This is a genomic window from Streptomyces sp. 2131.1 (genome assembly GCF_900105515.1).
Taxonomy (GTDB): domain Bacteria; phylum Actinomycetota; class Actinomycetes; order Streptomycetales; family Streptomycetaceae; genus Streptomyces; species Streptomyces drozdowiczii.
Map to the genome: position 1 here is coordinate 6,971,208 of NZ_FNSY01000001.1, position 56,234 is coordinate 7,027,441.

A 56,234-nucleotide genomic window follows, 5' to 3' on the forward strand; every position below is an offset into this window, starting at 1 on the left:
TCCGCGAAGCGCTGGAGCATGTCGTCCTGATGGGGCGATCCACTGATCGACGCCCCCTCAATGCTTGCGGCAGCTCGCATGGAAGCCTGTCCACATGGATGCGTTCGCGGACCGACTCGACGGCGGGTGGAAGTGGTGGGAGGCCGCCATCGAAGAAGCACAGGAGGGGCGCTGGGTCCGTGACGCCGTGGAACGGCAGGTCATCAAGGACATCGGGGCCGCCACAAATCCTCTCCATGGCGGACGTATGGCCCCGTTCACCGAGGACTCGTGGCACGTACGTATCGGGAGGATCGCGAACTGGGCCGGGGTACTGCGGCTCGCGGCCCGATCAGGCGGATGGGTGCTCGAACCCGTCGCCGGACGCATCCCGCCAAACCCTGCCGGCATGGCCGAGCTGCTGTCTGGCATCTACGCGGTCGGCGAGCAAGGAGAAATCTGGATGCGGCAGCTCCTGACGGGTGTGCTGCCACCAGAGAACGAGATCGCGAAGGCTGAAGGCTTCCTCACCGGGCCGGGATCCGTAGAGGACCTCGAGCTCTTCTTCTACGACTGAATCACCGTTGCTTCGTCGTCATCGCCGCGCCCATATGAGGATGGCGGCGAGGTGGAGTGCGGCCTGGTAGGCGGTGGCGAGCTTGTGCCGGGGCGTCGCCGGCCTGGCCTGCGGTGACGTGAAGAGTGAGGGGGCGTGCACGGCTGTCGCCAGCGAGGTGGACCTTCGTGCTCAGGCCGCCACGGGAGCGTCCAAGCGCATGGTCACCGGTTCGTCCCGACCTGGAGCCCTTTTTCCGGCTCCGGCGGCGTGCTGGTGAGCCCGGCAGACGGCGGAGTCCACGGACGTGGTCCAGCCGATATCTTCAGCACCTTCGGTGGCTGCCAGGACCGCGGCAAGGACGCGTTCCCAGGTGCCGTCCATAGCCCACCTGATCAGCCGTTTGCGGGCGGTCTGGAACGAGCCGAGTTCATCGGGCAGGTCCCGCCAAGGCGAGCAGGTGCGGTACTGGATGAAGCGATAGCAGCTCCGTAAGACCCCTACCGAGCAGCGCCCCACGCCGGCACTGGGCGCTGCCACGTTCCTTCGGTGCGCACCCGCGTGCCATGCGACATCCGCCGGAGCATCAACAGACCTGAGGCCTGGGTCGGAGCCGCCGGGGCAGACCGCCGACACGCGAATGGCGGGGCCGGCGAGCGGCACGCACCGGCACCGGAACCGGCACCGTCGGTTCGGGGCGTCGGCGGGTTGATCACGGCCCCATGGTGAGCACAGCGCTGCCAGCTGTCAGACGTCACCGTTCCGGCAGCTTCAGGCGAAGACGATCCACCGCCTTCTTCACGTCGTCGAGCTGGTCGCCCAGCACCCGCATACGCCAGTCCAAGCGCTCCATCCGCGCGGCGGCCGCGAGCGACGCGAGCGACCGCGCCGGCTGTGCCGCATCTGCATCGCCGTCTCCTGCCTTCTTGGCATACCCGAGGGCAGCCCGAGTGCCGCTCCCGTCCGAGCCTCGGCCGGTGGACACGCCCTACCCTCAGGGCCGGCAGGGCGCTCCGGGCACCTGCGGACCTGTACCCGCTGTCCATGCCGCCGGTATCCGGCCTCCCGGGCGGTGGCCGACGCCGCCTCAGGTGTGACACTACGTGTGCCACGAACGCAGAACGGTTCGGACCATAGACAGAACCTGTGGTGTTCACGTGACCGCGAACGGAAACAATGGGGTGGGGCATTGAGCCCGCGCACAAAGCACGCGTACAAACCGCTGAGCCTGAAGAGACGGGCCTGGCTGACCATCGGCGCCGTCGTCGTGAGCGGGGCGGGGGCGACGGCCTACGCCGTCGCCGGGCCGGGCGACAACGGGCCGGCGCACGATCACAAGGGGCGGGCCGCGGCCGTGCGTACGGTCAAGCTCGCCGGCCAGGGCGCCGGACGCAAGGGGCTGCCGAAGCAGGACACCGCGCAGTTCAGCGCCGCACTGCTGACCTGGTCGGACCCGGACGTGAAGCTCAGGGGGACCGCCCAGATCCGGTCGAAGGAGGCCGGTACCGGCGAGTGGTCGGGCTGGCAGGCCCTGCCGGACGATCCCTTCTCCGCCGACGGCAAGGAGGCCGAGGACGCGGCCACCCGCGGCGGTACCGCCTCCGTGTGGACAGGGCCGTCGGACGGCGTCGAGGTACGGGTCGTGGCCGCCGACGGCTCCGCCACCGCTCTCCCGTCCGGCATGGACGTGAAGCTTCTCGACCCGGGGACCGACCCGAAGAGCGCCGCAAAGCCCGTCGCGTACGCGCAGGACATCACGCCGGCGCCGACGGACACGCCCACCGACACGGCCACGCCCACACCGACGGGTACGGACACCGCGACGCCACCGCCGAGTGGCTCGGCGTCCCCGACGGACAGCGCCTCGCCGAGCACCACTTCCAGCGAGACGGCCACGGCCTCCCCGTCTCCGACGGTCCCGGCTCCTCGCCCCTCGACCGTCGTCAAGCCGCCGGTCATCACCCAGGCCGAGTGGGGCGCCTCCACGGACTACGACGGCACGCCCGGGTACGGCCAGGAGATCAAGGCCGCCGTCGTCCACCACACCGGCGTCGACCAGGACAACGCGGTCCCGTGCAGCCAGTCGAAGGCCCGGATGCGCACCATCCAGCAGGAGCACTTCGCTCGCGGCTACTACGACATCGGCTACAACTTCGTCGTCGACCGGTGTGGCCAGATCTTCGAGGGCCGCAGCGGCGGCATGGACCTCCCCGTGGTCGGCGCCCATGACGTCGGCTTCAACACGAACACGGTCGGCATCTCGTACATCGGCAACACGATGACGCTGAAGCCGACCCGGGCCGGCCTGGAAGCCATCTCCCGTGTCATCGCCTGGAAGTTCGGCATGTACGGCATCAGCCCGACCTCCAGCGTGACGCTGGTGTCCGGATCGCCGCTCGGCCAGGACGGCAACAAGGTCGCCCAGGGCGCCTCGATCACACTGCCCCGGGTCTTCGGTCACCGTGACACCAACAACACGCTCTGCCCCGGCGACGGGCTGTTCACCAAATTGTCGCTGATCCGTACGCTCGCTGCAGCGCCCGGCATCTCGCACGCACTCACCCGCACGGACTTCAACGGTGACGGTGTGACCGACCTGGTCGCCGGAACCCCGAAGACGGGCAGCAGCGCCGGTTCGCTCACGGTCGTCCCGGGTGGCGACGACGGCCCCGTCGCCTCCGCCAAGAAGATCATCGACCAGAACAGCGCCGGCGTCCCCGGCAGCTCGGAGTCCGGTGACCTCTTCGGTACGTCCAACGCCTACGGCGATGTGAACGGCGACGGCTACGGCGACCTGGTCATCGGCTCGCCCGGCGAGGACGACACCAGCGGCCACGCCGACTCGGGCTTCGTCACCGTGATGTACGGCCCCGCGCTCACCACCGGCACGTCGTACGGGACCGCCACCGCGACCCGCGCCGCCGGTGAGAAGCTCGGCACCTCCGTCGCCACCGGTGACTTCAACGCGGACGGCATGGCCGACGTCTTCTCGGTCGCGCCCGGCAAGCCCGGCCGCTGGTGGTCGTACGACTCCAAGTCCGGTGCGGCGAAGTCGGGATACCTGAACACCACCGCCTATACCGCGGCCGTCTCCTACGCGGCCGTCGCCACCGGTGACTTCAACCGGGACGGCTACGCGGACGCCGCCGTCAACTTCCGTGACCCGACCGGCATTTCCCGGCTGCTTTGGTTGAAGGGCTCGGCCACCGGCCTGCAACGCGTCGGCGTTCTCACCGCGAAGGGCGGCCGCTCACTCGCCGCCGGTGACGTCACCGGCGACGGCATCGACGACCTGGTCGTGGGGCAACCCGGCACGACCGAGTCCGGTTCGACCGCCAAGGGCGGCACGGTCGCCCTGGTCAAGGGCACGACGACTGGCCTCACTTCGACCGGTGTGATCACTCTCGGACAGGACTCCGCCAATGTGCCGGGTACCGGTGAGACTGGCGATGACCTGGGCGCTTCCGTCGCCGTCGGCGACTACAACCTGGACGGATACGCGGACGTTCTGGCCGGAGCCCCGAACGAGGACATCACCCGCGGTGGTGTGAGCCGAGTGAACGCCGGTTCGGTCATCCTCTTCAAGGGCACCTCCGCCGGCATCTCCGGCACCGGCTCGATCGCGTACAGCCAGGACACGGCCGACGTCAGCGGCGACACCGAGTCCGGCGACCGGCTCGGGTCCTCCGTCCTCCTCCAGGACCTGTCCGGTTACGGCCGTGCGGACCTGGCGATCGGCGCGGACGGCGAGAACGCCGGTGACGGCGTCTTCCTCCAGATGGACAGCGGCAGCGCGGGCGTGTCCGCCAAGAGCGCGATCTACTACGGCCGTTCCAACCTCGGTACCCCGGCCGCGGCCCATGTCGGCCAGACGCTGACGCCGTAGGAATACAGGCACAACAGGCACAACAGGCACAACAGGCACAACAGGCATAACAGGCAGGACCGGAGGGGCCGGCACCCAGTGAGGACTGCTGGGTACCGGCCCCTGCACGTATGCACGGGCCGGGAGGACTTCACACCTGCCGGGCGAAGGACCCTGCGCCGTAGTTCCTGCGGTGGGGCTGTCGCCTTACGTGTTTTCAGGTGATCGGGATCATCCGGCGACTGCCCGGCCTTCCGGTGGTGCCCTTCGCGCCCAGCACAAGTTCGCCATGCCTGGAACTCCTCCAACTGTTATGCCCAGAGCAATCGCAGCCTCCACTCCGCCCGCGGGATTCCGTCCGGAACGGAAGGGCACGGTACAAGCCCCGGGCTTCTCGCGCTGTGCGGGCACCAGCAGGTGTGGACGGAGAATGCGGTTCAGTTCCAGATGAAGAGTGCGCTGCCGGGGGCGACCTCACCGGAGTCCACCACGACGCTCAGCTGGTCCGCCGAGGCTTCCAGCGCGATGACCGGTGAGATGGGCGATGTCCCGGCGGTTTCGACGGCGGCCGGATTCCACTTGAAGGAGGAATCGCGCAGCCGTGCGGAGGCGGGCGCGAAGTTCGGGCAGACGGCAGGCCGCGTCCTGGAACCGGCACGAGTCGATGAGGTGTGGGAAGCCTTGATGGCACTGGAGTCGACCACCGATCCGGACCTCCTGCGCCGCCTCACCTGCCGCTGAGGCGTCCCACCCGGGCCGGTAGTAGCAGCCTTGCACACGGCGACGGCGCCGATGCGTCCGCCTGTCCGCGGACCGATCGACACGATGTGTCCCGATTGGGCCGAGGGCCCAAGTCCCGCGGCCATTCCGGCCCGTCGGATTGGAGCCCTGGCCCGGTCGACTCCGGTTCACTGCTCGCGAAGCACGCACCTGGCTGCGAGCGATGCGACGAGGAGTTCCCTGACCATGAGCGAAAAGGCGCAACCTGACCGGGCGGGCCGCGCGACGGCCCCGGCGAACCGGCCCTCCCGGCGTACGGTGCCCGCCGGATCCGTGCTGGCCGCTGCAGCCGCGTTCGGCGCCGTAGCGCCCGGGGCCGCGGCGGCACCCCAGGACACCCTGGTGCGGGTGTCCTCACACGCGGGACGACGGGTCACACGGCGGCCAGCAGTGGACGCAGTGGGCCGCCCTTCAGCCGCACGGCAATCGCGTCCTGCCTGCGCCGTACCGGCCAGGTGCTGAGGAAGGCGACCAGAGCGCCGACAAGGAGCCCGCCCAGGACGTCATGCGGGTAGTGCGCGCCGACCCACACTCGGGATGCCGCCATCGGAATCGCTGCGGCAAGGGCGATGATGCCCAGTCGGCGGGATACGAGCAGGAGCGCGACAGCTGCCGCGGAGGCGAGGGCCGCGTGGTTGCTGGGGAAGGACCAGTCACCGGGCGCCGGGCACGCTTCGAGGGTGGCCACGTGCAGTTGGTCGCATGGCCGGTCCTCGTGAACGGCGAGTTTGAGGAGGCAGTTCACACCGTAGGCGAGGACGGTGACCAGAGGGACGGCCAGCGCGGTGACCGCGGTCGGTGTCCCCGCTCGGCGGGCCTGCCACCAGGCGACGAGCATCAGCAGCGCGAACACTCCCAGCCCGTATGCCGACCAGCTGGTGATCAGGCTGTCGACCCATCCGGGCGCCCGGTCGGCAAGGTCAGTGATCTTCAGGTAGGCGGAGCCGTCGATGGCCGAACCGTCATAGGCGAGTTGCATCAGACGTTCTCATTCCGTTGCTTGGCGGCTCGTCGGGAGCGGAGCAGTTCGGCTGCGAGCGGGAGCAGGGACACAGCGATGATCATGGCGATGACCGGCAGCAGGTAGCGGTCCACGTCGGGGACGGAGGAGCCGAGGGCATAGCCCGCCAGTACCAGGCCGACCGTCCAAACCAGGCCACCCGCGGCCTGCCAGAGGGTGAAGACCCGGACGGGGACGTTGGGCGCCCCGGCGAGCGGGTTCAGGACCGTTCGTACGACGGGGACGAAGCGGGCCAGCACGATCGCCTTGGCGTGGCCGTAGCGCTCCAGTAGTACTTCGGCGCGCTCGGCGCCCTCGTGCAGGCGTGCGGACCGGCTCCGGGAGAGGGCTGCCCCGCCTGCACGTCGCCCGATGAAGTAGCCGCACTGGGCGCCGGCCAGAGCTCCGGCTGCCGAGGCGGCCAGGACCCACGGCAGTGACAGCGTGGCAGGCTTGTCCGCGGTGCCCGCACACAGGAGGCCGGCGGTGAAGAGCAAGGAGTCGCCGGGCAGGAAGAAGCCGACCAGCAGCCCGGTCTCGGCGAACATCACCACGGCGATGCCCAGGACACCGAAGGCTGACAACAGCGACTGGGCGTCGAGGACATTCACCGCGAGCGAAGTCGTCGCGACGGAGTGTACGGCCATGAGGCGGGTGGCCTCTCAATGAATGCGGGCAGGGGCAGCCGGGGCGGAACCCGGGCGACTACAGTGCCGTAGACGGTCTACTGAACTGTAGACGATCCTGAGGCGAGAGGAACGCAATGGCGGAGCACGCTGCCGAGCGCAGAGCGGCGGGGGAGCTGGAGGCGAGCGTGCTCGCGGCGCTGTGGGCAGCGGACGGCCCCCAGACCGCCGGCCAGGTGCAGGGCAGCCTCGCAGTCGAACTGGCCCGCACGACCGTGACGACGGCATTGACCCGCCTCCACGAAAAGGGAGCCGTCGGCCGGGAGCGCTCCGGCCGCGGATTCGCCTACTTCCCCGTCCGCGACGCCCACGGCCTGACCGCGCAGCGTATGCACCACGAGCTCGACAAGGACCATGACCGCCCGACCGCGCTCGCCCGGTTCGTCTCCGACCTGGATCCCGAGGACGAACGCATACTGCGCGATCTCTTGGGAAACGGTGACGGGAAGTGATCACCGCCCTGCTCGTGCCCCTGTTGATGCCGCTCGCCGCACCAGTACTCGTCCGGCTGGTGGAGTACCGTCAGCGTCCCGCCGCTGCGATGTGGGCGCTGACCGCGACCGCGTGCGTGCTGGCGGTCGGCTGGCTCGCGGAACTCGGCGGTCTTCTGCTCACCGGCATGCTCACCGTGTCGGCCCTGGCCCGCCTCGGCCACCTGATCCACCCCTTGAACGTCGCGCCCGCCGCCGTCGCCTACCCGGCCTCCGCGCTCGCCGTCGGGGCGCTCTTCATCTGTGCTTGCGCCGTGGTCCGGGCAGCGCTGCGTCAACTCCGCCAGTACCGCACCGCGCACGCGCAGCTGCGCGACGCACCTTTTGCGGGAGACCTGAGAGTGTTGGACCACCCCGAACCGGACGCCTACGCCCTCCCTGGGAACCCCGGGCGCATCGTGGTGACCTCCGGCATGCTGCGTACCTTGGACGGACCCGAGCGGGAAGCCCTCCTCGCGCACGAGCGGACCCACCTGGCAGGGCGCCACCACTACTTCCTCGCCGTCGGAGACCTGGCTACCCGCTGCCATCCCGCGATGCGCGGACTGCGTGACGCCATTGCCCTGGCTGTCGAGCGCGTCGCCGACGAATCCGCCGCGACCGCGGTCGGCGACCGCACTCTGACGGCGCGCGCCATTGGCCGCGCAGCCCTTGCCAGGAGGGTCGACAGCTCCACCCGGCCCGACTTCGCCGCAGGAGCTGCAGGCGGCCCGGTGCCTCAGCGTGTGAAAGCGCTGCTTCAGCCGGCGGCGACTTCTCGCAGGACCGCCGTTGCCGCGGCCGGCCTTCTACTTGCCTGCTCAGCCGTAACTGGCGGGGGAGCCGCTGTAGGTCTCGTGAGTCTGCATCACCATGTGGAGATCGCCCAGGGCGAAGGCCACGACGACTGACCTGGCGGGCCGCGGCTCTACCGCCCCCGCGGCCCTCTCGCCGTCGTCCATGCCCGGATTTCAGGTCGCCGACTCCGGTGTCAGTGACGAGAAGCTGAGCAACCGGACAGCGCTCGGTGTTCTGGCGTCCACAGTGGTCCCCGCCCCCGCCGACCGGCGCGGACACCGGCTACGCCGGGGCAGCCGGGGAGGCAGACCACCGGCCTTCGACCGTGGAACTCACAAGCGGCGCGACGCTGTCGAACGGTGCATCAACCGCCTGAAGCAGTGGTGCGGGATCGCCACCCGCTATGAGTAGACCGCCGCCGTTCATCTGGCCGGACTCCACGTCGCCGGTATCTCCCTCTGGTCTGCCCGATCCTTCGTCCTCAGACGTGACTGTGGACGTTGATGACACTTCCGTCGGGTGCCTGAACAAAGAAGCGTCGGATTCCCCATGGCTCCGTGGTCAGGGGAAAGACCACCTGGTACCCCCGGCGCTCGGCTGCGGCGTACGCGGCGTCAACGTCCTCGACTTCGACCGCCAGTGTCGATTGGGCGGTATGCGGGTCCCATGACTCTGCGGCAGGGGAGACCACGGTCATCTGTGCCGTCGGGTTACCGGGCGAGGCCAGCATCAAGAAGCCGGGCTCGTCCATGCGTACGTCCATGCCCAGGAAATCGCTGTAGAAGCTTCGGCTCTCTTCGATGTCCTGGCTGACGACGTTGGGCATGATGCGACGGATCGTCATCCTCGCACTGTAGCGGAGGCACCGCTCCAACAGCTTGATCCAAATGAGAGACCGGTTCCTTTTGAGGTGGTTGATGACGAGGTGCTCGACCTGGACCGCGATGCCGACGGGGACGACCGGCTTTCCGCTCAGCGCACGGACGCTGATGCGTTGGCGGAGCTCGCGGGCCGGTGGAGTGCGCGGTGACCGTGCGCCGGCTGGTCGTCCCGGGCACGGCACCGCTCGCGGTGACGGGCGAGGTGCTGGTGCTCAGCCCGGTACTGTCCGGGGGCGTACGGGGTGACGCTGGCCTGGTCAGCCAGACTGCGGGGGCCGCCGTATGGGCGCGCCCCGAGATGGAAACGGACTGGTTCGGCACGGTGCGCCATTCACTGTGCCGACAGAGTCGTGCCGCTGGTGTGAGCGGCCAGTCCTGGCTCCCCAGCCCGGAGAGTGCCGCGTCGAACTACGGCACGCGGCGACAGGCGAGGCCGAAACCACCTGACGCCCGGCGGCGCACTGGCACTCATCCGGTGTTCCGGCGAGCAGCCTCGGGCCGTGGTGGCCCCGCCGCCCCCAGGGCACGGGCACGTCACCGCCCCACCGGGCGCTGGCATTGCAGTTGCCGCCGCTCGCCCCTCTGTGTGGGCGGACGGGTGGCAGCGCCCGGGCATATGCGGGGTGGCGGGGCATTGACCATGCGGGGGTGGCGGGCGTTGGGCAGGGTGCCGTCCTGGGCTGCGGGCAGGCGTGTTCGTGCTTGCAGGGGGTTCCGTAGGGCCGTCCACAGGTGCCGAGGGACACCTTGCGGAGCTGGAAGTGCTGTTGGAAGTCATGCCACTGCGCCGCAGTCGGCTCGCGGTATTCCTCCTGAGGACGTTCGGCCCGGCGCCGGTCTAGGAAGCCTCGGTAGCTGCGTACCAGGTCGTCCTTGAAGACGGCTAATGGTGGACTCGGGTATTGGAACTGTCCGAATGCCTCCGGTTCAGGGCTCATGGGCCGCCCGGACCGGGGTGTTAGTCGCCGTGCGTGAACGGGCCAGGAATCGTTGTCCTCAACGACGATTCCACCTGGAGCCGATATGCTCCTGGTGATCACACACGGTGATCGTCGGTAGTGTTTGGGCTGTCGTCTCACACGACCGATGCCCGGAAAGGATCAGCGGGAATGATCTCCGCCTCGTCGAAGAGCTGCTCCAACGCCTCATGACCCTGATTCCTGCGGAACTCCATTTCGGCGGCCGTCACAGGCAAGGTCCACAGGATGCGGGCGTGCCCCCCCGGGCAGCGGGCACTGTTCAAGGCCAGGTCCGTGGAGATAGGGCAGGCTGATCAACAGGTGGTCGCAGTTCGAGCCCGGCACCCATGGTTCACCGATCGGCATGCCGTGCTCCAAGTCGAGCTGATGCCCACCGCGGTGGTAGTAGGTGATCATGGCCATGAGGTCGATAAACCGCTGGTCGCGGGCATGGGCGGTCATGACGAACTCAAGCCCATGGCCGTCCTTCTCCATCGCGGCCCAGCACCCGGCGGTCACATAGGCCCAGCTATCGCTGCGTGGACCGGGGCCGACAACGAGAACCCGTAGTTCGGGCACGACCTCGCGCCGTTCCGGGCCCAGGTCGCAGACGACAACCTCAACGCAATGCCCATCGAAGAACGCCCGGACATGTGACTCAACGGCCTCCACGGCCAGCAGCCTCGCATCACTCACCGCGCGATCATGCCAGACCCCAATCGACCGGCCCGGCTTCTCACCCGGCGTCATGGTCCGTGGGGCTCGGCCGCGAATCCGTGACACCTCAGCATGCGGGCCTACCAGCCCCGAGGCCGGAGACCGCCGCCCGCACGGACGAGGTCCTCGGGGTGAACATCGAGGACCTGGACCTCGCCGCCCGCCGCTGCCCCGTCAAAGCCAACGGCGCCCGGAGCAAGGCCCGCCGCCGCGGGCAAGGGCGGACTTCGTGTTGGAGACCCTCTACTGGGATGCGGGCACCGCCCGGCTCCCGCCCCAGCTGCTGCGCGGGCGTATCCGCAGCCCGGTGCTCGTCACCCATCGCCGCCCACCACCACGGCCGACCTGGCATGGGACGCTCTTCGTCAGCTGCGCGCACCGGCGGCCGTGGTGCAAACCCGGCGCTCCGGGGTAGCCACCGGCTGGTGGAGAACGTAGGCCGCGACGCCCCGGGCCGATGGTGGGTCCTGGGGCGTCGTTAATGTGGCGGACCGGAGCCGGCCCGTCTCGCATATCAGGTCTGGCTGGTGTGGCGTCGAATGATGCGCAGGGCCGTCCAGGTGAGCAGTGCCACGATGCCGAGGACGAGAGCGCTCTGGGCTGCTTGGTAGGGCCAGTAGTCGCTCGGCTCAAGGGAGCCGATGGCGTAGGTGTCCTGTGGGAGGACGCGCTGTAGAACCGCAGGCCGAGGACGCCTCCGGGGTGCATGCCCTGGACGCGGGTCCAGGCTGGGAAGTCCAGCAGGAGGGCCCCCGTGAGCGCACCAGAGCAGCGGTGATCAGCCAGGTCGCCGCGGGCGCCGCGGGCGCCGCCACGATCGCGAGCCAGGTGTTGCGCAGTGCGGTTGTGGCCAGGGCGCCGGCTGCGATGCCGAGCAGGACGTCCGCTGACCGAGTCGCCCCGTATCAACGAGCGTGCACATCGGGGACGGACGGATGCCCCTCCTGCGCTGCCCGGTCTCGTATTCATCCTCTGGGACGGTGACGCTTCCAAGGACTTCGGCTTTCATCGGGCTACGAGGACCTGCACGCCGAGCGTTTCGAGCTGTTCGACCACGGGGTCGCGGGGATCGGCATCGGTGATCAGACCGGTGATCTTCTCCCAGGGCAGGACGCGGTACGGCGACGCCGTACCGATCTTCTCGTAGGAGGCGAGGATGTAGGTGTCCGCGGCCCGTGCGGACAGGGCGCGCTTCATCGCCGCCTCATCCACGTCTCCCGTGGTCAGCCCGGCCTCTGGGTGGACGCCGGTGACGCCGAGCAGGCACACGTCCGCCGTCACGTTCTGTGCGGCCTCGACCGCGGCGGCGCCGCATGTGACCGCCGAGTGTTTGAAGACGCGCCCTCCGAGAAGGAACAGCTCTGCTCGCGGGTGGTCGATCAGAGCCGAAGCGATCGTCGGGCTGTGCGTGATCACCGTGCATGCGAGGTCTTTGGGGAGCGCCCGCGCCACGGCGAGGGCGGTGGTACCGCCGTCCAGGATCACCGACCCGCCCGGCCGCACCAGTGCCGCGGCCACCGCGGCGACCTTTGGCTTGCCGTCCGGGGCCAGTGCCTGCCGGGCGTCGTAGTCCACCACCGCGGGAGATGCGGGCAGCGCACCCCCGTACACCCGTTGGCACAACCCCTCGGCAGCCAGATCGCGGAGGTCACGGCGCACACTGTCCTCGGAAATGCCCAGTTCGGCGGCGACCTCCTTGGCCACGATCTTTCCCTCGCGGGCGAGTAGGCCGAGCAGGTGGTCGCGCCGTTCAGCTGCCAGCATCCGCACTCTCTCCTGTTCTTGCACGTTTCTGCATGTATCTTAGCCGTCATGACCGACAAGCCCCTGCTCATCCTCATCTCAGGTCCCTACCGCTCCGGCACGGACGGTGACCCGCAGGCCATGGCCACCAACCTCGCCCACCTGGAGTCCGCGGCGTGGCCCGTCTTCGCAGCCGGACACCTCCCGGTGATCGGCGAGTGGATCGCACTTCCCGTCCTCCGCTCCGCCGGCGCGGGCCCAACCGACGCCCTCGCCGACGAGGTGCTCTACCCGGCCGCCGACCGGCTGCTCACCCATTGTGACGCCGTACTGCGCCTGCCGGGCGAGTCCGCCGGCGCCGACCAGGACGTTGCCGTCGCCCACCGTCGCGGCCTGCCCGTCTACCACGACGTCTCCGAGATCCCGCGCCGCGCCCCGCAGGAGACCAGGTGACGGGCGGCCCGGGCGTCGACACCCCGGACCACCGCGGTCGCACCGGGCTCCACCTCGCCGGACGAGACCTCGACCGCAATCCCGGCGTCCGGATACGCGACGTCGAACTCACCTCCCGGGGCTGGCACGTCCTGCGCCGCACCACCTTCGACTACCGACGCCGCGACGGCAGATGGGAGACACAAGAGCGCGAGACCTACGACCGCGGCAACGGCGCCGTCGTCCTGCCGTACGACACGGAACGCGGCCGTGTATTGCTGACCCGCCAGTTCCGCTACCCCGCCTACGTGAACGGCCATCCCGACGGCATGCTGATCGAGGCCGCAGCCGGTCTGCTGGACGAGGAGGACCCGTACACCGCGATCCGCCGCGAGAGCGCCGAGGAACTGGGCATCTGTCTCGGCGCTCTCGTCCATGTGCTCGACTCCTACATGAGCCCGGGCTCCGTCACCGAGCGCCTCCACTTCTTTGCCGCCCCCTACACCCCGGACGACCGGACCGGCCCGGGCGGAGGTGTGGACGAGGAGGGCGAGGACATCGAAGTCCTCGAACTTCCCTTTGCCGAGGCCCTCGCCATGACCCGCGACGGACGCATCACCGACGGAAAGACCATCATGCTCCTGCAATGGGCAGCACTGTCCGGGCCCTTCGCCCGGCAACAGAACGTCTGAAACTCTGCCTCGCCAGCCACGCCCCCCAGCACGGCACGAAGGTGCGTGAGCATGGCTCGCCACTGCTTCCAGCCCTCCGGCTCCACCCAGTTCGAGGCCGGCCCGGCCCTCGTCGCTGGTGATGCGGGTCCGCAGGTCGTCAACGAGGTCACCCTCGGCGTGAGCGGCCTGCTGGTGTGCTGGGGCTTCGCCGCGTTCCGCCCGCTGCTCGCCCTGATACTCCACCTGTGCCCAGGCCAGCCGCCCGACCCCTGAGCCGTACCGTCCGGTCCGACCCCGGCGGCGCGGACCGCCTCGCGCTGCACCGGACTTTCTGTTCGCCGACCAAGCGCTGTTCGGCCTACTGAACCCGGTGTGGCGCACGGACGCAGACCTCGCCGAGGACCTGCCGGCCGTCATGGACCACCCGCACGCCCTCGCCGGGCCGCTCACCCGCCTCGCCGTCCCCGTCCGGAAGCACCGCACCGGCGCCCGCGGCCGACGGCTCGGTCGTCGGTGCGGAGTACCCGCAGGCGCCGGGCCTCCTCAGGTCGGACCCGGAGTAAGGGCGCTGGGCTGCCTGCTGGAGTACACCGCTGCCCTCGCCCGGACGGGGACTGCGGCCTCGACGACATCCTCGACCTGGTCGCCGACGCTCTGGCTGCGCGCGGCGGCGAGGTTGCGCTCACCGCCGCGGTCGGGAGTAGCCCTGCCCCTCCTGCACTGGCACGCCGCCGAGTTCACCGCCGCACCCCGACCTGGCGACGAGCGGGTGTTCCGTGACCAGGTCGCCGAACTCAACGACGTGGCGTAACCCGGTGGCTCCTGGGCCGTCGTCGGCCCATGCGGTTGCCTTACTGATCATTTCAGAATGAGTTTGGCTCGAGGTCTTGTCAGTTGGGCTGGCAGGCGGCAGAGCTCTGCAGGTCCCGGATGATCCTGTGCCTGATGACCTGTGGGATCGTGTCGTCCCTCTGCTCCCACCCCGTCCGCCGCAGCGTCGGCGGTATCCGGGCCGGCTGCCGGCGGACGACCGTGCGGCTCTGCGCGGGATCGTCTACGTCCTGCGCACGAGTGTGACCTGGGCGGACGTGCCGACCGGATGATCGGCTGCAGCGGGGTGACGTGCTGGCGGCGGCTGCGGGACTGGACCGAGGCCGGCGTCCGGCCCCAGCCGCACCGACGCAGCCGCCGGCCGCAAGACCGGCTACACCTACGACAGCGCCGGGCGCCTCTCCTACGCCAAGGAAACAAACACGTCCTTCGGCGCCCGGACCGCATGCTGGCTGTGCTGCTTCGACAAGGACGGCAACCTCACCCACCAGGACAGCACCGCCACCTCCTGCCCCACCAGCGCGACCTACGGCTACGACGACGCCTCCGAACTGGAATCGAAGAACGGGTTCGACTGTCGGCTGGTCCTGCGTCAAGGCCGGCAGTGAAATCAGTGCCGCCCCGGCCGGCGGCACCGCCCGCACAGGGGAGGCCTGGTCTGACTACAACCAGCTCACCAGCATCACCTTAGGTGGGACCGCCTACCAGGCCAAGCACGCCGGAACCACCAACGACGAACGCACCAAACTCGGCGACACCTGGTTCCACCACACCCAGCTCGGCCTCGCCTCCACCACCACCGGATCCACGGACACAGGATTCGTCCGTGAACCCCGGGGCACCCTCAACTCCATGACCCGCAGCGGGAAAAGCTACTACTACCTCACCGACGCCACCGGCAACATCCTCGGCGCCGTCGACCAGGCAGGCACCCGCACCCACACCTACGCCTACACCCCCACCGGCACCACCCGCACCCCCACCGAAACCGTCCCCCAGCCCTATCGCTACGCCGGCGCCTACAACGACCCCACTGGCCTCTACGAAATGGGCGCCCGCTACTACGACCCCACCCTCGGCCGCTTCACCCAGCCCGACCCCTCCGGCCAGGAAACCAACTCCTACCTCTACGCCACCGGCGACCCCATCAACCACACCGACCCCAGCGGACTTTTCAGTGTCTGGGATGCGCTCGGCGTTGCCGACGATGCAGTAACGGGCATCCAGCACCTTGCTGATGAAGATACAAGAGCCCTTTGGGGAGACGTGCTCGGAGTCTTGGCTGGAGGGGTTGCCGGCACGCTTTGCGAATCTGTTGCAGCGGCAAGTGCGCCCGCAACACTCGGTTCACCGCTCAGTGCATCACTGGGATGCTACGCAATCAATCGGCTTGAGCGTTGGATCGATAGCGTCCAATGCTTTCAGTTAGCCCCTGACTGTAATGGGTTCGGAGGTGGTACCCCCGAACCCATTACAACTCCCAATCGAAGGAGCACCATGCCGAACGTTGGATGGACGGTCGAGCAGCGGGCGACCGTGAAGCGCTACATGCTTTTCGCTACGATTCTGTCAGTCGTCGGAGTTGTATTTTCAATTATTCTCATCCTCATTGGAAATACGGGAGGCTGGATCGTTCTCGGAATGATTGTTTGCACGTACGGGGCTGCCTACATGTTCATCCGAACCAAGGCGGAGAATCAACCCTGATGCGGACGTACGGGATACATCTTCGCGAACGCCGCCGACTCGCAGGCGGAGCCTGAGCTTGGCGTTCAACCTCGCTTGTCACGCGAATCGCTGATCTGCGGTTCTTCCCGGGACAGCGGATGCGGCCGTTCTCCACGCTTCGAGATGTCGAGTCACGAAGCGCGGAGAACGGCCGCTGAGTATGAGTCTCCGCGTCCCAGGGCCGGCAAGCGAGGTGTTGGACGTCTTGTCCCGCTTTCGGGTTCATTTCTACGAGTGCGTCCCGCTGAATCATGGTTGGTCCGCCCGGGGCAGCGGGCACGGCATCCAGCCGGCGCAGCAGGACAGCCATGAGGTCCATGATTCCGCCGCCTCCGAAGCGGTTGAAGATGATGCTGTCCGGGTTTGAGAAGAACACACCCGCCTCCTCCCTCTCCGCCGTACGCACCTGCAGGAAGTTCGTCCGGGGGGCCCGTGCCACCACATAGGGGTCGAGGACCTCGTGCACAGCGCTCATGTCCAACGAGGTCGGCTCACCGTTCTCGAATCGGCATACGAAGATGTCAAAACTCATGGAGCCCTTTCCAGCCTCAGGTCGAGGTTCTCTTCTTCGGCCCCATGACTGCAGCGAGCGCCGTCCTGTGGTGGATCGCCAACCTTCCTCTCGCCCGGCGGACGCAGCTTACCGCATTCCGCTACTGAGCCTTTTCCAGCCTCAGGTTGAGCAAGTTAGAGGACGAGGGTCAAACTTCATGATCTCGGCGATTCGGTGCCGTTGCAGCGCGCATATGTCCGAGGCGGGCGTGGTGGCGCGCGCTCTGCTCCGCGCAGTTCGGGCGACTCCCACGGACGCGGCGTGTGCACGATGTGTGATGCGAATCCCGGATTAAAGGGATATTACGTAGAAGCAAGACCCCAAGAAGGCCAACCCCAGGCAGAACCACAGAGCGACTAGTCCATTCCGTCGCGTTTCCCTAGGAGTGTCGAAGTAGCCAAGAGCGAAGAAGAAGAACATGGCCGCGACTGCCATGAGGCCCACAGCGACAAAGAAGAGACTGACGCTCACAGTCACCCACCATCCAGACTCTATGTGACGATCAACCCTTGGCAACCTGCGCTCGAAGCCTACGAGTTGGACTGCCGTACAGCACGATGAAGCTCCTGGTAGACGGGCTCTCGACCTAGATCACCCGTGCCCCCAGGAGCCTCGCGTGCTTGTCTACCCGTCCGGTATCGATCTGTCCAGCCGCGCCCTGCAACACCTCTCCAGCCTCCTCGCAGGTCACCGCCGTCGGATCGGCTCCCGATGGCGGCGCCTGATACTCGTCCTGGCCCACCTGCGCTGCGGCGACACCTACGCCCGCCTCGCAGCAGGTTTCCGCGTCGGGATCGCAACGGTTTACCGATACATGCGCGAGGCCGTCGACCTCTTGGCCGTTCTGGCGCCCACGCTGGAACAGGCCATGACGACCGTACGGAAGAAGGCGTACGTAATCCTCGACGGCACCGTGCTGCCAATCGACCGCATCGCCGCTGACAGGTCGTACTACTCGGGGAAGAAGAAGCACCACGGGATGAACGTGCAGGTACTCGCGGATCCCGCCGGCCATGTGATCTGGGCCTCGAATGCGCTACCCGGAGCCGTACACGATCTGACCGCAGCCCGCACCCACGGCATCCCCGACGCTCTCGCCGTCGACGACGTCAAGTGCTGGGCGGACAAGGCGTATCAGGGCGCAGGTCCTGCTGTGCGCGTCCCGTTCCGGGGCAAAAATCTGCGCGGCTGGCACCGACGTCACAACCGCGATCACGCCAAGATCCGCAGCCTCGGCGAACGCGCTATGGCCACGCTCAAGTGCTGGCGGCTTCTGCCGAAGCTCCGCTGCAGCACCACCGGATCACAATCATCGTCCGTGCCGTCGTCGCCCTCGAACTCGCCACCTGATCAGAATGGAAAGGGGTCGCTGGCTCCTCTCCCTCACCGGCGTTCTTATCCCAACCGGCGTCGCCGTCACAGCCCGGCTCTGACGAGACCGTGCATGGTGGAGGTGAGGGGCGCGACGTACCGCCCGGAGCGCGTTCCTCTGTTTCTCAACCAACCGTTCATAGCTTCGCGCCACACGGGTCACATGGCCTCCCGCCCGGCGGGAAGGACCCCGGATCATGCTTCCATGCAGATCAACCCCGCCAGAAGGTGGCCGGTGCCATGGAGTCGGGCATCGACCCGCTCAGCGACAGGGGCGCGCCCTGTATCGACGGCCGCATCCGGCATGGCGCACCGACGCAGCACGCCCGTACCCGCCCGCCTGCCCCGGAGTAAGCGAGTGGGGCGCGGACAGGCAGCATACGGCGGGATCGTGCCCGCCATCAGTGGCGGCGCAGCAGGACCCATCGCGCGGCTTCGCGGATGAGGTGGGAGAGGCTGCCGATCAGGCGTCGAGTCGGGCCTCGCCCTCGGCTGGCCAGCTCTTTCGTCCTTGCAGGGTCTCGCGTTTGAAGGTTGCGTTGAAGGACTCGGCGAGTGCGTTGTCCGCGCTGGACCCGACTGCGCTCATGCTTCGCCGAGCCCCTGCTGACCTGCAGGCTTGGGCAAGAGATTCTGCTCGTGTATTGAGCTCCGTGGTCGGTGTGCATGATCGATCCGGCGGGCTGCCGCGGGTGCGGACCGCCACGGCCAGGGCGTCGGTGACGGGGTCCACGCGCATGTGGCCGGTGATCGCCCAGCCGGCCAGACGGGTGCTTTCGAACCACGGGGTGGGCGATATCGAAGGCAATGGCCGATCATTTGAGTGTTCCACACCCCCATATGACAGATATTCGGTTGCGGCGGGACATGTGAGCCCGCTGGGGTGCCTCCATGGACGGTGGCACTGAGCAGGCCCGACGGGTGAGGTCAGGACGAGACCGTGAGGTTACGGCGCGACCGGCTCCATGGCACAGGTTGGCGGTGCTCGTTGCGCTGATGCTGGCTGCGTTCACCTTCAACACTGCGGAGAATTTGCCGGTCGGCCTTCTGGAGCTCATCTCGGAAAGCCTGCGGGTGTCCGTGTCGGCGGTCGGTCTCTTGGTCACCGGTTATGGCGTGACGGTGGCCATTGCGTCTTTGCCACTCGCCCACGTCATGCGGGCCGTACCCCGACGTCATGTGCTTACGGGGCTACTGGCCGCGTTGGTGGTGTCCAGTCTCGTCGCGGCGCTGGCGACCTCTTACTGGCTGCTTCTTGTGGCGCGGCTGCTGACCGCGCTCGCCCAGGCGTTGTTCTGGGCTGTGATGGGGCCGGTCGCGGTGGGCCTGTTCGTGCCTGCGGTCCGCGGACGCGTAGTCGCGGCGCTGTCGGTTGCCGGTTCGCTCGCCCTCGTGCTTGGTGTTCCCGCCGGTACCTGGCTGGGCCAGCAGAGCAACTGGGAGGTGCCAGTCGCCTTGCTGGCGGCTCTGGGGCTCATCTCCCTCGTGACGATCGCCGTACTGCTGCCGACCTCGCGCCCAGAAAAGGAGCCCGCCGCCTATGCGGCCAGTCCCGACGGCCGCCGGTTCGGGCTCGTGTTGGCGACAGGACCCCTATCAGCCGCTGGGGCGTTCACGGGGTATACCTACCTAGTGAAGTTTCTGGGCGACGTGAGCGGGTTCTCCCCGAGCGCGGTCAGCGCCCTGTTCGTGGTTTTCGGTGTCGCGTGTCTGGCCGGGGTGAGCATCACTGGGGTGGTACTGGACCGCTTTCCGCAGTCTGCGCTGACCACTGCCGTGGCCACGCAGGCGGTGGGCATGCTCGGCCTGTACGCGGCTGGCAACCATGCGGTGGCGGCGGTGGTCTTCCTGGCGCTGATGGGCGGTGCACTCGGGCCGGTGTTCATGATTACCCAGAACGAGATGCTGCGCTGCGCGCCGGGCCGCACTGATATGGCGCTAGCAGCGAACTCCGGCGCTTACAACGCCGGCATCGCGGTGGGTGCCGCGCTCGGCGGCCTGGTCCTGCCGATCGCCGACGTGCGTGGCACCTTCCTCGCCGGCGGACTGCTGACCGCAGGGTCCTGCGCGGTGCTACTCGGCGGGCGGCTCCTGCCTGGGCAGGATCGTTAGAGCATGAACTTGGCTCGGGCGGCAAGGTACTCCGCCCAGTCGCGTCGGGCGCAGGCGACCCAGCGGAGCGCGGTGTGGCGGTGCATTCCGGTCACGTCGGCGAGGATCGGGCTGGGTAGATCAGCGGCGAGGGCGGCCAGCGCCGCGTGGCGGGAAGTGTGAACAGGGATGCCATGGCGGTGGCTGGGAGGGGCTGACCCGCTGAACCGGTTCAGCCAGAAGGTGGTTGGCGCCCGCATTGCGCTTGAGTCGGGGCGAGCGCGGTCGATGGAGAGCGGTCAGATTCTTCTCGTTGAAAACCCAGATGTGGCAGCTGCTCACAGTGGGGTCGTTCAGGTTCGCCATGGTTACCTTGAGCTGAACCGGATCTCGTAGCGGTGCTGAAGCCGGGCATGATCGCCTCAGCAGATGGGAAGCGCAGGTCTGATTCCAGCACCCCGGAATTTTCCTGACGCGCTCCGCGAGCGTGCCTGGGCGACATACAGAGTTATGGCCGTCTGGTCGCCCAGGCGGTCCGAGACCTCGGTATCCACAAGGAAGCATGGCGGCTGTGGGGCCACCAGGCCAAGGCCAACCGCGGTAGGCGGCCCCATCCATTCCCCTCTGTCGAGCGCGCCAAACTCGTACACCTCCGCAAATGGGCGGCTGAGTTGCCGAGGGCGAACAAATTCCTGAAGACTTCCAGCGCGTTTCGCCAAGGAGCTCCACCAGCCCCGTGCGAGCCCAAGCGGTGAGCAACCACCTCTGCGATGACTTCGGGGCGGGGCCCGTGTGCCGGGATCTGGACCTGCCGATCTCCGCCTGCAACGGGCGCCGCAAGCGCCCAAAGCCCGCACGTCGGCTCCGCGACGAAGGCCTCCTCGCCGATATCCGCTGCGTCCACACGGACTCCGGCGAGACCTACGGAGCCCGGCGCATCGACCACGGGCTGCTGCGGGAAGGCGTTGTCGCACCCCGCTGCACCGTCGAACGGCTGATGCGTGAGCACGGCCTGGCCTACGCCCGACAGTGCACGGCCCTGAAGAAGAAGTGGAGCCCGGTCAACTGGCACTGGACACACCCCGCACCACTCCACCGGCTCTGCCGGGTACAGCAACGCTCTGGCCGCCGGGCGGCACCGGCGGAGTCCCGCCCAATCGCCCCCACCCATGATGAGCACGTGGGGGTGTGCCGTTCCATCGCTTCGCCGCGCTGCCTTGGTCACGATCAGAGGCACGATACTTCCAGCGTGAGCGGGAATTGTTCCTGCGGCGCATTAGGCGCTCGCCCGCCTCGCGGACGAGCAGCCCCGTGTCGCGTGAGCACAGCGCTCGACGCTCCCAAGTCGTCGTGGTGAAGCCCGCGCTCACCCAGCTGGGCAAGCTCGACGTGTCCGAGACGCATCGCCTGGATCGTGCGATTGTCGCCATCAGCGTCAACACGGTCGAATAACTGCCCATGCACCGGGCCGCCGACAAGGCCGCGGTAGGGGAGGTGTGACCGGGCTCCGTCCCGGTGCAGGCCGCCTCCTCCTGAAGCCCCGCGCTGACGTGTCACCGGAAGGGTGAGCTCCGTGGTCCGGTCCTTCCGGCGGGCGTCAGGTGGAGCCACTGTCCCTGGCCCGGCTCTCAGCCTGCGGCGGGTGGGCGGGGAGCCGTCGGTCGGTGGCAGGTTCTCTCCTCTGGGGGCTGTTCTGGCTGGTTCGGCCTCATCCCTGCGCCCTGTCGCGGTATGACATGAGTTCTGTGCGTGATGGCCGACAGGGGAGTAAATGCGAATGCGTACGCTGCTGCTCATGGCGTCTGCGAACTCGGCGAACCGCTCGAGTGCGGCGTCCTCCGTCGCGTCGGTATAGACGGGCTTGAGGAGTTTGGCGATCTTGTCCCAGTCCTGGCGGGCGGCATAGCGAAAGGAGTTCCGCAGCAGGTGGACCACGCAGGTCTGGACAGTGGTGCGGGGCCAGACGGTCTCCACCGCGTCGGGCAGGCGCTTGAGTCCGTCGCATACCAGCATGAGGACGTCGTTCACGCCGCGGTTCTTGATCTCGGTGAGGATGTGCATCCAGTGCTTGGCACCCTCGCCGCCGTCGCCGGCCCACTGCCCCAGGATGTACCGCCGGCCCTCGGTCGTGACGGCCAAGGCGACGTAGATGGGCCGGTTCGCGACCGCGCCGTCGCGGATCTTCACGTGGATCGCGTCGATGAAAACCACTGGAGAGACGGCGTTGAGCGGCCGGTTCTGCCACTCGGCCATGCCGTCCATGACCTTGTCGGTGATCGTCGAGATCGTCTGGCGGGAGACCTCGGCGCCATAGACCTCTGCGAGGTGGGCCTGGACCTCATTGGTCGTCAGCCCCTTCGCGGAGAGTGAGATGACCATCTCGTCCACGCCGGTCGGGCGCTTCTGCCGCTTCTTGGCGATCTTTGGCTCGAAGGATCCGTCACGGTCGCGGGGCATGGACATCTCCACCGGGCCGACGTCCGTCAGCACGGTCTTGCCTCGCGTTCCGTTGCGGCTGTTCCCGCCGTTCTTCCCGGCCGGATCGTGCTTGTCATAGCCGGATCGTGCTGGTCATAGCCGAGGTGGTCGGTGATCTCGCCTTCCAGGGCGGACTCCAGCCGCCGCTTCGTCAGCTGCTGGAGCAGCCCGCCCTCACCGGTCAGCTGCAGGTCCTCGGCCTGGGCCCGGGAGCCAACTCGTCAATCAGCCGGTCGCCCACCGCCTTCGCCGGCTGCGGCTCAGCCGCCTCGACGGTCTCGGCCTCGGTCACGTTCTCACTGGTCATCGGCGCATCTTCCTTGATCGGGAGTTACACCGAACGATTTACAGTCCCGGGGCCTGCTCCTCGCGCGCGATGCGCGCGGACCACCGGCGAGGCGCTGCGTCACCTGACTCTCAAGGGCCTGGAGGCCGCCGCCGAGCTCCAGCGCCCCCTGTCCGAGATGGGCGCCAACGCGCGCGGCGCGGGCGCAGCCGGCGCCACCCACCCGATGGCCGTGAACGAGGCCGTGATCGCGCTGCTGCGCCCGAGGCCGGACCTGGCCAAGCCCGCCACGGACCCGTCCGCAGTGCAGGCGGCCGCCCGGGCCGTCGCCGACGCACCGGGCGGGGGCATGGGCTCGTACTGGACCGAGGTTGGTTGCCGGTGGCCGGTCGTGGAGCACGCAGGGCCGGGGCGGTGCCCAGGCCGACATCGTCCTGAAGGACACCGGCCGTTTATTACGCGGCGGGGGTGAGTTCGGCGCGGCCGAACAGCAGGGCGTAGCCGGCGGGGAGCTGGTGCAGGATGCGGGTGATGAGGTCGGAATCGGTGTGGGCGGTGACGGCGGCGAAGACGGAGCCGGTGTCCCAGCGGGTGGTGGCCAGGGAGGCGCCTGAGCGGGCGGCGAGGTCCTTCACGAAGGCCCATCCGGTCAGCGGCTGAGGGTCGGGGATCTGCGCGGTCAGCACACGAGCGGCCTCCCGGGGCAGGCAGCGCGCCATGTCGACGCGTTCGTCGCCGGTCAGCTGGCGTCCCAGCCCCGAAAGGACCAGGCGGACGGCTTCCTCGGCTCGCTCGCGGGTGGGGTAGGCGCCTTCGTAGCGGACCTTCTCCAGCATCTGCTCGTATGCCGTCGAGTACGGCTGCTGGTGCTCAAGCGGTACCCGTACGTCGGTGATCACTGCGGTGGATTCCTTTCATGGGAGCCAGGGTGGTCAGGTGGGCCGGGGACGGCCGAAGAGGAGGTCGTAGCCGGTGGGGAGCTGGAGCAGGATCTGGCCCAGAAGGTCATCGCCGGCCGTGTCGGCGACCGTTGAGAGGACGGCGCTGACGTCCCAGGTCGCGGTGTGCTCGGCGGCGCCCTCGATCCAGGCCGCGGCGGCCCGCAGGAACCGCTCCGGTGGCAGCGGCTCGGCGCTCTGGAGCGGGTTGAGCAGGATAAGGGCGAATTCCTCCGGCAGGCGTGCCGCGAGCTGGGCGCGGACTTCGCCGACCAGGTGCGCGCCGAGCAGCCCGAGGATCACGCGGGCCGCGCGCTCGGCTTCCTCCACGGTTTCGTACTCGCCGCGTTCCTTGACGTGGTCGAGGAACGCTTCGTGTCGCAGAGCCATCTCGGCCGCCACCCCTTCTTGTTTCATTCGGATGCCCGTAGGGGTGCGGAGGGCGGGATGAGGGGGAGATCAGGTGCCCGTCCTCCGCACCTGTCCGGCCGGTGTCAGCCGGAGATCTCCTTGTGGCTGGATCCGACGCCGACAGAGATCTTGCGGGGCTTGGCGCGCTCGGCGATCGGGATGCGCAGGGTGAGCACGCCCGCGTCGTAGTCGGCCTTGATGTGCTCGGTGTCGAGGGTGTCGGCGAGCACGATCTGGCGGGAGAAGACGCCCAGCGGCCGCTCGGCCAGCTCCACCTGCACGTCATCGCCCTTCGCCACCGGTCGGCGCTCGGCCCTGACGGTCAGCATGTTCCGCTCGACGTCGATGTCGAGTGCGTCCGCGGTGACACCGGGAAGGTCGAAGGCCACCACGTACTCGTCGCCCTCGCGGTAGGCGTCCATCGGCATCGCCGAGGGCTTCGACCAGGTCCCCGGACCCATCAGCTGCTGCGCCAGTCGGTCCAGCTCACGGAAGGGGTCAGTGCGCATCAACATCGTGAAAACACCTCCAGCAGGTTCAGGCAGTTACTGCCAATGCGCCTCACTGACACCGTTGTAACATGTCATCCAATGGATGACAAACAAAGTGTCGTCTGCCCGATGACAACCCGAGGGAGGTGTCCGTGACTCCGGCCGACCAGCCGTCCCCGCCCCGCGCCGACGCTTACAGCCCGGTGTCGTTCCTGGCCGCCGCGGCGGCCCTTGACGCCATCGACGACGCCCTGCGTGAAGCCCAGCACGAGACCCAAACCGCCCCCGCTCCCGGTCCGGAACAGGCCCTGGCCTCCTTGTCGCTGCTGCGGCAGGTCCGCGAACAGCTCGCCGGATGGGAGACCGGCCTGATCGAAACCGCCCGCGACGCGGGCGCCAGCTGGGCCGACCTTGCCCAACCCCTCGGCGTCGCCAGCCGACAGGCCGCCGAACGCCGCTACCTGCGCGGCCGCCCCGGCCCTGCAGGGACCACCGGCGAACAGCGCGTGACGGCCACCCGCCGAGCCCGGGCCGCCGACCGCACCACCGCCGCCCGGGCCCGCAGCAACGCGGCCGACCTGCGCCGCCTCGCCGGCCAGATCACCGCCCTCACCGACCTTCCCGCCGCCGCCCGCCGCCCTCTCAGCGAGCTCCACGCGGCCCTCGCCCACGACGATCCCGCCGACCTCATCGCCCCCCTGAACGCCGCCCGCCCCCACTTGGCCGCCGCCCACCCCGACCTCGCCACCCGGCTCGACACCCTCACAGCCCCGTAGCAGGAGCCAAGGCCGGGAGCCCATGGGGCCGATGCGCAGACCCCGCGCGCAGGGACAGTCCCGACAACGATGTGATCGATCACACGGGCCGTACGTGCAGCCCTCGCGGGGACTAGGAGACCGAAAACGATGCACGCCCACGGCTGGTCTCGCGCCCCGCAGCCCTATGCTTCGTCAGCCCGCTGATCCATGTGAGCCGCGTCCCGCGCGGACGCGGCTGAGCACACACGACGAACCTCTGGGCCGCAGCGACGGTCGGTGCCTTCGGGGGTGGTGATTCCAAAATTTCGGAATCACCACCCCGGACCCGTGCCGTGCGCACAACGATCCTTGGCCGCTCTCCACTCTCCGCTGTTCACGGGCGTCCTATCGCTCCCTAATCGGCGTCAGCGATGGCGTCCTGCGGGCTACATCGGCGTCGAGGCGGTGGCCCGGTAGCTTTCGACCAGGCTCTCCATGCCGGTCAGGCCGGCGTCCAGGCCGAGCTGGCGGAGCCAGTCGTCCACCTGCTCCTGGCGGTCGGTGCAGCCGGATCGGCGCCTTCAGCTTTACCAGCACCGGCCGGGGCGCGACGTCGGCGTCCACACGGACAACCACCACACTGCGTCCCGACCCCCGTCGTCGCGGGGCCGCCACGCCGCCCGTGCGCGGCCCAAGACTTTCACACTCTCGTGGCCGACATCGACTGAGATCACGAGACGGTTGTCGCCGACGAAATGCGATGGACGGCCAGGCAGCATTCCTGTTACATCAGCCTGCCACCGGCCACCGAGTGGCAGACCTAGTCGTTGGGGAGAGCAACCGATTGCGTGACGTGCTGCTGGGGCTGGCCGAGAACCCGGCCCTGCCCACGAGACTGTTCGCCCGGCTCATCGCGAACGGTGACGAGGACGTCCTGTTCACGCTGGCTCACCGCGACCAATTGACGCTTCCACAGGTCAGGGATCTTGTTGCCGTCGGCAACCCGTCGCTCACCGGGTTCATGGTCCGGATCGGGCTGGTGCCGTGGCCCGAGATCCCCAAGGAACAGCCCGGCCGGCTGCTCGACGCGGTCCTCGGCGGGATAGCACCGGCCGCCGTTTGGCGGGCAGTCGCCACTGATCCAAACCCCGAGGCACGGCGAGAGGTTGCCTACGCCGACGACGCACCCGCTGACGTCATCACCTTCCTCGTCCGCGACCTGGACCTGCAGGTCGTGGCCAGCGCCGCCGCGAACCCCAACCTTCCACCCGAGCTGCTTCCCCATCTCGCCCGCCACCCAGCACGGTCGTACGGCAGGCCGTCGCCGAGAACGAGAACGCGTCACCCGCTCTGCTCGCCGCCCTCCTAGCCGACGGCGGGCGGCCGGCCCCGACGCGCTGCGGTGCCTGCCACCGCCGAGAGGTGGCGTGTGCGGACCACGCACCCGGCGTCCGACGTGTCCGTCTGGCAGCTGTCGGCCACCCGGCCGTGCCGCCCGCAGGCCTCTCCGCGTTCCTGGACGCCCCGAGAACACGGTCACGACGTTTGCTGCCCGCACCGATTTGCCGGTCAACTTCCTGAACCGGCTCGCCACCCACCCCTGCGACGACGTCCGCACTGTGATCGCCGCGAACCCCGCTGTCCCCGAAACCCTGCGCGCACCCTCGCCGCCGACCATGCTCCCGAGGTCCGCCGAGCCATCGTGGAGAACCCGTCCGTCCCGCTCGACCTGCTCACCACTCTGGTGGCCAACGAACGGATGCCTGGCGAACCGGTACCTCGCACCGAGTCCGCCACCGACCTCGAGCTCCGAACACTGGCCTCGAGTCGAGTGGCGCAGGCCAGGGCGCTCGTCGCCGACCGGAGCCAGCTTCCGCGCGTCCTCGTCGAACAGCTCGCCACCGACCAGGACATCGTAGTGGCCAAGCGGATCGCCGCCCGCTCGGAACTCGCTTCCGAACGGCTCGCCGAAATTGCCGAACGGCACGGCCCGCCAGTCTTCGCCGCGGTCGCCCGCCACCCTGGTTGTCCCTCCGCCCTGCTGCATCGGATGGCGGCCCACCCAGCCGGCACCAGGCGCGTGCTTCAAGAGATCGCCAGTCACCCGGCGGCACGGTCCGAGACACTGCTGCTCTGCCTGGACTCCGAGGATCTTGACACTCGGCGCGTCGTAGCCGCCCACCCTGCTCTGGCCCTCCCAGTCTTGGAAAGCCTCATCGACGCCCCCGACGGCTCCCTGGCTCAAGCCGCCGCGACAAACCCGGCGCTGCCCGAGCGAGTGATGGAACGGCTCATCACACGAGCTCTGCGCGAGTAACGACTCAGAGTCCACCCCATTTTGAAACACGCCTGGCCCTCGGCCCGGGTGGCGGATGGGACCGGGCGCTGAAGACGGCGGTCACTGCGCTGGCCCTGGTGCGCCGTGTCCGGAGGTTCAGCCGTCGACCAGACGGTGCAGGGCGCGGCGGGCCAGTGGCGCGTATGCGATCACGAGCGGAGTGGGGCCGTCGATGCGCAGTTCGGTTTCCGTCCCGAACGGTGGGCGGGGTCGGACGGCGTGCCACAGACGCATCCGTACCGGGCCCGCTTGCACGCGCCACTGCCAGGTGCGGGCCTGGTGGTCCACGGCCTCCACGACGAAGGCGATGCTGGGCCCCACCACGGGCACTACCCGGCCGCGCAGGCCCACGCGCAGTTCCGCCTCCGCCTCCACGGCCCGGATCTGCGGGGCCCACGTAGTCCAGGCCTCCGTGCGGATGTACCGCCGCCAGACCGATTCCACGCTTGCCGAGCCCGTGGCTCGTACCGTTCTTCTCACCTGTCCACCATGCATGCGCAAGGCCGAAGGCGCTGGGCACGGGGTTCGTTTACCTCAAGCGCCTCCGATGTCGGCGAGGCAGACCTGGAGCGGGCCTTCAGCGGCAGTCGAAGCGCCGGGTCCCGACCCACGGTCGGACCGTAGGGCTTCGCATACGGCGCGCGGGTGAGTCCGCTTGCGGCGTCAGTTGATGTTCGGGCCGCTCTCGTTGGACAGCTTCAGGCCGAAGCGGACCTTGAGAAGGTCACGGCCGCGCCTGCACATGTCCGAATCCTGCCGACTGGGGCAAGTAAGGCTCGAAGATCCACCTGATTGCGGAGCGGCCAGGTATGCCCATAGCCGTCGGCATTTTCGGGGCCAACCTGCACGACAGTCAGGCCCTGCCCCGGCTCGTGAAGGGCATCCCGGCGATCCGCTGGCGCCGGGGTCGGCGACGGCGCAAGCCCGGCAAGCTCCACGCCGACAAGGCTACGACTACGCTCACCTGCGGCGATGATTACGCGAGCGCGGCTTCACCCGCCGAATCGCCCGTAAGGGAGTCGATTCCTCTCTCGGAAGAACCGGCGTTATCTGCGACGACGCGGCGACGGCGGAGCGGTGTTCCGGGGAGCGGCCGCCTGTCACCTGCCTGGGGCGCGGTGAGTGGCGGGTGGCCGTGTCCTGGGATGAAGCTGGAGGCGTCCGTCGGGCAACGGGAGGGTCCGTCCCGCGGTCAAGCCACGCCCGGAGAGGCCGGTGTGCGGTCGAGTGATTCGAAACCGGGGATCGGGAGACTGGAAGTGGTGCCTCGACCTGCGAGGAGGGGACGGATGCCCGGCTTACTCACCGGAAGAAGGACCATGATGGCGCAGGAAGAGGATGACTGGCGCACCGATGGCGACGGCGTCGCACGCCGCCGTCCGCTGCGTGAGTGGCACGTCGAGGAGGCGGTCGAGGTCGCGGTGCCGGTCCGCACGGCCTACAACCAGTGGACGCAGTTCAAGACGTTCCCGCGCTTCTCGGCCGTGGTGCGCGATGTCGAGCAGGTGAGGCCCACCGTTACCGCGTGGACCATCGGCTACGGCCTGCTGCGCCACCGTTTTCTGGTCGAGATCGCGGAGCAGGACCCCGACGCCTACCTGGCCTGGCGCGGCCTGGAGCAACATCCCACCCACGAGGGCGAGGTCGAGTTCCGGCCCATGGGGCCAGGCGGCACCGCCATCACGGTGCGGATGCTTCTGCGGCCGCCTGGCGCCGCGAAGGTCCTCAGCCGCTTCACCGCCGTCACGGGGCTGGCCGCCCGGCTGGTGCGCGCCGAACTGGTCGGCTTCAAGCACTTCATCGAAGGGCTCGGCCAGGAGGGTGGCGCCTGGCGCGGGACCATCCGCAACGGCCGCGTCCAGCACGACACCCCGGAACCGCCCAGGAGCCGTGTCGCACAGTGGCCTGTCGGCTGACCCGCCCACCCGTACACGGCAGAAGGAGGCCAAGCGATGCAGAACCCGCCCGGTCAGGAGCCGGAGACCGCGCTCTCCGTGACACCGCCGAAGAAGTGGGCGGCCGGGGTCCCCGCCGTCGTGCACGCGCTGGAGTACTCCCTGGAGCAGACCTCCCCGGGCAAGACCGGTGTGGACCTGCTCGCCATGAACCAGGTGGGCGGCATCGACTGCCCCGGCTGTGCGTGGGCCGACCCCGCACCGGGCCGACGCCATCGCAACGAGTACTGCGAGAACGGCGCCAAGCACATCAACGACGAGGCCACGACGCGTCGGATCACCGCCGACTTCTTCCGCGAGCACAGCGTGTCCGACCTGGCGGCTCGTTCCGACATGTGGCTCAACCAGCAGGGCCGGCTCACCGAGCCGGTGATCAAACGGCCCGGGTCGGACCACTACGAGCCCATCGGCTGGAACGATGCCCTGGGCGTCCTCGCACAGGAACTCAACGGGCTGGACTCGCCTGACGAGGCGGTCTTCTACACCTCCGGCCGGGCCAGCAACGAAGCCGCTTTCGTCTTCCAGCTCTTCGCCCGGGCCCTGGGCACCAACAACCTGCCCGACTGCAGCAACATGTGTCACGAATCCAGCGGCTTCGCCCTGAACGAGACACTCGGCGTCGGCAAGGGCACCGTGAGCCTCGACGATCTCCACCACGCGGACCTGATCTTTCTGGTGGGACAGAACCCGGGCAGTAACCATCCGCGGCAACTCTCGGCCCTGGAGGTGGCCAAGCGCAACGGCGGCCGCATCGTGGCGGTCAACCCGTTGCCCGAGGCGGGGCTGCGGCGCTTCAAGAACCCACAGAAGCCGCGCGGGATCGTAGGACGGGGCACCCAGATCGCCGACCGCTTCCTGCACATCAAACCGGGCGGGGACCTCGCCCTATTCCAGGCACTGAACCGACTGCTGCTGGAGGCGGAGGACGCGCGCCCCGGCACCGTCCTGGACCACGACTTCATCAACGCCCACACCTCCGGTTTCGAGGACTTCGCCCGGCATGCCCGCACCGTTGACTGGGGCGACGTGCACGCGGCGACGGGGCTGACCCGCCGTGAGATCGAGAGGGTCCGCGACGAGGTCCTCGGCAGCGAACGCGTCGTCGTGTGCTGGGCGATGGGTATCACTCAGCACAAGCACGGCGTGCCCACCATCCGGGAGATCGTCAACTTCCTGATGCTGCGCGGCAATCTGGGGCGGGCCGGCACGGGGGCCTGCCCGGTGCGCGGCCACAGCAACGTTCAGGGCGACCGCACCATGGGCATCTGGGAGCAGATGCCGGACACATTCCTGGACGCCCTGCAGAAGGAGTTCGGCTTCGACCCGCCTCGGCCGCACGGCCTGGACTCGGTGAACTCGATCAAAGCGATGGTGGAGGGCCGCATCAAGGTCTTTCTCGCCCTGGCCGGGAACTTCGTACGCGCGGCGCCCGACAGCGAGGTCACCGAAAAGGCGATGAGTTCGTGCCGGCTGACCGCCCATATCTCCACCAAGCTCAACCGCTCGCACACCGTTTGCGGCGACACCGCCCTGATCCTGCCAACGCTTGGGCGCACCGAGCATGACATTCAGGCCGACGGCGAACAGTTCGTCACGGTCGAGAACTCCATGAGCGAGGTGCACACCTCCCGAGGGCGGCTCGAACCGGCCTCGCGCATGCTGCTGAGCGAGGTCGCCATCCTGTGCCGACTCGCCCGGCTGACCGTCGACGGGGTGGGGGACATCCCCTGGGCCAGGTTCGAGGGTGACTACGGCACCATCCGCGACAGCATCTCCCGGATCGTGCCGGGCTTCCACGACTTCAACGCCCGGGTGACCCGTCCGGGAGGCTTTCAGCTGCCCAACCCGGTCAACGAGGGTGTGTTCAGGACCGAGACCGGCAAGGCCCGGTTCACCTGCAACGAGCGGGTGGTCCCCCGGGCGCCCCGGGGACACCTGCTGCTGCAGACCCTGCGCTCGCACGACCAGTGGAACACCGTCCCGTACACGGACAACGACCGCTACCGCGGCATCCACGGCAGCCGCCAGGTCGTCCTGGTCAACCCGGCCGACCTGCCGGAACTCGGTCTCGCCCCGGGCGACCGGGTGGATCTGGTGAGCGTCTGGGAGGACGGCACCGAGCGCCGGGTGGAGAACTTCCAGGTCGTTCCCTACCCGGCAGCCAAGGGTTCGGCAGCTGCCTACTACCCGGAGACCAACGTCCTGGTGCCGCTCGACAGCGTCGCCGACATGAGCAACCAGCCCACGTCGAAGGGCATCGTCGTCCGCCTGGAGCCCACAGGGCACCGGTCCCGGCCGGCCCCTCGGTGACCGGGACAGGGCGGTCCTGCCCCGGGAGGTGCCCGCAGGCCCCTGCGGCGGCAAGCCGATGTTGTGCCGGCGGCCGGACTCAGGAGCCGTAGGAGCAGGCCGCTGGTCGTACGGACGTACGGAGCGGTCACCTCTGCCGATGCGATGGTTCTCTCGGCTCACTGTCACTCACGGTCCCCGCAGCTGAACGCTGATCAGGTGAAGTGCGTTCCTCAGGGCCGCGCGTCGCTGCCGCAGTCGTCTCCTGAGAGGGAAGACACGGCTGCGCCCGGGCAGGCCAGTTGGGCGAAAGCACGCCGAAGCTCCCGGGGCGACGCTGTCACAGCAACGGCCCGGGAACTCCGACCGCGGGAGTCGGCTGCCCCGGGGCGGCCTTTGCGGGAAGCGGAAGTCGAACGCGGCCGGGCCAACGAACACAGCCGGCCGAGGCGATCGAGGCGTGCAAGCGGATCCTGGCCGAGTACTCCCGCAGGGCGGGCGTGTCCTCAATGAGCTGGTGAAAGCGGCTCAGGCCCGACTCGGTCCTGGCTGGCGGTCCCGTCACAGATCCAGTCACCTGTGGCTCCGTCGTCCTCACCGATCTGGGCGAACCCCCGATTCACCAAGCCACGCGCCTCGTCGTCCCTACTCCGGGCAATGGCCTTGATCACGCCTACACGATTGGCCGGAGCGCTCGCCGCCGCAGACCGACCACCGCGCCCTGCCCGGATGCAACCACGGCGCCGTCGTCATGGCCCAGAGGGAAATCGCTCGTTTCGCGCCCGGCGTGCTCGCCTAGGACAGGGAAACAGAAGGCGGTCCAGCACCCCGGGGTCGGCCTTCACCCCGTCGTGCAGGTGGGTTTCGGAGACCCAGGGGCGCAGACCGCGCACCGAGGACGCCGTGACCAGCGCGTGATCGTGAGCCGAAGGTGCTCGTGCAGAAGCAGCAGTCCCCGGGTCCCCCAATCGACCCGGTCCTGGGCGCCGGGTATGACCTCGAAGCGGCGGTGCATGCCCGCCAGTTCTTTCGGTGTGATGCCGAGTTCCTCCGCGATCCGGGGCCTGGCTTCCTGAACGTGGAGCTTGGTCCGCTGGTAGCCGGTGAACCCGTACTGCGTGGTCAGTCGCTCGTGGATCACCGCGGCCTTCATCAGGATCTCGGCCCGGAGCATCGAGTCTGCCAGCGCGAACTCGTCGATCTCCCTCGCTTTCGACCGCCCGTTCGGCGACCGTCGCGGCGGGGTCGTCGGCCCCGTCGCCGACAGATACGTGGCTACCGTCTTCGCTCCAGCCCGGTCTCCCGAGCCACCTCCGACAGCTGATCGCCCCGGATTCCAACAGGTGCCGGAAGCGCCGCAGTTCCGACCAGCGTCGCGGCCCCAGGGCCACCGTCGACCGCGTCCCCTGGCCTCTCACCGACCAAGCAGCAGAGTGTCACGCAGCCGGTCTCAACGCATCAACCACTGGCCCTTTTCATCCGTCCGCGGGTGGGGACGTTCTCGTGTAGGCCGACACCTCTTCGAGTTGCGGATGAAGTCGCCTGAGAGTGGCCCCAGAACGACGCAGCCACGCTGAATGCTCAGGACCGTAGAAGAGGTACTGCTCCGGCCGAAGGGGCCGTTGTCCCCGTCGACCGCCGACGTCGCGGTGCCGTTGGTGGTGTGAACATCGCGATAGTGCGTGCTGCGCGGCATGGTCGGCTGACGGCGCCGTGTGTCCGGTCCGTGGTGCGTGGTCGAACCGGGTTCACGGTCCCTGTCTGCGGTCTGGGAGATCATCGTGCTTGCCCATTGGATTGCGGCGGGGGAGTGGCCGGGGGCGGCGTACCGATGCCGATGCCGTGGAGCAGGGAGTCGACGACAATGTCGGCGGCTTGTCCGGGGGTGAGTTGGGGCAGTTTCCGGGATGCCTGATGCATGAACAGGGGGATGAGGGCGGCGGCCCATCCCGGTGGGAGTCCGGGCCGGAACAGCCCCTCGTCGGTGGCGCGCTGGATGAAGGCGTCGACTTCGTGCACGAAGTGGTCGCGCCGCTCGCGGGAGGGGGCATCGGTCAGCATGCGGGCGAGGTCGACGGGCCAGGTCCGGTTGACCTCGATGACGCCCTCGACGTAGCGGTGCAGGGCGACCTGCGCAGGGGCCTCCCGTAGGCGGGCCTCACCGATCACAGCCTCGATGGCGTCGAGCCGGGCCTTGTAGACCGCGGCCAGAAGGGCCTCCCGGGAGGGGAAGCGCCGGTAGACGGTGCGCCGGTCGACGCCCGCTTCCGCGGCGATATCGGCCATGCTCGCCCCCGCGTCGGCGGCGAGTGTTCGTGCTCCCGCCATCAGGACGGCTTCCAGGTTGCGGGCTGCGTCAGCTCTCATCCCAAAAATGTACCCTGCGCGCGCCACATTCTGCAGGTTTGGTCTCTTAAATGAGCTAGTACAGGTTGGAAGTGCTACATTGGAGTGACAGATAAGTTGCTCGAGAGGATCGAACGTCATGACGACGACCTATGACCGGCTCTTCATCGGCGGCTCCTGGGTGAAGCCCAGTGATCCGGAGCTGCTTGACATCCGCTCCCCCCACGACCAGTCCGTCGTCGGCCGCGCCGCGCAGGCGCAGCCCGCCGATGTCGACCGCGCCGTGGCCGCCGCCCGGGCCTCGTTCGAGGCCGGGGTGTGGAGTGGCACCGCGCCGCAGGAACGCATCGCCGTCCTGCGCCGCTACAACGAACTGCGCGAGCGGAACGCGGAGAAGATCGCCGAGCTGATCACCGCCGAGAACGGCTCCGCGGCCTGGTTCACTCTCGCCGGACAGGGCGGCCTGAGCCGACAGGCCAACGCCTACTTCAAGGCCGCCGAGGACTTCGACTGGGAGGCCGTCCTCGTCCCGTCCGACCCGGCCGCCCCGTTCCGCAGCATCGTGCGCCGTGAAGCGATCGGGGTCGTCGCGGCCGTCATCCCGTGGAACTCGCCCTTCTCCGCCGCCAACGCGAAAATCATCCCGGCGCTGCTCGCCGGCAACAGCGTGGTGCTCAAGGTCTCCCCGGAGAACTCCCTCAGCATGGGCTTCCTCGCTGAGCTGCTGGAGCGATCCGGGCTCCCGCGGGGCGTGATCAGTGTGCTGCCAGCCGACCGGGCGACCAGTGAGTACCTGATCTCCCACCCCGACATCGACAAGATCGCCTTCACCGGCTCCACCCGCGCCGGACGGACCATCGCGTCCATCGCCGGGCAGCAGCTCAAGCGGGTCAGCCTCGAACTCGGCGGTAAGTCGGCCGCGCTGATCCTCCCCGACGCCGACCTCCAGCAGACCGTCCAAGGACTGAAGTTCGGCTCGCTCCTCAACAACGGAGAGGCGTGTATCGCACAGGTCCGCATTCTCGCGCCCCGCTCGCGCTACGAGGAGGTGGTCACCGCACTCAAGGAACTGGTGGAGTCGCTGAAGGTCGGCGACCCCCTGGCGCAGGACACCTTCATCGGCCCGATGATCCGCCGCGACCAGCAGCAGCGCGTGCGCGACTACATCCGGCTCGGCATCGAGGAAGGGGCCCGCCTCATCACTGGAGGCCCCCACATCCCTGCGGGGCTGGAGGCGGGCAACTACGTCACCCCGACTCTCTTCGCCGATGTCGACAACTCCATGCGCATCGCCCAGGAGGAGATCTTCGGCCCGGTCCTGGTCGTCATCGCCTACGACGACGAAGACGACGCCGTACGCGTCGCCAACGATTCCGAGTACGGCCTCTCCGGTGGTGTCTGGTCCGCAGACACCGACCACGCTCTCGCCGTCGCCCGGCGCCTGCGCACCGGCTCGGTCACGGTCAACGGCGCCCCCATCGGTTTCGATGGCCCCTTCGGCGGCTTCAAGAACAGCGGCATCGGCCGTGAGTACGGTGCCGTCGGCCTCGGCGCCTACACCGAATACAAGACCATCACCACCATCTGAACCGGCCCCGCCCCTCGACACGGCCAGCCTCCCGTCCCGAGCACCTTGCACCCCCGTAGAGAGCTCCGACGGCAGCTCCAGCACCTCCCGGAACAGCGGCTCCGACGACCTCGCCGCGGCACCCGCACACTCCCGCAGGATGAACTACGCCCGCCCCGGCTACCGCCTCACCGCAGTGCCCAGCACTACACCGGCCGTCAGCCTCCCCGACGGTTGTCCCTCTCACCGGCTGAGGCTCTACCGCCTCACAGATCTCGGCTCGGCACGTTTTCACTGGTCATCGGTGCATCCTCCATGATCGGGAGTTGCACCGGACGATCTACAGCCCCGCTTCCGTGGGCCGCATCCCGCCGAAGAGGAGGCTGAGAGCGCGGCGGCGAAGCCCTCCGCTCCAGTCCCCGGCCATCGCCTCCTGACACACCGCGGCGAGCAGCGCGATCAGCTCATCGGCGCTCAGGTCGTGGCGGACGGCGCGACCGTCCCGGGCCCGTTCCAGCAGCACGTCGATGGCAGGCCGCATGCGCGCCAGAGAAGCGGAGACACGGGCTTGAACGCCGGTCTCGACCAAGCGCTCGAAGACGTCCCGGTGAGCCGCCCCGGCCTCCATGACGAGCGAGCAGAAGTCGAACAGGGCGGTGGGTGCGACCTGGTCGAGCACCATCACGTCGACCTCGGCGGCGATGTGGTCCTGCACGCTCATCACCACAGCTCTGAGCAGGTCCGGCTTCGTCGGGAAGTGCCGGAACACCGTGCCGATGGCGACCCCGGCGCGCTCGGCGACGGCATCGGTGGACGCAGACGCGCCCTGCTCGGCGAACACCGCTTCGGCCGCCTCCAGGATCCGGGCGCGATTGCGCCGCGCGTCGGCTCGAACTGGCCGCGTTCTCCCGAGGCCCGCAGAGGACATCAGCACTTCCTTCTAGTCAAGGTGAGTCTCACTCACTATCGTCAAGTCGAGTGATACTCACTTTAATTCAGGAGGTATCCGCATGCCACATCCCACTCCCGTCGAGGTCTACCGGCAGATGCAGGAGGCTGTGCTCTGCGAGTACGGTCCGACCTTGCTCCCCGCACAGCTTCTCGCCGATGATGTCGTCGTGGAGACCCCGTTCTCCCCGCCGGGAGCGCGGCGCTACGAGGGGCGCGAGAACTGGCTGGCGTTCTACGCGAGCCGGCCGCTGCCGTTCCGGTGCGATGAGTTCCACGAGATCTCCACGCGCGAGACCGCCGACCCCGAGGTCCTCGTTGTGGAGTACGAGTTCACCGGCACGGTCACGACCACAGGCCTCGCCGCATCCGCAGTCTTCATCGCGATCCTGCGCGTCCGGGATGGCAAGATCCTGCACTGGCGCGAGTATCAGGACGTGATGGGTATCACGCAGGTGCTGAGCCTGCGTCCGGAAGACCTCGGCGCTTGATCTGCACCGGTCGCGGATCGAGGCTCGTCCCTGTGAGACTGCGAAATTCGATCGATCGCAGCTGATCGACCCACGACTGGCCTCGGTATCAAGGCGCTGGGCACCATTCCCCGCAAGAACGCCAAGGACGCTGCCGGAGCCATCGGCGTTCCCGTCACCTTCGGCGGAGTGACCTTCAGGTGGCGCTCATGCTCAAGTCCGGCAATTTCGGCGCCCCGGACTTGTTCACCCGCTACGGCGCTGTGGAGGACGAGGCCGGCCCAGCCGTTGTCCTGGGCGGTACCGGCGATGAGGTTGCCGACCAGGGCGGTGTGCAGCGAGCCTTGTCCCTCGACGACGAGGACGTTGCCGCGGCCCGGCGAAGGAGGCGTTTCTTCACGCCGCCTTCTACCGGGCCCGGTCCGCCGTGCGGGCGGTGAAGTCGCGGCAGATCAGGTCCGGCGCCCGGGCCGCAGCCGGATGGGGGACGGTCGTGCGGTGCCGGCGTCTCAACCGGACCCCTTTGATCCCGGACGCCCGCATGATCCTGGCACCCGCGTGTGGTTGACCGCCTCGCCGCTCGCTTCGCGGAACTCGGCAATCTTCGGGACTTTGTAAGTACCGTCCGATTCCTGGTGCACGGCCCGCATCCGGGCGGCCGGCTCCGCGGCGGCCACCTGGCGGGCGGCCCCGTTCACGGCCGTCCTGCTCCAGTAGTAGAAGCCCGAGCGGCTGATGCCGAGGATGCTGCACAGCCGCTTCACGCCGTAGCGGCGCTGATGCTCGGCGACGGACTGGAAGCGGTTCACCAGCGCGCCTCCCCGGCGAAATACTTCGCCGCCTTCCGCAGGATCTCGCCTTCCTCCTCCAGCTCGCGCACCTTCTTCCAGGGCCGCGTTCCAAAGCCTCCAGCAGGGCCGGTGCTGGGCCGGTTCCTGTGTCCGCCGGCCCCGGGGACGGCTCGCTCCGGCTGCGCTCACCCAGTTCCGCAGGGTCTGTGGATTGATCCCGAGATCGGCTGCGACCGACCTGATCGTCGCTTCGGGCCGCGATTCGTACAGCACGACCGCACAAGATCAGCCCGCCCGAGGTCCGCGAACCCCGCCTGCGAGCCCGCCACCGGCACTCCTCGAAGCGCATTACCGGCGGACACGCCCACGCCGATCACAGACGCTCCGAAGCAACTGGTCCGCTGGACCCGCGGCCGGGAGACCCTGCCCGCCCCCTACCGGGCCATCGCCGGCTCTGTCTCCGACCGCAACACCACCAGCTGACGCAAAACCCCAGCTCAGAACCCTCGCGTCTCCAACGCAATCACGCACCAACTCGCTACAGCAACGGCTACCAGCCCCGCCAGTCATCCGTGATCTCGGTGCGGCTGATGCCTCGCCTCGCGGCCAGAGCGGGGACGTTGATGCCGTGCTCCATCAAGGTCTCGTCGATGTAGAGGCACAGTTCCTCCCGCTCTTCGGTCTCGTAGCCGGACCCGTTGTGGTCCTCGTTGATGTCGTTCACCAGAACGAGGCGCTTGATCGCTTCGAACACCCGCTCGTCGTCCAAGTCCCGGAGCGCCTCTACGTCCGACTCGAACGTACGCAGCGCCTCATCCGTCGCCGCCAGCAGCGACTCAGGGAAGAGCTCCTCCAGAAAGGCGTCACTCCGGTCCCGCCTTCCCACCGCAAGTTCCATTGCCTCTTCGTGCACGCGCGCACGCCACAGTGCTGATGGTTCGATTGCCATGTCCTGGACCGTAAGCCCAGGCTCTGACAGTGCCGTTGCCGCGCATGCGAAGGCAGCGGCGATGCTGGCGGGACAAGGCAACGCACAACGGGCCACTGCAAGGGCACGGACCTTTCGCGCTGGGGCATCGACGAGCTCCAGGCCGTCGCCTTCACCCTCAACAACTGCCCCCGCAAGACCCTCGCCGGGAAGACTCCCGCCGAAGCCCTCAACGAGCACCTACTATCCCTCCAGGAAGCTGGTGTTGCGACGACCGGTTGAGTCCAAGTTGGGCTCCGTGGTCGGAGTGAAAGACCGCGCCGTCCAGGCCGCCGCGGGTGCGGGCGGCCATCTTCAGGGCGTCGGCAACCAGGTGGGTGCGTATGTGGTCGGCGATGGACCAGCCGACGCCTTCCGGCTGAAGCAGTCCAGCACCGTAGCGAGATAGGGGAACTCTCCGTTCTCCAGGGGCAGGTAGGTGATGTCGCCCATGTATGTGATGCCGGGTTCGGGTGCGGTGAAGTCCCTGCGGAACAGGTCCGGGACCAGTGCGGCCGACGGGTCGGAAACAGTGGTGCGGACGCGTCTGCGCAGGCGGACGCCGGCGATGGAGAACGTGCGCATCACCCGGGCGACGCGCTTCTCGTTGACGTGCAGACCCTTGTCCTTCAGCTCGGCGGTGACCCGCGGGGAGCCGTAGGCGCCGCCGGAGGCCGCGTCGACCTCGCGGATCTTCGCGGCCAGGCGCTCATCGGCCCGCTGCCTGGCCCGCCTGGTTTGCAGGCCGGACAGCCACTTGTAGTAGCTGGACCTGTTCACCTGCAGTACTTCGCAGAGCCGCTTCACCTCAAAGGCGTCCCGGTGGTCGTGGCCGAACTCGAAGCGGCTCACCAGTTCGTCTCGCCGGCGAAATCCTTGGCCGCCTTGCGGAGTATGTCCCGCTCGGTCGCCAGCATCCGCTCACTGGCCTCGAGCTCGGCGACCCGGCCTCGAGCTGCCGGATTTGCTCGTCAGGCTCCGCGGCCGGCGTCGCCTGCGTGGCCCGGGCCGCTGTCCTGGCGTCCGGGACGCGGAGTTCCCGGGAGCGCAGTACCCGGACGACTACGACAAATACCGACGACTGCTCCGGTCCCGCGGCATCACACTGTGCCACCCTGCGGGCCGAAGCGGGCACACCGACGAGGGTGCAAAGCGGAGGCCGAGGGCTTGCACCGACCCTACGACGCGGCGTCGGCGGTGGCATTTTCGACTTCGCTGCTCATGTGCTCAGATGTGGTGAGGCAGGGTGCCTACGACCGACGATAGGTGGCCGCTCTGAAAATGCTCAGGGAAGCGAGCCTCCATCAGACCCGGAGCGGATCACTCTTGGAGAGCGGAGAGAGGCTTGCTCGGAGGGTCAGGGCAGGAAACGGCTCCTGTCACAGTGTCTGGGTTGCGGCGTCGATTGCGGTATCGATGCGTGTGTGAATGACGAGGCGGGTGAGGGTCGGATCCTCGCCGTCCTGGAGCAGGCGCCTGAGCGGCGCGCTGTGCGAGGCGACCGAGAGTACGACCCCCAGCTCGGTGCACTGCGACCGGGCGCGCAAGATGGCGCTGGCAGTGGCGGGTGTGGCCGCGGCATCGTCTATGACGACGACGACCGGAGCCGGCTGATGGACACGCGCCAGATCGAGAATCAAATTGGCGAGCTCCGCACGGCGCTGGATTCTTGGGTCTTCCTGCACGGTGCAGACGAGGACACCCTCGTTGAAGGCGTGGGACAGCATGGCGACCTCCGGTCGGTACGTGAACGTGCTCACGGGCTCGAGCACAGCACTAGTTGCCGTGATCTTCCGTTCTCATGCCGCTTGTACAGGAGTCCGCTGCCACCCTCGCTTCGAGCATGGCGTCGAACTCCAGCCCCGTCATGCCGTACTTGATCGAACCTCCGAGGGTCGCCGGCACGTTCGAGGGCCAGGCCGACGCCATGGCCGCGATCATGACGGGCTCTGTGTTCACTCAGCGATGAGCTTCTGGAGGAAGAGGACCAAACCCGGCGAACGCGCTACCTGCCGTTTTGGGCTGGGGGCGGCATCCTGTAGGGGTGAGGCAGGCCGAGACATCGGCGGCCGTCGCAGCGAGGATGCCGGGCACCAGGATGATTGCGCTGCGCAGGCCCAGCAGCAGCCCTTCACAGCCGAGACACGGGGGCGAGGCCCCACCCGTGCTCCGTAGGCTGGAACGACCGCATACAGGAGTTGCGGCCCGGCCCCGGGATCCGCCCCAGGTGCAACCGCACATCAGTGGCGCTCCCGGTGCTCGAGTCGAGCCGACAACTCTTCGACGGGCACCGGAGGGAGCGGCCGGCACCTCGATGGGGGCCGTGGGACGAAGGGGCCGGCGGTAAGGCAGGCGCGGGCCGAAAGGCCATGCGCTGACAGGCACGCGAGGACGCCGGATCGATGGGCCCCCTGCCCGCGGGCCCAGCACGCGCCCTGGCTCTGTAGGCGAGCTGCGGCTCTCCCCGGTCGTCGCCGTTGGCCCGCCGGGAACCAGACGCCGTCTCGAGCCGACTGTGCGGGCAGCTCCCTGGGCTATGCCCACACCTGGCTCCGGTACGCCGACGGCCGCGATACGCAGTTCGACGCGGGCCTCATGGAGCAGAGACCAGGCCCTGGAGGAATACGCCCGCCCCCGCGGCGCGCGAGTAATCGGGCAACCAGAGCTCGAAGTCCCCGCGCACCAGCCGGGCGCGGCGCGGCGTGAGGTGGCCCCATCACGATGTGCGGCTGAACCACGCCATCGGCTTCCCCACCCGCGCGACCAGGCTCGCTGCCCATCGCCTCGGCAGCTCCGCGAAGCGCATGAGAAGCAGGGCCCGCCCCGTTGGGGGCGGGCCGCCCCGTTGTCGCGAGGCCCGGTGATGACGGTCAGAAGCACCTCCCTGGGCGGGACGCCCTCTCGGCACGGCCCGCGGGGACACCGTGTTCTGACGCCTGTGCTCGACGGCCCCGGTGGCCGTCGAGCGGGGGATGTGCGAGGGCCTCCAGGCATGCGGTGGCGCTGGTGGCTGTCCACACATCACACCTGGGGGCCGTCTCAGACGCGTCAGACGGTAGGTGACGCGCTGAAGTACGTGTTGCGGTACCCCTTGCCGTCCTTGTTCCAGTTCAGCTGGATGAAGCCGTCGGAGAGGTAGCGGCCGGATCCGGCCTTGTACTTGATCGTTCCGGTGGTGTAACTGCCGTTGCCCAGAGTGTTGCCGTGTTCGAGCTTGTACTCGAGGCCGGTGTAGTTGGCCCACTTCTTGACGGGGTCGCTTCCGGAGACGGACTTCTTGACCTGGAGGTGGAAACGGGCGGCATCGAGGGTGTCGGTCTGGTTGACGTACCAGACGGGACCTTCGAAGGAGATCTTGGCGTAGGCGTATATGTATCCGCCGGAACGCTTGGCGCAAAGCTTCACGTCGAAGTTGTAGTTGTCGGACGCGGGGCCGGAGTAGGCGGGGTTGTCGACGGATGCACTGCTGGTCTTGCAGTGGTAGCTCGCCGCTGAGGCGGTGGTGGCAGTGAGGAGCGTGGTGCCGGTCACGGCCGTGGCGGTGATGACGGCCGACGCGGCGAGGCGCTTGAGGCGACGCATATGAGGTGTTCCTTAAAGAGATTGGGGCTGGGTGCTGGACCGGTCGGCCGGGCCGGCTCGATACCTGGCACGTCCGCCGGATTCGTGGCGCCATGGCATGCAACCCGTTGCGATGCGCAGAGATTTTGCCACCTTCCGCCGTGCCCGGCCTATTTGATCTCGTTCCAGCTGTCACTGTCCCTGACGTGCGGCCAGGTGGTTCGGTTGCGGCACAGCGGCAGATTCCCGGCCGGAAGGGCGGACACCGTCGACGCAGGTCTTGAACTCAGTTGCCGGATGACGCCGGTGCAGTGAGCCGATCACCTTGCCGGCCGCGGCTTCCAACGCCGCGAACAGGGTGGTGGTGCCGGCACGGACGAAGTCGTGGCTTCGTCGTACCGGGACGCCCGGCATCTCCGGCAGTACGCACTGGGAGCGGTCCAATGCCTGGATCTGCGACCTCTCGTTTGCGCAGAGCGCCCGCCAGATCCGTGGAGATCACCGACTGCGCCATCCCCGGGGACGGCTGCCAGCGATTTGGTCGCTTTCCCGCTCGACGTGCTGAATCTGGAGAGTCGTCTTGAAACCACTCGCAGATGCCTGGTCGTCGCCGAATCACGTCCGGGCTGCGCAGATTGTGCAAACGCGGCGTGAGAGCACACGAAGCGGGGTGGGCTCGCGGTGATGGCGTGCGGGGGTACTTCGGGCCGTGGCAAGGTGACTGCCTATTGCTGCGGCACCACACGGTCGTTGCGTGCGCTGCCCCAGGCACGGACGAGCTTGGCGATCGGGTTGCGCGGCTCCCCGGCCTCGGCGCCCTGGCGAAGAGGGCCCGGGCCCGACTGAAGTGTCTTCTTCCTACTAAGACCGTGTCCTATGTGGTGAGTCGAGCGAGTCGTTTGTAGCAACAAAGGGTGGCGGCGAGGCCGAGAAAGGCCAGGTAGTTGCGGGGATGGCGTTCGTAGCGGTGGTTGAGTCTGCGGTAGCCGGTCAGCCAGGACATGGTCCGCTCGATGACCCATCTGCGGCGGCCTAAGCGTTCGCTGGGCTCGATGCCCTTGCGGGCGATGCGCACGCCGATGTGCTTGCCCCATAGCCATTTCCGCAGGTGGGGGACATCGTATGCCTTGTCCGCGTGGAGACGCTGGGGCTTGAAGTAGCGGCCGCGGTGGGGGTCGTGTCTCGTTTGGTGACCCATGATCATGGGCTTCAGCGCGAGGCTGTCGTGGGTGTTGGCCGCGGTGAGACCGACGAGGAGGGGCAGTCCGTTCGCGTCCGACAGGACGTGCATCTTGGAACCCGACTTGCCCCGGTCCACGGGGCTCGGACCTGTGAGTTCGCCCCCTTTTTGGCCCTGACATGGGCGGAGTCGAGGACGGCCCGGGACAGGTCGAGCAGGCCGGCGTCGTCCATACGGTGCAGGATCTCCTCGTGCAGCCGGCCCCACACACCTGCCCGCGACCAGATCAGGAACCTGCGGTGAGCCGTCGACTTCGATATCCCGAAGCACGGCGGCAACGCCCGCCAGGCGCATCCGCTGACCAGTACGTAGATGATCGCGGCGAACAGCGTCTCATCAGGCGTGTCCTGCGTCCCGCCGCCCTGCGGCCGCACCTTCGACGGCGGGATCAGCGGCTCCGCGATCTCCCACAGCCCGTCCGGAACAATCCAACTCCACGTACCCCGGCCCATGACGAGTCCAACGAACCAACCCCACATAGGACACGGTCTTAGACCGTGTCCTATGTCGCGAGTCGAGCGAGGGGCGAACTCACAGGTCCGAGCCCCGTGGACCGGGGTAAGCCGGGTTCCAAGAAGCACATCCTGTCGGACGCGAACGGACTGCCCCTCCTCGTCGGCCTCTCCGCGGCCAACACCCACGACAGCCTCGCGCTGAAGCCGATGGTCGAGGGGCATCAAACGAGACAGAACCCCCATTGCGGCCGACACTTCAAGCCCCGGCGCCTGCATGCGGACAAGGCATACGACATCCCTCACCTGCGTAAATGGCTATGGGGCAAGCACATCGGCGTCCGCATCGCCCGCAAGAGAGTCGCCTCCAGCGAACGGTTACGCCGCTGCAGGTGGGTCATCGAGCGGACCATGTCCTGGCTGACCGACTACCGCAGACTCGACCACCGCTACGAACGACAACCCCGCAACTACCTGGCCTTTCTCGGCTCGCGGCCATCGTCGTCGGCTGCGGCGAGCGCGGCGGCCAGGTCGGGGGTCGCGTGCAGGAAGCGTGGGTCGCTTGCCGTAGCCGAACAGTCCGAAATCGATGACGACGCCTGCGATGCTGCGCCACCGCCGCAACATGCTCACGCGCATCGGGTAACCGCGTTGGGGGACGTCCTCGGAACGCGGCGCGGACGCGCTGCGGGGCCAGTGTGGATCCCGGGTGGCCGACCTGGCACCTGACCGAACCTGCACCGTGGACCGATACCCCTCCGAACCGGAACGGTCCAACGCCTTCCACCGCCGCACCCCTCTTACCTGGGACGAGCTCCAGCTCACTCCCACTGACCCGACGACAGCAATGCCCGACCAAATCTCCGTTGTCCCCTGCACGTTCCTGGCCCGTCAACCGACTCGACCACCTCCGCCCGGATGCGGCGTCCACGGCGAGCCTACGACTCAGACCACTAGGCGAAGGCGACCGTGAGGGTGGCTGCGACGGGTGCCAGGTACAGGACCGGGAAGGCGACGGTCTTGTAGGAGCGGGCGCGCAGGACGGTGACGACAGCTCCGGCGAAGTAGAGGATCAGGCCCATTGCCGCGGCCATCCCGATGGCCGGCACGCCCAGGCCGGCCAGCAGCCCTGCCGCACCCAGCAGTTTGGCCACGGCAAGCGGAGTCCACCAAGTGCGGGGCACCCCGTAGGAGACCAGCGGCTCGACGACGAAGGGCGCTCGGCGCAGCAGTGAGACGCCTGAGAATCCCACCCACAGGGCGGTGAGGACGGTGATGACGATTGCGGTCACAGACATAGGTGCAGCTCCTGAACGGTACGAGTGGCATCGAACGAATCGGCGTGCCGCCAGGGCGGCTTTCGAAGTCTGTTCCGGGGGCCGTGGAGCATCAACGTCTGCTTTTGCAAGAATCGATCACACATGGGTTATCGATGGCGGATGAGGGCGAAGCACCGGACGCCCCGAGCCCCAGGACCGAGAACGACGCAGGGGCAGGCACATGGACATGCGGGACATTGAGATATTCCTGACGCTTGCCGACGAACTGCACTTTGGGCGGACCGCGAAGCGTCTGTATGTGTCCCAGGCCCGGGTAAGTCAGGCCATCAAGGCGCAGGAACGCCGCATCGGGGGGCCGCTCTTCCTGCGCACCAGCCGGTCGGTGCGGCTCACCCCGCTCGGCGAGCACCTGGCGCAGAAGCTGCGGACCGGCTACGACGGCATCCAGCAGGCGCTGGCCGAGGCCGCCGCCACCGCCGCACTTGCCGAGGGCACCCTCACCATCGGCGTCATGGGTGCACTCGGCCACGAACTAGCGCCCCTGGCAGCCGACTTCACCGCACGCCACCCGGACTGCCGGGTGGCCTTCCGGGAGGTGCACTTCAGCCATCCGTTCACCGCCCTGAGACAGGGCAAGACGGACGCGGCACTGCTGTGGCTTCCGGTGCGGGAGCCCGACCTGACCATCGGGCCGGTCGTGCTGAGGGAAGGCCGAGTGCTTGCCGTCGGCGCGAACCATGCCCTTGCCCAGCGGGCTGAAGCGGACCTGGAAGACCTGGGGGACCATTCTGCCCTCACCGTGGACCACGGCCTTCCGGAGTCGTGGATCAGTGCCATGCTGCCCTCCCGTACCCCCCTCGGACGCCCCGTCACCCCGGCCGGCCCCCCCATGGAGTCCTTCCACGAAGTCCTCACCCATGTCGCCGCCGGAACCGGCATCTGCCCCCTCAACGCCCACGTCCTGCGCTATTACACACACCCCGGCATACGGTTCCTGCCCATGCCGCACGCGCCCACAACCGAATGGGCGCTGGTCTGGCGCACCGAAGCCGAGCTGCCACGGGTGCTGGCATTTGCCGCATTCGTGCGCGAGTACGACCCTCAGAGCATCCCGTGACCCGTTCTCCCCCTTGCTCGGGTACACGCCGACGCATGAGACCAACGTGACCCTTCGCGACGTTGTGCACCCTGCCCCTGACACCTCCCCGGGCCGATCCTCGATGGAACCGAGTGGGCTGCCCGTACCCGGAGCACGGGCCGGGGCGCGACCGTCATGCCCCGCCGTCCGCATTTCTCTGCCCGGGAGCCGAAGGGCTGGTGTCTAACTCAACAGCGACATCTTCTGACGTCGACCACATGCTGCGGTGAACGGGGGGAGTTCTCCGGCCGCCCGTCGAGGGCGTCCTGACGCAGGAGCGTGCCACCTTGCGCCGCCCGTCCTCCGTAGGCCGCCAGACGCCGAGGCGACACCACGGCTAGCCGCCCACGGCTGGCTCCGGGCAATTGGCTCGTGCTTTGAGGCATCTCGGCGGCCTCCGAGGTCCCGAAGGCGCGTTTGCGGGTCTGGGCGCGTCCGAGGTCGGCGGTCTGTCGAGGGCCTCCCGGCACGAGGGCTGGCTGCAGTGTTGCGCAGGCGGGCGAGAGTGACGACCTGGTGATGGGCTTCCCGGCGGCGGCCATCCGGGGGCGTGGAGCACGACGTCTATTCCTGGCCGGCGCCGACGATAGTTGCCACGCCCCCCGACCTGTCTCCCCCACCCAGTAGGCCAGCCCTGCGGGCGGTAAAGGTGGATGCCGGAGTGGAGCACCGCAGCCGCAAACCAGCTGGTGCGACTCACCCAGCACCCGCAGCACGGCGGCGGCCTGACGCGTCGCGTCGAGAGTGCCGGTAGCCTCCGTCACATGGTGGCGCGGCAGCGAGCCGGCAGGCGACGACGCAGGCTGCGCCGATGAGGGGGGCTGTGTGGAGCGGTACGAGATCGAGACCTTCCTCGCCCTGGCCGATGAGCTGCACTTTGCACGGACCGCTGAGCGGCTGGGCGTCACTCCCGGTCGGGCCAGTCAAACGATCAAGGCGCTGGAGCGAAGAATCGATGGGGCACTGTTCGAGCGCAGCAGTCGTCATGTCCGCCTGACGCCGGTGGGCGAACAGTTGCGTGACGACCTGGCACCTGCCCATCAGCGGATGCTGTGCGCCGTCGCCGACGCGAGGGCTGCCTGTGGGGGCATCGGTGAGGTGCTGCGTATCGGCTTCACCGCCCCGTGGTCCGGGGAACTCGTTCCTGCGGTCCGCCGAGACGTTCCTCGCCCGGTATCCACGCTGCACCGTCGAGCCCCACGAGGTCGCCTACCACCTGGTCGTGACGGCCTTGCAGGAGCGGCAGATCGACGTAGCGGTCGCGGTGCCGCCCGTCGACCCGACCGGCATCACCGTGGGACCGGTTCTCTCCCGTGAACGTCTGGCGCTCGTCGTGCCCGCCTCGCACGCCCTGGCACGGCGGGGAACCGTGTCCTTGAGGACCTCGCCCACCTGCCGCTGGTCACCGCCTGCGGAATGCCCCGGTTGTGGGGCGACCGGCTGTTCCCTTCCCGCACACCTCTGGGACTGCCTGTCGAGCACAGAGGCGCCACCGTCGCCCCTCTCCGATCGGAGCCCTACCAGGCACATGCCGGCCTCGCCTACGTACCGTTCGAGGATGCCGATCCGGTCGAGTACGCGCTGATGTGGCGGACAGACAACCACTCGGCCGGGCTACGTGCCCTGGCCCGGACCTTCGCCGACGAGACCTGATGGTCAGCTGACGCGCTGGCTCGGCTCGATCTCCGCCGGTGGTGAGGTGTCGGCGATCGAGGTCGACGACGCGCGACATCGCCTCCACTGCCCGCCGGAGGGTGAGCTTCACTGGCGCGCGAGTGTGAGGCTCCGACCGGTGGTGGCGCCTGCGCCTGGGGTCTCGCCCGGGCGGGAAGTTGTACCAAGGGCCGAGACCGAAGCGCTGAGAAAGCCGGAGCTGGGCGGGTGACGGCGTCGGTTGCGGGCTGCGGAAGTGCGTCGCGCGACACGGTCCACTCGGTAGCCTACCTGGTCCGCTACAGACAGCACGCACTCTGGCTCAGTGCTGATGAACTGCACAGTATCGTCGACGTGATGCCGGGTTTGATGAGGGCTGTTTCGGCCGGGCCCCCGGCGCATTGCCAACTCGGCAATGTCGCCTGTCCGTGGTTTTGGGCGTCCACCAAACTCGTTCACGAGCGACGTTGCTCCTGTGGTTCTGGCTCAATTACACAACCGGCGGCTGCGGGCCGGTTCGGCGGGCGGCGGCTGAAACTGAGGGACGGCCGAAGCGCATCTCAGCGTGCTTGAGTCACCTGATGGCCTGAAGTCTTCAGTGATCGGCTGAAAGCATGCCCCTCTGTGAAGGTTTGCCATCTGTCTATCGGGTGTAAAGCAAGCGTCCAACAAACCATGGGGGAGTTTTGTTCTCATCAAGGCCTGTCCAGTTGAGAGCCGCGCGCTCGAAGCGTGCGGCACGGATCGCGGCCTGCGCAGCGCTCGTTCTCTCCGCCAGCATGCTGCCGGCGTTTCCGGCCTCGGCCGACAGCCCGGCGGGGGACCGGACCACGGCCGCGTCCACGGACGCGGCCACCGGAATGAGGCCGCGTCTGGATGTCGACGGCGACGGCATCGGCGACCTCCTGTACAGGGACGTCGAGGGTCAGCTGTGGGCCACGGAGAGTTTGTGGGATTCCTCGGGCTATTACGGGATCCGCAGCCAGGACCGGTCCGAGAGGCCCAAGGAGCTGCTCACACCGGGCGACCTCGACGGGAACGGCGAGGACGAGATCCTGACCCTCTCCGCTTCGGGCACACTGGCCCTCTATGAGAGTGCCGGCGAGAGAACGGGCACCACCGGCAAGGTTCTGTGGTCCGGCACGGGCTGGCAGAAGTACAACAAAGTCTCCGCACCCGGCGACCTGAACGGGTGACGGCCGCCGAGGCGACCTGATCGCCCGTACGCCCTCCGGTGACGTCTACGCGTACACGGCCACGGGTACGGTCGGCGTGCCGTACGAGCCCGGTGTCAAGGTGGGCCACGGCTGGGACGTCTACGACCAGATCGTGGGGCTGGACGACGCCAACGGCGACGGGTTCGGCGACGTCGTCGCCCGTACCCCCGGCGGCGACCTGTACTTCTACGCAGGCACCGGTGACCTCGCGAAGCCGTTCAAGGCCCGCGAACAGGTGGGCTACGGCTACGACGTCTACAACCAGCTCGTCGCCGTCGGTGACACGGACGGCGACGGTCACGCCGACTTCATGGCCCGCAAGGAGAACGGCGACACGTACTCCTACCGGTCGACGCGGGCCGGGACCTTTGCACCACGCGTCTTCGACAAGGCGGGATGGGAGGAGGCAGCACTGTTCGCCGGTGCGGGCGGCAACCCGGACTACGGCAAGCACGAACTGCTGGCCATCACCAACGCCGGCCTGTTCTGGTGGTACCAGTTCAAGAACAACGGCGAGCTGGCCAAGCACTCGACCCACTCACCGGACGGCGAGCCCAGCGGCGCGCACATAAGAACGACCCTGTACGCCGGGTCGTTCAGCAACGATGGCGAGCCTGCCCAGGTTCACGTCTACCAGGGCCAGTTGTGGGTCGGCGGCAACTTCATCGGCCGCGGCTGGGACGCCTATGACAACCTGACCGCTCCGGGGGACCTGAGCGGAGACGGCAAGGCCGACCTGCTCGCACGCGACGCCAAGGGCGACCTGTATCTGTACGAGGGCAACGGTCTCGGCACCGCGTTCGCGCCCAGGGCCAAGGTTGGGTACGGGTACGACACGTACACCAAGATCGTGGGCGGCGGAGACCTCAGCGGTGACGGCATCGCCGACGTCGTGGCCGTCGCCAAGGACGGCACCCTTTACCTGTACGAGGGAACGGGCACCGCCTCGGTACCGCTCAAGGCCCGCAAGGTGATCGGCACGGGGTTCGACATCTACAACAAGTTCGCCGCGCCGGGCGACCTCAACGGTGACGGCAAGGCCGACCTGATCGGCGTCAACGGCTACGGTGACCTGTACCGCTACACCTCCACCGGCACGGGCTCGATCAGCCCGCGGGTGCAGATAGGCGACAACTGGAACATCTACAAGGCGATCTCCTGAGTCATCTGCGTACCCGGCCGGGTCTGCACGAAGCGTCCCGCCCCGTTCGGGCGGGACGCTTCACGAACCACGGCGGCCCCGGCACAGCCGACCGGCACCTCAGCGCCGGAACAGGACTGCCCGCCCCGAAGGCTCCACGCCTGCTGACTCAGTGACCGGCTGAAGCCGCTTCGCAGCCGGGCGCCTGACCGCACTGGAAGCGATGTCGCGGCTGCTGAATCCGGGCGGACGCCTTGTGCTCCACTCACGCAACTGGGAGCTCGTGCGCTCCGTCGGCTCATGGGTAGACGCCCGTGATCGACTCATCCGCCGCAACGACCGCGATGCGGTCGTCAGCTACTACTGGCAGATCGAGCAGCGCTGGGAGGAGGAACACTTCCTCGAGCTCGTGGTCGCCCAGATCGAGCCGGATGGGGCAGTGCGAGCCTGCTCGGAGCGGTTGTCCATCTGGCCCTACCGGTACGAGGACCTCATGGGGCAGTTGCGGCGTGTCGGGCTCACGGTGCAGTCCACCACCTTCGACCCCGAGAGCGATGGATACCTGGTGGTCGCCGGCCGCCACCAGGCGCGAGGCACGTCGGAGCCGGCGCGCTGAGCCGCCTTTCGTCGTCGTTGCCGACCTGCCGGCTCGCGACCGCCTGCAGCGCTTCGCGAAGTGTTCAGCGCTTGAAGCGGTTGCTGCGGGTGCGGTCCTCACCCTGTATCTGACCTGCTCAAGCTGAGGTTGGAAACAGCTCACTGATTGCGGTGATCAATCCTGCCGTCGCTTTTTCCAGATCCCGTAGCCAAACATGGCAAGGATCCCGACCAGGATCAGGATCGCGACGACGGAGCCTGCGGTCCCTTCCGGGATCCAGCGCCCACGCCCGTCAGCGGCCAAGACCATAACAGTTCTCCTCCTTGCGGTGCGAGCCTGCGAAAGGGGACTAATTCCACGCAACGGGGTTGCCACGGACCCTGGTTCGTGCAAGAGGCGAGGCCGCCGCCCTGGACGCCGCAGCACACTGCCCGCACCCACAACCCGATGGGAGACCAGCAGTGATCAACGTGGTGATGGCTCGTGAGGCGCTCCCCGTACGGGGCCCCAGTGTCTTTGTGGGCGGACTGACCCCGCGCCTGAGCCGCCCTGTCGACTCCTGGCGGTCGGCCGTGATCGCCGAACTCGACACCCGGTGGGACGGCGACGAGCCGTTGACGGTGTTCCCGCCCGAGTTGCGCGGCGGCTTCCGCGCCGCCCACTACGACGATCAGGTCGGCTGGGAGGCCGACGCCCGCGAACAGGCCGACGTCGTCTCGTCCGGATCGCCCACCACCACGGCACCCCCCGTTTACCGGGCTGACCCCGCGCCAGTTCGGCAAGCTGATCACCGCCCTCCGGCGGTCCGGTGCTCCGCCGGGTCCACAGACGGTGCCGGAGCGTTCCCGCCCGGCTCGGTGACGCAAGGTTGGGGCCGTCGGCTTCCTCGTATCGACAAGGCGCCTCTGTCCATGCCGAGCTTGTCCGGGGTGGGGCATCCGCCCATCCGCGCAGTGGTCGCAGGGCGCAGTGTGGTCCCCGGCACCCAACTGGAGATCGTTCCGCGCTTCCTCAAAGGTGCCGGTGATAGGCCTTGTTGGCGATGCGCCAGCTGCCGTCGGCGTGGACCAGCAGGAAGATGTCGGTGAATGTGTCTGGGCCATGCGAGAGCGTCATGGTCGCGGTTGCGACGGTGCCGTGGACGTCGAGGGCGTCCAGGCGACGGGCGCGGGTCGGCTCGTCTGGGGCCGGCTGGCCTGAGAAGAGAGAACAGTACTCGTCCAAGGGCCAGGAGACGAAGGCCCCGTCGCGGATTCCCTCGATGTGGGCGCTGGGCAGGAACGCGTCGCGGAAGTGGGTGGGGTCGCCGGTGGCGTGTCCGCGGATGTAGGCACGGAGCGGCTCGAGTACGGCGTCTTCCGCGGCGGGGGCTGTGGCGGCGAGTGCGATGTCGGCTTCGGCATCGGCTGAGGGGTGGGCCAGGCCGGCTGCGCTACGCAGGGGGGTGTGGGACGCGGTGGCCAGCAAAGTCATGTCCTTGGCCAGCGCGCTGATGGTGAATTCGGCCGTGACCGCGTCGGGCTGGTCGGTGAGGAAGGGACGTTTGCGGGTCACGAACCCGCCGAGCTGGCCGAGCTCGAGGGTATCCAGTACCTGGGCCCGGGGCAGATCGAGGGCATCGGCTTGCCGCAGCGAGTCGCGCAGCGCGAGGACGGCGCCGGCGAGGCTGTGGTTGGCGATCAGCTTGAGGCCAGCGGCGGTGGAGGCGTCATCGACAGACCGTACGGTGCCCAGCGCTTCCAGCACCGGTCCGACTCGATCGAGCACGTCCTGGGCGCCGGCGGCGAGGATCTGCAGGGTTCCGGCAGCGGCAGCCGGCACCGAGCCGAGGACGGGCGCGTGGATGTAGGCCGGGCCGAGTTGCCGGGCCAGGGCCGAGGCTTCGGCAGGGGCGATGGTGCTGGTGTTCAGCACGATCGCGTCCGTTTGCAGGGAGTCTCGGACGTTGTCGAGGACTTGGCGGCAGGCGCGGCCGTCGGACAACGCCAGGAGCACGACGTCCGCTGTCGCCACGGCGTCGTTCGGATCACCGAGCGTCTTGAGGGCGCCTGATGTGCGCCCGGAGCGTGTCCAGCCGACGACGTCCCAGCCCTGGGTGGTCAGCCGTGTCGCGATCGCCTCGCCCATGCGCCCCAGGCCGAGGACGGCGATGGTGTGTGGTGTGGTCATGCGCGCCAGGCTGGTGCACCGGGCGGACTGCGACAAGCGCAGATTGCGCATACCAGCTCTGCGGAACCCGCATATCAACTGGTCATACTGGCGCCATGGAACTGACGGTGTGGCGGACCTTCGTGACCGTGTGCCGACTCGGGTCGCTGTCGGCGGCGGCCGCCGAGCTCCATCACACGCAGTCGGCCGTCTCCCGGCAGATCGCCGGGCTGGAGCGGCAGCTCGGCGTGCCCCTGCTGGAGCGGCATGCGCGCGGTGTGCGCCTGACGCCGGCCGGAGAGGCGTTCCGTCACCACGCTCTGGCCACGCTCAACGAGGCCGACCGTGCCGTACGCGCGGCACGCGAGGCAGGCGACGAAGCGTTCAACCGGCCACTGACCGTCGGTGCGACTCCCTCTCTCGCCGCAGGGATCGTCCCCGAGGCCGTCCGCGCTCTGCTGCGGCAGGGCGGCTCTATGCGGTGGAGCCTGCTTCCCGGCTTGAGCGCACAGCTGCATCACCGTGTGATCACCGGCGATCTCGACATCGCCGTCGTCACCGACGCGCCGCCGGGCCTGCCCCATGACCAGCAGGTCGAACGCCAGTTCCTCGGGCTGGACGACATGGTCGTCGCACTTCCTGTAAACCATCCGTTGGCCGGGAGCGCCCCAGTGCACATGCGGAGCCTGGCCGATCAGACCTGGGCCGAGGACAACGACGGCTCGGCGGCACTCCTGCACCAGCACGCCGCCCGCGCCGGAGTCAGTGCCCGCATCGACCTCACCGCGGCGGATCTGCCCGGCAAACTGGCCCTGGTCGCAACCGGCCACGCCATCGCGCTGATCCCCGGGGTGCTTACGCACACTCTGCGGCCCGACATCACCACTGTGCGTCTCGCCAATCCCCCGACCCGCGGCATCTATACGATCACGCCACGTCGCGATCCCCACCCCTGCGCAGCGTCCCTGCTCGACCAGCTCAGCGCAGCCTTCGCTTCGGTCCGCCCTGACTACGCCGCTCACAGGCTGAGCCGTACGGATGGTCACCTTGCTGGGCCGGCGCTTCACGACCACATCACGGAGTCGTAAGCCGGGGCATTTCCGGCGTCGGGATGCCGCCGGCCTTCCCAAGTGACAGATCTGGCTCGGCGTTTGGGTGTCTGAGGCGTCTGCCCGTTGCCTGCGATGCCCCAGGTCGCAGTCGACGCGGCTTGGTAGATCGACTGGGACAGGATTCGCACGACCCTCGTTCGGACTGGCTCCGCAGGCGGTTGGGAGGGGCGCTGTCCCTGATCAGTGGCGGGAAGAGAGCCACCGTGGCCGATATTGCCGCTGGGACGTATTCCGTCCGGCCCCACATCGCCCGTATCCCGTCGATGATGTGGGGCTCGTGGAGTACGCGCTCATGCGGCGGGACGGGGATGCCTCGTCGAGGTTGCGGGCCTTCACCGGGGCGGTGATCGAGGTCGCCGCGGTACCTGGTGGGTGTTCATGCGGCTGCCGGGACATCGGCGCGCCGGGACCTCCGGAGTGTCAGTGTTGCGCCCGCGGTGGCGAGTAGCCCGGCGGCCGCGAGCAGCATGCTCCAGTGCATCCCCGTGAGAAATGAATTCGCTCCGGCCAGCAGGGCACCGAAGACTGCCACGGCGATGGCACCGCCCACTTGGCGGGCTGTGTTGAGTACGGCGCCGGCGGTTCCCGCGCGGTCGGCGGGTACGGCGTCGAGCAGCATGGCGGTGAGCGCTGGTACCGCGAGTGCGCCGCCGAGCCCGACGGGCACCATCAGAACGGCGACGACCCATACAGGGGTGTGCGTGCCCACGGTCAGAAGGGAGAGGAGCCCTGCCGTGCCGACGAGCTGACCGGCTGCCATAGGGACACGTGGTCCGTAACGGGCGGCAAGCCGGGCGGAGGCCAGGTTCACGACCGCGACCAGGGCCGTCATCGGGATGAACATCAGCCCTGCGTGCAGGGCAGTCTGGCCGCGTTCTTGCTGAAGGTAAAGACTGAAGTTGAACACCCCACCGTAATATGCGGCGTTGAGCATGAAGCCGACCACCAGGGACACTGTCACTACCCGCGTTCGGAACAGCGGCAGCGGCAGCATCGGATGGCTGCCTCGCGCCTGGGCGACGAGGAAGCCCACGGCCGCAGCAACAGCCACGGCCAGGGAGACCACCACCCCGGTGCGGCCGAAGCCCTGGGCTCCTCCTTCGATCACGCCGTACGTCAGCCCGCCCATGGCCAGGACTGCTGTCACCTGTCCGAGACAGTCCAGTCGCGACGGCAGCCGCCGGGACGCGGGGACCCGGGCGAGGAGGACCAGGGCCAACACGGCGGCCGGCAGGTTGACGTAGAAGATCCACCGCCAGCCGGCGGTCGCGGTCAACGCCCCGCCAACGATCGGACCCGCCGCCACGGCGACCGCGCCACCGACCGTCCAGACGGCTATCGCCCGTGCCCGTTCAGCCTGATCCGGGTAGCCCTGGCGGACCAGTGACAGCGAGGCAGGCATCATCACCGCGGCTGCGGCGCCCTGCACCAGCCGGGCCGTGACGAGCACGGCGAGCCCGGGGGCCAGCCCACATGCCATGGAGGCCATCGTGAAAAGGACCAGGCCCGCGCCGAATGCTTGCTTTGCCCCGATACGGTCGGACAGTGCGCCCGCGGACAGCATCAGG

At 68.4% G+C, this 56,234-nt stretch carries 47 protein-coding genes and 18 pseudogenes (1 of these 65 only partly in view); 34 read left to right on the plus strand and 31 right to left on the minus strand.

What is annotated here, in order from left to right; all coding sequences use genetic code 11:
• Positions 1–94: 94 nt before the first annotated feature.
• On the plus strand, positions 95–556 hold the full coding sequence (locus BLW14_RS31010; RefSeq protein ID WP_093710414.1) for a hypothetical protein: 462 nt from the start codon (positions 95–97) through the stop codon (positions 554–556).
• A 37-nt stretch (positions 557–593) separates the two neighbouring features.
• Here the strand turns inward: BLW14_RS31010 and BLW14_RS34295 are convergent.
• Both BLW14_RS34295 and BLW14_RS31020 read right to left on the minus strand, forming a co-directional pair.
• A pseudogene (locus BLW14_RS34295) lies at positions 594–1,006 on the minus strand (transposase); the annotation flags it as partial.
• Between the two features lie 283 nt (positions 1,007–1,289).
• Positions 1,290–1,520 (minus strand): hypothetical protein, encoded by a 231-nt coding sequence (locus BLW14_RS31020; RefSeq protein ID WP_093710415.1) that lies wholly within the window; start codon positions 1,518–1,520, stop codon positions 1,290–1,292.
• Between the two features lie 204 nt (positions 1,521–1,724).
• On the opposite strand from BLW14_RS31020, the gene BLW14_RS31025 reads away from it, so the two are divergent.
• Complete coding sequence (locus BLW14_RS31025; RefSeq protein WP_093710416.1) at positions 1,725–4,421, plus strand: FG-GAP-like repeat-containing protein; 2,697 nt, start codon at positions 1,725–1,727, stop codon at positions 4,419–4,421.
• A gap of 416 nt (positions 4,422–4,837) precedes the next feature.
• On the opposite strand, the pseudogene BLW14_RS35365 reads toward BLW14_RS31025, so the two are convergent.
• The 3 genes and pseudogenes from BLW14_RS35365 to BLW14_RS31040 all read right to left on the minus strand — a co-directional run.
• Positions 4,838–4,981: pseudogene (locus BLW14_RS35365) on the minus strand (PTS glucose transporter subunit IIA); the annotation flags it as partial.
• Positions 4,982–5,553: 572 nt separating this feature from the next.
• The gene (locus BLW14_RS31035) at positions 5,554–6,159 is read right to left on the minus strand and encodes a phosphatase PAP2 family protein (RefSeq protein ID WP_093710417.1); all 606 of its coding nucleotides are present in this window, start codon (positions 6,157–6,159) and stop codon (positions 5,554–5,556) included.
• Positions 6,159–6,827: a DedA family protein gene (locus BLW14_RS31040; RefSeq protein ID WP_093710418.1), complete on the minus strand. Its 669-nt coding sequence runs from the start codon at positions 6,825–6,827 to the stop codon at positions 6,159–6,161. Before BLW14_RS31040 ends, BLW14_RS31035 begins: the two co-directional genes overlap by 1 nt.
• 116 nt (positions 6,828–6,943) lie before the next feature.
• Between BLW14_RS31040 and BLW14_RS31045 the strand changes: the two genes are divergently transcribed.
• Together BLW14_RS31045 and BLW14_RS31050 are read left to right on the plus strand one after the other, a co-directional pair.
• Complete coding sequence (locus BLW14_RS31045; RefSeq protein WP_093710419.1) at positions 6,944–7,318, plus strand: BlaI/MecI/CopY family transcriptional regulator; 375 nt, start codon at positions 6,944–6,946, stop codon at positions 7,316–7,318.
• Positions 7,315–8,247, plus strand: a complete 933-nt coding sequence (locus BLW14_RS31050) for a M56 family metallopeptidase (RefSeq protein WP_093710420.1) — start codon at positions 7,315–7,317, stop codon at positions 8,245–8,247. The genes BLW14_RS31045 and BLW14_RS31050 overlap by 4 nt, the downstream gene beginning before the upstream one ends.
• A 368-nt stretch (positions 8,248–8,615) precedes the next feature.
• On the opposite strand, the gene BLW14_RS31055 is transcribed toward BLW14_RS31050, so the two are convergent.
• The 3 genes from BLW14_RS31055 to BLW14_RS31065 form a co-directional block, all read right to left on the minus strand.
• Positions 8,616–8,978: a VOC family protein gene (locus tag BLW14_RS31055; protein ID WP_093710907.1), complete on the minus strand. Its 363-nt coding sequence runs from the start codon at positions 8,976–8,978 to the stop codon at positions 8,616–8,618.
• A 1,112-nt stretch (positions 8,979–10,090) separates the two neighbouring features.
• Positions 10,091–10,210, minus strand: coding sequence for a suppressor of fused domain protein (locus BLW14_RS35370; RefSeq protein ID WP_256332932.1), 120 nt, complete (start codon positions 10,208–10,210; stop codon positions 10,091–10,093).
• Positions 10,161–10,670, minus strand: a complete 510-nt coding sequence (locus tag BLW14_RS31065) for a suppressor of fused domain protein (protein WP_256332933.1) — start codon at positions 10,668–10,670, stop codon at positions 10,161–10,163. The genes BLW14_RS35370 and BLW14_RS31065 overlap by 50 nt, the downstream gene beginning before the upstream one ends.
• 119 nt (positions 10,671–10,789) lie before the next feature.
• On the opposite strand from BLW14_RS31065, the pseudogene BLW14_RS35375 reads away from it, so the two are divergent.
• Positions 10,790–11,028: pseudogene (locus tag BLW14_RS35375) on the plus strand (site-specific integrase); the annotation flags it as partial.
• A 668-nt stretch (positions 11,029–11,696) separates the two neighbouring features.
• Here the strand turns inward: BLW14_RS35375 and BLW14_RS31075 are convergent.
• On the minus strand, positions 11,697–12,455 hold the full coding sequence (locus BLW14_RS31075; RefSeq protein WP_093710421.1) for a DeoR/GlpR family DNA-binding transcription regulator: 759 nt from the start codon (positions 12,453–12,455) through the stop codon (positions 11,697–11,699).
• 48 nt (positions 12,456–12,503) lie between these two features.
• On the opposite strand from BLW14_RS31075, the gene BLW14_RS31080 reads away from it, so the two are divergent.
• The 8 genes and pseudogenes from BLW14_RS31080 (at position 12,504) to BLW14_RS31115 (ending at position 18,002) form a co-directional block, all read left to right on the plus strand.
• Positions 12,504–12,887, plus strand: coding sequence for a DUF4406 domain-containing protein (locus tag BLW14_RS31080; protein ID WP_177154158.1), 384 nt, complete (start codon positions 12,504–12,506; stop codon positions 12,885–12,887).
• Positions 12,884–13,558, plus strand: a complete 675-nt coding sequence (locus BLW14_RS31085) for an NUDIX domain-containing protein (protein WP_093710422.1) — start codon at positions 12,884–12,886, stop codon at positions 13,556–13,558. The genes BLW14_RS31080 and BLW14_RS31085 overlap by 4 nt, the downstream gene beginning before the upstream one ends.
• 51 nt (positions 13,559–13,609) lie before the next feature.
• Positions 13,610–13,813: a hypothetical protein gene (locus BLW14_RS34680; RefSeq protein WP_177154159.1), complete on the plus strand. Its 204-nt coding sequence runs from the start codon at positions 13,610–13,612 to the stop codon at positions 13,811–13,813.
• A gap of 97 nt (positions 13,814–13,910) precedes the next feature.
• On the plus strand, positions 13,911–14,351 hold the full coding sequence (locus BLW14_RS31090) for a hypothetical protein (RefSeq protein WP_093710423.1): 441 nt from the start codon (positions 13,911–13,913) through the stop codon (positions 14,349–14,351).
• A 76-nt stretch (positions 14,352–14,427) separates the two neighbouring features.
• Positions 14,428–14,717, plus strand: a pseudogene (locus tag BLW14_RS31095) (transposase); the annotation flags it as partial.
• Positions 14,718–14,742: 25 nt separating this feature from the next.
• A pseudogene (locus BLW14_RS35800) lies at positions 14,743–14,979 on the plus strand (hypothetical protein); the annotation flags it as partial.
• Positions 14,980–15,223: 244 nt separating this feature from the next.
• On the plus strand, positions 15,224–16,078 hold the full coding sequence (locus tag BLW14_RS35380) for an RHS repeat-associated core domain-containing protein (RefSeq protein WP_256332934.1): 855 nt from the start codon (positions 15,224–15,226) through the stop codon (positions 16,076–16,078).
• A gap of 1,190 nt (positions 16,079–17,268) precedes the next feature.
• Positions 17,269–18,002, plus strand: a pseudogene (locus BLW14_RS31115) (transposase family protein).
• A 496-nt stretch (positions 18,003–18,498) separates the two neighbouring features.
• Here the strand turns inward: BLW14_RS31115 and BLW14_RS31120 are convergent.
• A pseudogene (locus BLW14_RS31120) lies at positions 18,499–18,798 on the minus strand (DDE-type integrase/transposase/recombinase); the annotation flags it as partial.
• Between the two features lie 221 nt (positions 18,799–19,019).
• Here BLW14_RS31120 and BLW14_RS31125 point away from each other — a divergent pair.
• Positions 19,020–20,135, plus strand: a complete 1,116-nt coding sequence (locus tag BLW14_RS31125; RefSeq protein ID WP_218137707.1) for an MFS transporter — start codon at positions 19,020–19,022, stop codon at positions 20,133–20,135.
• Between the two features lie 769 nt (positions 20,136–20,904).
• Positions 20,905–21,471, plus strand: a complete 567-nt coding sequence (locus BLW14_RS35805) for an IS3 family transposase (protein ID WP_371128136.1) — start codon at positions 20,905–20,907, stop codon at positions 21,469–21,471.
• Positions 21,472–21,914: 443 nt separating this feature from the next.
• Here BLW14_RS35805 and BLW14_RS31140 read toward each other — a convergent pair.
• Positions 21,915–22,798: pseudogene (locus tag BLW14_RS31140) on the minus strand (IS256 family transposase); the annotation flags it as partial.
• On the opposite strand from BLW14_RS31140, the gene BLW14_RS35810 reads away from it, so the two are divergent.
• A complete protein-coding gene (locus BLW14_RS35810; RefSeq protein WP_371128098.1) occupies positions 22,679–23,350 on the plus strand; it encodes a hypothetical protein in 672 nt (223 codons plus the stop codon). The pseudogene BLW14_RS31140 and the gene BLW14_RS35810 sit on opposite strands and share 120 nt — an antisense overlap.
• On the opposite strand, the gene BLW14_RS31150 is transcribed toward BLW14_RS35810, so the two are convergent.
• The 3 genes from BLW14_RS31150 to BLW14_RS31160 all read right to left on the minus strand — a co-directional run bounded on the left by BLW14_RS31150 (position 23,334) and on the right by BLW14_RS31160 (position 24,742).
• Entirely contained in the window at positions 23,334–23,777 is a 444-nt protein-coding gene (locus BLW14_RS31150) for a DUF2267 domain-containing protein (RefSeq protein WP_093710430.1), read from the minus strand. The two genes, BLW14_RS35810 and BLW14_RS31150, sit on opposite strands and share 17 nt — an antisense overlap.
• Before the next feature lie 33 nt (positions 23,778–23,810).
• Positions 23,811–24,206 (minus strand): DUF2267 domain-containing protein, encoded by a 396-nt coding sequence (locus tag BLW14_RS31155; protein WP_093710910.1) that lies wholly within the window; start codon positions 24,204–24,206, stop codon positions 23,811–23,813.
• 104 nt (positions 24,207–24,310) lie between these two features.
• On the minus strand, positions 24,311–24,742 hold the full coding sequence (locus BLW14_RS31160; RefSeq protein ID WP_093710431.1) for an Hsp20/alpha crystallin family protein: 432 nt from the start codon (positions 24,740–24,742) through the stop codon (positions 24,311–24,313).
• 128 nt (positions 24,743–24,870) lie between these two features.
• On the opposite strand from BLW14_RS31160, the gene BLW14_RS31165 reads away from it, so the two are divergent.
• From BLW14_RS31165 to BLW14_RS35390, 3 genes are all read left to right on the plus strand, one after another.
• A complete protein-coding gene (locus BLW14_RS31165) occupies positions 24,871–25,494 on the plus strand; it encodes a type III effector protein (protein WP_093710432.1) in 624 nt (207 codons plus the stop codon).
• Positions 25,495–26,299: 805 nt separating this feature from the next.
• Entirely contained in the window at positions 26,300–26,824 is a 525-nt protein-coding gene (locus BLW14_RS35385) for a hypothetical protein (protein ID WP_256332935.1), read from the plus strand.
• A gap of 333 nt (positions 26,825–27,157) precedes the next feature.
• Positions 27,158–27,772: a hypothetical protein gene (locus BLW14_RS35390; RefSeq protein ID WP_256332936.1), complete on the plus strand. Its 615-nt coding sequence runs from the start codon at positions 27,158–27,160 to the stop codon at positions 27,770–27,772.
• 117 nt (positions 27,773–27,889) lie between these two features.
• Here the strand turns inward: BLW14_RS35390 and BLW14_RS31175 are convergent, their stop codons facing one another.
• Entirely contained in the window at positions 27,890–28,273 is a 384-nt protein-coding gene (locus BLW14_RS31175; protein WP_371128099.1) for an SRPBCC family protein, read from the minus strand.
• A gap of 260 nt (positions 28,274–28,533) precedes the next feature.
• Between BLW14_RS31175 and BLW14_RS35395 the strand changes: the two are divergent.
• The 3 genes and pseudogenes from BLW14_RS35395 to BLW14_RS31185 all read left to right on the plus strand — a co-directional run.
• Positions 28,534–28,832, plus strand: a pseudogene (locus BLW14_RS35395) (transposase); the annotation flags it as partial.
• 280 nt (positions 28,833–29,112) lie between these two features.
• Positions 29,113–29,709: an SRPBCC family protein gene (locus tag BLW14_RS31180; protein ID WP_093710434.1), complete on the plus strand. Its 597-nt coding sequence runs from the start codon at positions 29,113–29,115 to the stop codon at positions 29,707–29,709.
• 36 nt (positions 29,710–29,745) lie between these two features.
• A complete protein-coding gene (locus BLW14_RS31185) occupies positions 29,746–32,058 on the plus strand; it encodes an FdhF/YdeP family oxidoreductase (RefSeq protein ID WP_093710435.1) in 2,313 nt (770 codons plus the stop codon).
• Positions 32,059–32,926: 868 nt separating this feature from the next.
• Here BLW14_RS31185 and BLW14_RS31195 read toward each other — a convergent pair.
• Both BLW14_RS31195 and BLW14_RS31200 read right to left on the minus strand, forming a co-directional pair.
• Positions 32,927–33,428, minus strand: a pseudogene (locus BLW14_RS31195) (IS21 family transposase); the annotation flags it as partial.
• Positions 33,429–33,813: 385 nt separating this feature from the next.
• A complete protein-coding gene (locus BLW14_RS31200) occupies positions 33,814–34,404 on the minus strand; it encodes a TetR/AcrR family transcriptional regulator (protein WP_093710437.1) in 591 nt (196 codons plus the stop codon).
• A 118-nt stretch (positions 34,405–34,522) separates the two neighbouring features.
• Between BLW14_RS31200 and BLW14_RS31205 the strand changes: the two genes are divergently transcribed.
• A complete protein-coding gene (locus tag BLW14_RS31205; RefSeq protein ID WP_093710438.1) occupies positions 34,523–35,971 on the plus strand; it encodes an aldehyde dehydrogenase in 1,449 nt (482 codons plus the stop codon).
• 319 nt (positions 35,972–36,290) lie between these two features.
• On the opposite strand, the gene BLW14_RS31210 is transcribed toward BLW14_RS31205, so the two are convergent.
• The gene (locus BLW14_RS31210) at positions 36,291–36,878 is read right to left on the minus strand and encodes a TetR/AcrR family transcriptional regulator (protein ID WP_093710439.1); all 588 of its coding nucleotides are present in this window, start codon (positions 36,876–36,878) and stop codon (positions 36,291–36,293) included.
• Positions 36,879–36,960: 82 nt separating this feature from the next.
• Between BLW14_RS31210 and BLW14_RS31215 the strand changes: the two genes are divergently transcribed.
• A complete protein-coding gene (locus BLW14_RS31215; RefSeq protein WP_218137691.1) occupies positions 36,961–37,389 on the plus strand; it encodes a nuclear transport factor 2 family protein in 429 nt (142 codons plus the stop codon).
• Here BLW14_RS31215 and BLW14_RS31220 read toward each other — a convergent pair.
• The 3 genes and pseudogenes from BLW14_RS31220 to BLW14_RS35815 form a co-directional block, all read right to left on the minus strand.
• A complete protein-coding gene (locus tag BLW14_RS31220; RefSeq protein ID WP_093710912.1) occupies positions 37,329–37,706 on the minus strand; it encodes a hypothetical protein in 378 nt (125 codons plus the stop codon). The two genes, BLW14_RS31215 and BLW14_RS31220, sit on opposite strands and share 61 nt — an antisense overlap.
• Before the next feature lie 171 nt (positions 37,707–37,877).
• Entirely contained in the window at positions 37,878–38,177 is a 300-nt protein-coding gene (locus BLW14_RS31225; protein WP_093710440.1) for a hypothetical protein, read from the minus strand.
• A gap of 126 nt (positions 38,178–38,303) precedes the next feature.
• Positions 38,304–38,432, minus strand: a pseudogene (locus tag BLW14_RS35815) (transposase); the annotation flags it as partial.
• Between the two features lie 32 nt (positions 38,433–38,464).
• Here BLW14_RS35815 and BLW14_RS35820 point away from each other — a divergent pair.
• Positions 38,465–38,642, plus strand: a pseudogene (locus BLW14_RS35820) (IS5/IS1182 family transposase); the annotation flags it as partial.
• Between the two features lie 67 nt (positions 38,643–38,709).
• Here the strand turns inward: BLW14_RS35820 and BLW14_RS31235 are convergent.
• Positions 38,710–39,108, minus strand: a complete 399-nt coding sequence (locus tag BLW14_RS31235; protein ID WP_093710441.1) for a hypothetical protein — start codon at positions 39,106–39,108, stop codon at positions 38,710–38,712.
• Between the two features lie 99 nt (positions 39,109–39,207).
• Here BLW14_RS31235 and BLW14_RS35400 point away from each other — a divergent pair.
• A pseudogene (locus tag BLW14_RS35400) lies at positions 39,208–39,369 on the plus strand (IS30 family transposase); the annotation flags it as partial.
• 7 nt (positions 39,370–39,376) lie between these two features.
• Here the strand turns inward: BLW14_RS35400 and BLW14_RS31240 are convergent.
• The 6 genes and pseudogenes from BLW14_RS31240 to BLW14_RS31260 form a co-directional block, all read right to left on the minus strand.
• Positions 39,377–40,064 (minus strand): annotated as a pseudogene (locus BLW14_RS31240) (IS3 family transposase); the annotation flags it as partial.
• 441 nt (positions 40,065–40,505) lie between these two features.
• Positions 40,506–40,886, minus strand: coding sequence for a hypothetical protein (locus BLW14_RS31245; RefSeq protein ID WP_256332937.1), 381 nt, complete (start codon positions 40,884–40,886; stop codon positions 40,506–40,508).
• Positions 40,887–40,902: 16 nt separating this feature from the next.
• Positions 40,903–41,067 carry a hypothetical protein gene (locus BLW14_RS34685; protein WP_177154164.1) on the minus strand — a complete coding sequence of 55 codons (165 nt, stop codon included), beginning with the start codon at positions 41,065–41,067 and terminating at the stop codon, positions 40,903–40,905.
• A gap of 1,107 nt (positions 41,068–42,174) precedes the next feature.
• Complete coding sequence (locus BLW14_RS31250; protein WP_093710443.1) at positions 42,175–42,708, minus strand: hypothetical protein; 534 nt, start codon at positions 42,706–42,708, stop codon at positions 42,175–42,177.
• 261 nt (positions 42,709–42,969) lie between these two features.
• Positions 42,970–43,164, minus strand: a pseudogene (locus tag BLW14_RS35405) (IS630 family transposase); the annotation flags it as partial.
• A gap of 397 nt (positions 43,165–43,561) precedes the next feature.
• Positions 43,562–44,379 (minus strand): IS5 family transposase gene (locus tag BLW14_RS31260; RefSeq protein WP_093710914.1). Its coding sequence is split into 2 segments (ribosomal slippage): positions 43,562–44,037 and positions 44,037–44,379, totalling 819 coding nucleotides; the frame shifts between segments, so codons are not numbered across the junction.
• A 72-nt stretch (positions 44,380–44,451) separates the two neighbouring features.
• Between BLW14_RS31260 and BLW14_RS31265 the strand changes: the two are divergent.
• A pseudogene (locus BLW14_RS31265) lies at positions 44,452–44,868 on the plus strand (IS5 family transposase); the annotation flags it as partial.
• Between the two features lie 464 nt (positions 44,869–45,332).
• Here the strand turns inward: BLW14_RS31265 and BLW14_RS31275 are convergent.
• Entirely contained in the window at positions 45,333–45,677 is a 345-nt protein-coding gene (locus tag BLW14_RS31275; protein WP_093710445.1) for a DoxX family protein, read from the minus strand.
• A 202-nt stretch (positions 45,678–45,879) separates the two neighbouring features.
• Here BLW14_RS31275 and BLW14_RS31280 point away from each other — a divergent pair, with 202 nt between their 5' ends.
• The 6 genes and pseudogenes from BLW14_RS31280 to BLW14_RS31295 form a co-directional block, all read left to right on the plus strand.
• Entirely contained in the window at positions 45,880–46,776 is an 897-nt protein-coding gene (locus tag BLW14_RS31280; RefSeq protein ID WP_093710446.1) for a LysR family transcriptional regulator, read from the plus strand.
• An 846-nt stretch (positions 46,777–47,622) separates the two neighbouring features.
• Positions 47,623–47,796: pseudogene (locus BLW14_RS35410) on the plus strand (LysR family transcriptional regulator); the annotation flags it as partial.
• A gap of 94 nt (positions 47,797–47,890) precedes the next feature.
• Entirely contained in the window at positions 47,891–48,382 is a 492-nt protein-coding gene (locus BLW14_RS35415; RefSeq protein WP_256333033.1) for a LysR substrate-binding domain-containing protein, read from the plus strand.
• Between the two features lie 847 nt (positions 48,383–49,229).
• Positions 49,230–49,646, plus strand: a complete 417-nt coding sequence (locus BLW14_RS35420; protein WP_256332938.1) for a hypothetical protein — start codon at positions 49,230–49,232, stop codon at positions 49,644–49,646.
• 76 nt (positions 49,647–49,722) lie between these two features.
• On the plus strand, positions 49,723–50,829 hold the full coding sequence (locus BLW14_RS31290; RefSeq protein WP_256332939.1) for an FG-GAP repeat domain-containing protein: 1,107 nt from the start codon (positions 49,723–49,725) through the stop codon (positions 50,827–50,829).
• Between the two features lie 172 nt (positions 50,830–51,001).
• Positions 51,002–51,424 (plus strand): annotated as a pseudogene (locus BLW14_RS31295) (SAM-dependent methyltransferase); the annotation flags it as partial.
• Positions 51,425–52,417: 993 nt separating this feature from the next.
• Here the strand turns inward: BLW14_RS31295 and BLW14_RS31305 are convergent.
• Positions 52,418–53,575 (minus strand): nuclear transport factor 2 family protein, encoded by a 1,158-nt coding sequence (locus BLW14_RS31305; RefSeq protein WP_093710915.1) that lies wholly within the window; start codon positions 53,573–53,575, stop codon positions 52,418–52,420.
• Positions 53,576–53,670: 95 nt separating this feature from the next.
• Here BLW14_RS31305 and BLW14_RS31310 point away from each other — a divergent pair, with 95 nt between their 5' ends.
• The gene (locus tag BLW14_RS31310) at positions 53,671–54,642 is read left to right on the plus strand and encodes a LysR family transcriptional regulator (protein WP_093710447.1); all 972 of its coding nucleotides are present in this window, start codon (positions 53,671–53,673) and stop codon (positions 54,640–54,642) included.
• A gap of 400 nt (positions 54,643–55,042) precedes the next feature.
• On the opposite strand, the gene BLW14_RS31315 is transcribed toward BLW14_RS31310, so the two are convergent.
• Positions 55,043–56,234: the 3' portion of an MFS transporter gene (locus tag BLW14_RS31315; RefSeq protein WP_371128100.1), read on the minus strand. 131 nt of this gene lie beyond the right edge of the window; 1,192 of the gene's 1,323 nt are visible here — the last part of the coding sequence; its start codon lies off the right edge, out of view; it ends in the stop codon at positions 55,043–55,045.

What these genes read in the sequence shown, in the direction of transcription:
- BLW14_RS31010 (WP_093710414.1), top strand. Translation starts at nt 95, where the DNA reads ATGGATGCGTTCGCGGACCGACTCGACGGCGGGTGGAAGTGGTGGGAG.
- BLW14_RS31035 (WP_093710417.1), bottom strand. Translation starts at nt 6,159, where the DNA reads ATGCAACTCGCCTATGACGGTTCGGCCATCGACGGCTCCGCCTACCTG.
- BLW14_RS31040 (WP_093710418.1), bottom strand. Translation starts at nt 6,827, where the DNA reads ATGGCCGTACACTCCGTCGCGACGACTTCGCTCGCGGTGAATGTCCTC.
- BLW14_RS31045 (WP_093710419.1), top strand. Translation starts at nt 6,944, where the DNA reads ATGGCGGAGCACGCTGCCGAGCGCAGAGCGGCGGGGGAGCTGGAGGCG.
- BLW14_RS31055 (WP_093710907.1), bottom strand. Translation starts at nt 8,978, where the DNA reads ATGACGATCCGTCGCATCATGCCCAACGTCGTCAGCCAGGACATCGAA.
- BLW14_RS31075 (WP_093710421.1), bottom strand. Translation starts at nt 12,455, where the DNA reads ATGCTGGCAGCTGAACGGCGCGACCACCTGCTCGGCCTACTCGCCCGC.
- BLW14_RS31080 (WP_177154158.1), top strand. Translation starts at nt 12,504, where the DNA reads ATGACCGACAAGCCCCTGCTCATCCTCATCTCAGGTCCCTACCGCTCC.
- BLW14_RS34680 (WP_177154159.1), top strand. Translation starts at nt 13,610, where the DNA reads ATGGCTCGCCACTGCTTCCAGCCCTCCGGCTCCACCCAGTTCGAGGCC.
- BLW14_RS35380 (WP_256332934.1), top strand. Translation starts at nt 15,224, where the DNA reads ATGACCCGCAGCGGGAAAAGCTACTACTACCTCACCGACGCCACCGGC.
- BLW14_RS31125 (WP_218137707.1), top strand. Translation starts at nt 19,020, where the DNA reads ATGCTGGCTGCGTTCACCTTCAACACTGCGGAGAATTTGCCGGTCGGC.
- BLW14_RS31155 (WP_093710910.1), bottom strand. Translation starts at nt 24,206, where the DNA reads ATGGCTCTGCGACACGAAGCGTTCCTCGACCACGTCAAGGAACGCGGC.
- BLW14_RS31160 (WP_093710431.1), bottom strand. Translation starts at nt 24,742, where the DNA reads ATGTTGATGCGCACTGACCCCTTCCGTGAGCTGGACCGACTGGCGCAG.
- BLW14_RS31180 (WP_093710434.1), top strand. Translation starts at nt 29,113, where the DNA reads ATGATGGCGCAGGAAGAGGATGACTGGCGCACCGATGGCGACGGCGTC.
- BLW14_RS31185 (WP_093710435.1), top strand. Translation starts at nt 29,746, where the DNA reads ATGCAGAACCCGCCCGGTCAGGAGCCGGAGACCGCGCTCTCCGTGACA.
- BLW14_RS31200 (WP_093710437.1), bottom strand. Translation starts at nt 34,404, where the DNA reads ATGAGAGCTGACGCAGCCCGCAACCTGGAAGCCGTCCTGATGGCGGGA.
- BLW14_RS31205 (WP_093710438.1), top strand. Translation starts at nt 34,523, where the DNA reads ATGACGACGACCTATGACCGGCTCTTCATCGGCGGCTCCTGGGTGAAG.
- BLW14_RS31210 (WP_093710439.1), bottom strand. Translation starts at nt 36,878, where the DNA reads ATGTCCTCTGCGGGCCTCGGGAGAACGCGGCCAGTTCGAGCCGACGCG.
- BLW14_RS31215 (WP_218137691.1), top strand. Translation starts at nt 36,961, where the DNA reads ATGCCACATCCCACTCCCGTCGAGGTCTACCGGCAGATGCAGGAGGCT.
- BLW14_RS31235 (WP_093710441.1), bottom strand. Translation starts at nt 39,108, where the DNA reads ATGGCAATCGAACCATCAGCACTGTGGCGTGCGCGCGTGCACGAAGAG.
- BLW14_RS34685 (WP_177154164.1), bottom strand. Translation starts at nt 41,067, where the DNA reads ATGATCGCGGCCATGGCGTCGGCCTGGCCCTCGAACGTGCCGGCGACC.
- BLW14_RS31250 (WP_093710443.1), bottom strand. Translation starts at nt 42,708, where the DNA reads ATGCGTCGCCTCAAGCGCCTCGCCGCGTCGGCCGTCATCACCGCCACG.
- BLW14_RS31275 (WP_093710445.1), bottom strand. Translation starts at nt 45,677, where the DNA reads ATGTCTGTGACCGCAATCGTCATCACCGTCCTCACCGCCCTGTGGGTG.
- BLW14_RS31280 (WP_093710446.1), top strand. Translation starts at nt 45,880, where the DNA reads ATGGACATGCGGGACATTGAGATATTCCTGACGCTTGCCGACGAACTG.
- BLW14_RS35420 (WP_256332938.1), top strand. Translation starts at nt 49,230, where the DNA reads ATGCTGCCGGCGTTTCCGGCCTCGGCCGACAGCCCGGCGGGGGACCGG.
- BLW14_RS31305 (WP_093710915.1), bottom strand. Translation starts at nt 53,575, where the DNA reads ATGACCACACCACACACCATCGCCGTCCTCGGCCTGGGGCGCATGGGC.
- BLW14_RS31310 (WP_093710447.1), top strand. Translation starts at nt 53,671, where the DNA reads ATGGAACTGACGGTGTGGCGGACCTTCGTGACCGTGTGCCGACTCGGG.